Consider the following 57,671-nt stretch of genomic DNA (forward strand, 5'->3'; position numbering starts at 1 on the left):
CGTAAAGAATATATTTAGCATTGCTATCTCTAATTTCTTTAACAATTTTAGTTAATTCTTTTTGTGATGGATCTTCAGCATTCATGTTTTGAATACCTTTTTGAACAAAACCATAACGATCAGCTAAGTATCCAATTGATTCATGTGAAATGAATACTGCATTACCTTGCTTATCTTTTGTAACTTGCTTCATATCGTTATCAATTTTCTTAAGATCGTCGTTTAATTTTTTGTAGTTTTTCTCATAGTCATCTTTATGTTTTGGATCTTTTTTCACTAATTCATCTTTAATTTCTTTAGCGAAAGTTTGGTTAATTTTAGGATCTAACCATACGTGTGGATCATATCCACCATGATGATGATGTTCTTCTTTCTCATGATCATGTCCCTCATGTTCATGCTCTTCACCATGCTCGTGTTGATCAGTTAAAAGCTTTGCTTTATCTAATTTATCCTCTAAAGACAGTTTTTTATCTTTATCTTTGATAGTAGATGCAACTTTCTTAGCAACCGGATCTAAATTATCCCCTGTATACATAAACAAGTCTGACTTGCTTGCACTTAATATATCTTTTTGTGTTGGTTCATAGCTATGTAAATCTGTCCCTGCTGGATAGATTGATGATACCTTCACGTGTTTTCCACCAATTTGCTCTGCAAATGATTGCAATGGATAAACTGTCGTTTTAATTGTTACCTTGCCATCTTTATCTTTTCCATCATCATTCCCACATGCGGCTAATGATAAAGTTACGGCTGGTACAAGAAGTAACATACCTAATTTCTTTTTCATAGTCACCCTCCTAAATAGTAATCTTTACGTTTTAAAATTATATACTCATGCTACTTAAAATACAAGCACTGTTTTTATAAATAATATAAAGTCGAATCATACTTTAGGTATTTACCACTTTTCGTTTTATCTAATACATGACTATTGTACAAATATGATACAGAAAACTTTATAGTATTTACGAACGTCATAATATAAGAAAAAAAGACAATCTCTATCATATTGCTAATAGAAATTGCCTTTTCATATTGTCCTAAAATAACTTACCCTATTTTTATAGTGTGACTTTTAGATTTAATAATGGTATTTACATGATGCTATTTTTATATGATTGTCATCTACTGTATAAACCAATCTATGTTCGTGATTGATACGTCTACTATAATACCCAGTCAGATTCGATTTTAACTTTTCAGGCTTACCTATACCTTCCAATGCACCATTTCTGTCAATACTTTTAAGTAACTCATTAATCTTCTTCACCATTTTTTTATCGTTCTGCTGAAAATACTTATAATCTTCAAAGGCTTGAGGCGAAAACGTAATATTTAACCTAGCCATTATACATCTATATCTTTCGTTATAGTTTTCCCACGTTCTAGATCTGCAATTGATTGAGCTAAGTGTTCAGCATTATTTGGGTTCTGTTGGAGGTAAAGTGTTTCCATCATGGAGTTATAATCTGATTCTGACATGATTACTACGTTTTTATCATCAGTAGATGTTACAGTTACCATATCACTATCATCATTTACTTTTGTCATAAGTGCCTTTAAATTCTGTCGAGCGTATGAATAATTTTTAATAATCATATTTATCGCCTCCTTTTAACACACCTCAATTGTACAAATATCTGTACAATAAAACAAGCGACACAGAAAAAAACTACTAATCAAGATTTCGCACGGGGAAGAATCAATACCTATCCTGTACTGATTCCCTACTAAACAATGTTTACATGATAATTTCTACCTATTTAGACTTCATACATTAAAAAGACAATCTCTATCATATCGCTAATAGAAATTGCCTTTTCATATTGTCCTAATAAATTGATATCACTTACTTATCTCAACAATTAAGACTATTTTATTTTATCTTTTAATAACTTCTCATAACTTTCATAATCATATGGATCTTCAACTTTCTCGCCATTAATAAATGCAGTTGGTGTCGTTTTTATATGATTATCTTTCGCTATTTTTTTATCTTTCTCTGCAGCTTTCCAAGACTTGCTATCTTTTGTCTTGTAATCTTTTATAATTTTATTTTCCGTCTCTTTATCTAAATGCAGTTGTTTAATATGTTTATCTAATAGTTCTTTTGTTAACCATTCTTTATTTTCATCTTGCTGGGCAGCAAATAATTGCTTTTGAAAATCTAAAAATGATTTAGGTGCATACATCAATACTGCATGACTCGCACGCGAACCAACAATTGAGTCTTTACCTAAGAAAGCTAAATTGACAAATTGGTATTCCACTTTGTGATTATCTATATAATTTTTACGCAACTTTGGCATGACTTTTTCATCTAATTCTTTACAATAAGGACATTTATAGTCGCCATATATGACAACTAATGGTTTGCCGTTTTTCGAGGATGTCGTTGCTGATTCTTTTTTACCGCAAGCTGTTAAAATTAACATGCTCACTATAAATAATGTTAGTAATTTTTTAGTCATAATAACTCCTGTTCATATCTAGTTCGTCATATTTTCTTCATGATAATCCGCATCATGTTGTTGATAATATCGTCTCGAATCAAAATCTTGCTTATATGATACACGTTTATCACTAAAATCATATGCATAATAATGCACTTCATCATCATTACTCAAAGGTTTATAAGCTAAAATGATAATTTTATCCTTATCATAGACATAAATATTAGCATCTTTGCGTTCAAAATGATCAACACGATCACCGTTGCCTTTTTTGGCAAGTTGTTCTTGTTTTTGATTTTGAATTTTAACTGCTTCATCTATTTCTTTCACATATTTATCATTACCACATCCTGATATAAAGACTAGTAATAATAATACCGTCGCCACAAATCGCTTCAATGCTCCCACTCCTACTATCAACTTCCAACTAACTTTCAATATAATTAATACTATACACCGTCAAACATTAATGCGCTACAACTACTACCAATGCATTTAATATAAATATCCAAAGAAATAACAGTTATGTATAGTCAAAGAAAAATATATTTCATTTTCTATGTGTATTTGTAATCAGTTTTTGATAAAATAAAAAAATAGCATTATTAATAAATTCAAAAATTACAGTTCAATTCAGAGAGGGATGGGATAAAATGAACTTTGTAACGTTGACTTCGGATGAGTTCAATGCGTTTACAACAAAGCATTTTTCACATTACACACAATCAGCTATTCATTACAATCATAGAGTTGATTTAAAAGGCGATGTGCATCTTGTAGGGGTTAAAGATGACAATGGTCAAGTGATTGCAGGATGCTTATTGATAGAAGCACGCACACTTAAATTTTTCAAATATTTTTATACACATCGCGGGCCAGTGATGGATTATACAAATCAATCATTAGTAGCATTTTTCTTTAAAGCATTAACGTCATATTTAAAGAAACACAATTGTTTATATGTCCTTGTAGATCCATATTTAATTGAAAATTTACGCAATGCAGACGGTGAAATTGTTAAATCTTATGATAACCGAGCATTTGTTAGAACAATGGATAAATTAGGTTATAAACACCAAGGTTTCCCTGTAGGTTATGATTCAATGAGCCAAATCCGTTGGCTGTCAGTGTTAGATTTAAAAGATAAGACTGAAGACCAACTTTTAAAAGAAATGGATTATCAAACGAGACGTAATATTAAAAAAACATATGATATTGGTGTCAAAACTAAAACGTTAACGATTGATGAAACGCAAACTTTTTTCGACTTATTCCATATGGCTGAGGAAAAGCACGGTTTCAAATTCCGTGAGTTACCATACTTTGAAGAAATGCAAAAGTTATACGATGACCACGCCATGTTAAAGTTGGCGTATATTGATTTAAACGAGTATTTAAAAACGTTACAATTAAAGCAACAACAATTAACAGCTGAACTCTCAGGTGTTGAAGAAGCATTGGAAGAAAGTCCTAATTCAAAGAAAAATAAAACGAAACGCACACAGCTAGAACAACAGCTAAATAGCAATAAGCGTAAAATCGACAATACAATAGAACAAATTGAACAAGATGGTGCAGTCTTAAACTTAGCTTCTGCTTTATTTATCTACAATGAGCATGAAGTTTATTACTTATCTAGTGGTTCAAACCCTAAATATAATGCTTATATGGGTGCCTACCATTTGCAGTGGGAAATGATTAAGTTTGCTAAAGCGCATCATATTGATCGCTATAATTTTTATGGTATTACCGGTGACTTTTCAGAGTCATCAGAAGACTATGGCGTCCAACAATTCAAAAAAGGTTTTAACGCACATGTAGAAGAGTATATCGGTGACTTTATTAAGCCTATCAAACCAATGTTTTACAAAATTCAGCAGTATTTAAATCATAAACGTCGTTAAAATATCGCTCCAAGATTATGACAACATAACAAAGAACCACGCATCATGTATATGGCTTCATCGCCATACTAAAACATGATACGTGGTTCTATTTGATTATTCTTCATTTATAACATTTAAGAAACGTCTTAATTCTTCTGTTTTCGGACGATTGAACATCTCTTCTGGAGCCCCTTGTTCTCCGATCATGCCTTCATGAATAAATACAATGTTATTAGATACTTCTTTAGCAAAACGCATTTCATGTGTCACAATGACCATTGTCATGCCTTCATTAGCCAAATCTTTAATAACCTTTAAAACATCATTCACAAGTTCAGGATCAAGTGCAGATGTTGGTTCATCAAACAACATCACTTTAGGGTTCATTGCTAGTGCTCTTGCAATAGCAACACGTTGTTGTTGACCACCTGATAATGCATGTGGACGTTGATCTTTGACATGTGTTAAACCAACTTTCTCAAGTAACTCAAGTGATTTCCCACGTGCCTCATCCTTTTTCAACTTTTTAACTGTGATAAGACCTTCCATTACATTTTCTAATGCCGTCTTATGCGGAAAAAGGTTATAACTTTGAAATACCATACCAGACTGTTTACGAACTTCTATTTGTGATTTTTTATCTTTAGATGTATATGTTTTGCCGTTAACATAAACTGTACCTTCAGTTGGAATTTCTAATGCATTAATCATACGTAACAATGTTGTTTTACCTGAACCAGATCGACCGATTAAGGTTACAACCTCACCTTGTTCAACAGATAAATCAATACCTTTGATGACTTCAACATCATTAAATGATTTATGGATATTGTTCAATTGAATCATGAGCGATACCCTCTTTCAATATAAGATTCATAGATACCTTGGATAATTGAAATAATAAAGCATACCACCCAGTACATTAGCGCAACTAACACATAAATTGTTAAATATTCATATGTTGTAGACGCAACTTCTTGAGCTTTTCTAAACATTTCAGCCACTAAAATAAATCCTAATAATGATGTATCTTTGATTAAACTTAAAAATGTATTACCTAGTGCAGGAATCGACACTCGAATTGCCTGCGGTAAAATGATACGTTGTATCGTTTGACCATACGTCATACCGATGGAATATGCAGCTTCTGTTTGTCCTTTCGGTATAGAAATAATACCGCCACGAATAATTTCCGAAGCATACGCACCTACATTTAATGATAAACCAATAATAGCAGCCACTACAGGTGCCAATGTCCATTGGTTGTCAGCGTCATTTGTTAATAATCTACCTAATTCTGGAATACCATAAAATATGATAAATAGTTGTACTATCATTGGTGTTCCTCGAATAATAGATACATAGACACGTGAAATACTTCTTAAAATTTTACTCGTTGAAATTCGCATTAATGCTGTAAATAATGCAATAATCAATCCTAAAACAAATGTAACTAATGTAATAGGAATTGAATATTTGACCAAACCTTCTAGCATAGGTCCGAAAGCTTGTTTTGCAGCATCTAGCGCATGTTGTTGTTCGCTATTTAGATTTAGAAACATCTTGACCAAACCATTTCTTACCTATTTTAGCTAATTCACCGTTTTCCTCGATTTTTTTCAAGCCATCATTGAATTTTTGAACTGTTTCATCATCTGCTTTTTTAGAAAATGCAAATGCAGATCTACTTTGTTCAGCATTACCTTTGATTGCTTTGATCTTAGCATTAGGTTTTTGTTTTTTATAATCCAAGTATGACAGACTATCATTAAATGTACCATCAACACGCTTAGACAATAATAAATCCATTGATTGGTTAAAGCCATCAACTTTTGTAATATCAGCACCTTTATCCTTAGCTAATTTACCATAATTAGATGTGAATGTTTGTGCTAACTTCTTACCTTTAACATCATCAAAATCTTTAATATCTTTTTCATTTTCACGAATAACTAAAACAGCACTTGAGAATGTGTAAGGCTTAGAAAATTTATATTTCTTTTCTCTATCAGGATTTATACCCACTTGGTTCGCGATTACATCAAAACGCCCCGCGTCTAAACCTGCAAACATAGAATCCCAAGAAGTTTCATTAAATTTAAGTTTTAAACCTTCTTCTTTAGCCACTGCTTTAATAACATCAATATCGTAACCAGTTAATTTACCATCTTTATCATGGAAACTAAATGGTGCATAAGTCCCCTCAGTACCAACATTAATTGTCTTGCTATCTTTATTAGCTTCCTTGTCTTTCGACGAATTGTTTCCACATGCAGCCAATATGAAAACGAAAGCTATCATCACAAATAAAAGTCTTTTCATAGAATATACCTCCTTATTCTTATTATTCTAATCGGAATAAAAATATTTTAATCTGAAATGCCGGATAAGTCAATATGTTGAACTTTTGCTAAAAAGCTTTATATAGCTAGCAACTTATATTTATTGACGAGAATCAACTTCTTTTTTCTTCCCTTGTAACATAAATGAACAAAAGAAACTAACAACTGTAATCAATAATGCAAATAAAAATCCAGCGTGATAACCATGCAACATCGTATCAACTTTAATTTGATTCATCATATCAATTTTGTTCATGCCATTATAGTCTGACATTGTTGGAGAAAAGTTTTTGCTTGCATGAGATAAAATAGTAATTAATGCAGCTGTTCCGATAGAACCAGCAATTTGTTGTACTGTGTTTGTCATAGATGAACCGTGTGCATTCATTTCTGGCTTTAATTGATTCATCGTATGGGTCATTACTGGAATTAATCCTAACGCGATACCAACCATTCGAATCGCATAAACTGTTGCCAACATGATTGTTGATGTTTGTTCATCCATTACAACAAAATAAGCCGTAGTAATAACAACAATCGCCATACCTACTAAAGCAAGCTTTCTAGGACCAAACTTTTCATATAAAGCACCCGAAGTCATCGACATAAATGCCATAACAATTGCTCCTGGTAATAAAGTTAATCCAGAATCTAAAGCTGAACGATGCAATAAATTTTGCACAAAGATAGGTAAAATCGTTTCCGAACCAATCATCGATACCATTGTGACACCCATAATAATGATACCAACTGTAAATTGTTTATTTTTAAATACAGCAAAATTTAATAATGGTGTTGATAGCCGATATTGACGTAATACAAATAATGCGACTAAAACAACGCCTCCAATCATAGATACTAATACGATAGGATTATCAAAACCTTTTTCTGAAATTGAACTCGTTCCATACAATAACCCGCCGAAACCTAGTACAGAAAAAATGACAGAAATAAAATCAATAGGTACTTTAATTGTAGTTCCAACATTTTTTATCGTTTTAAATCCAATTAAAAATGTAACAGCTGCAATTGGAGCGACAACATGGAAAAGCGATCTCCAGTTAAAATATTCAACAAGGTAACCTGAAAGAGTAGGTCCAATAGCTGGTGCTAAACCAATTACCAAACCAAATATCCCCATATATTTACCGCGTTCATGCGGTTGGAAAACATCCAAGATCGTTGTCATCATCAATGGCATCATAATACCTGCGCCTAACGCCTGAATAATTCTAGCAACTAATAATGTTGCAAAGTGCGGACTCAAGCCGCCGAGTAATGTACCTAAGAAAAAGATAGAAATACCCACTAAAAACACTTGTCTTGTTGTATAACGTTGTATAACAAGCGCGGACAAAGGAATAACAATCCCATTAGTCAATAAAAAAGCTGTTGTCAGCCATTGAACTTGTGTATATGAAATTTCAAAGTCTTTCATAATACTTGGTAAAGCCGTCACTAATAGTGTTTCATTTAATAATCCAAAAAATCCACCCATCAGCATAGTAATAATCATCGTTAATTTTTGTTTCTTCGACATTTAAAGCTTCCCCCCTCACCATCTAAAAAACGACACTCATTTTTAGATATCCGGTAATTATACCCATTTTCAAAAAAATTAGCACGACTTTATTACAATTTCTTTAAAACGTAATCATTACTATTTACATATGAGTAGTTATCGGTCATAATATATTTACAAGGAGGGATAGAGATGAAATTAGATTTACAGACTGCTCGTCGTAATTTAAATAGCCCTAACATTAAAACAAGAAAGCGTGCTTTAAAGATTATTAAGCAACATAAAAGAGCGAAATAATTGTTTTAATTTGACTATATTGTATGTCTAACTATATTTTCGAGTATCCCTAGCTCGTTAATATAAACTCTATACTTAACTATTTCCTTACATTACTTCACATATTTAAGAGCTGCATATACACTCACTCCTTGTGTACATGCAGCTCTTTTTTTATAAGTAGTATTTATCTATAACTTCTAAATCATCCGTTAATTCATAAACAAGCGGTGCACCTGTTTTAATTTCATAATTAATGATATCTTCATCTGACACATCTTCAAGATATTTAATCAATGCGCGAATTGAATTTCCGTGTGCAGAAACTAATACCGTTTGACCATCTAGCAAATATTGTGAAATATGATCTGTCCAAAATGGTATCACTCGAACTAAAGTATCTTTCAGACTTTCAGAATAAGGCATCATACGTTTATCTAAATGATTATATCGACGATCAGCTAAGTAAGCTTCACGTTGTTCTTCGGTTTCAGCAGGCGGTTTCACATCATAAGAACGACGCCAAATATGTACTTGTTCTTCTCCAAATTCTTTTCTAGCATCATCTTTATTTAAGCCTTGCAATCCACCATAGTGGCGTTCATTTAAACGCCAGCTTTTATATACAGGAATCCATTGTTGTTTAGATTCAGTTAAAATATAATGCGTTGTATCTAAAGCACGTGTTAATAACGATGTAAAAGCTACATCGATGGCAATGTTATTTTCTCTTACTTTTTCACCTGCTCTAGTCGCTTCATTAATACCTTGTTCAGATAAATTAACATCTTCCCATCCAGTAAATAAGTTTTTAGCATTCCACTCGCTTTGTCCATGACGACATAAAATTAATTTTGGCATAACTTATAACCTCTTTCCTTTAATCTTTAGGACGTTATTTCAGGGATATTTTAAGATGATTTAATCTTAGTAATTTTCTTTTCAATATGTTTTAAAATTCAATGATTAAATCAATTATCACTAGACATTAAATACATAAATTCTATTCCCCATTTTCATTTTTTAATTCATAAATGAATCAATAACCACCTAATAACAAATCATATTATACACCTTTGTTCGCCATTTTTCTAAGGTTTAAAAAATATTTTTAGGTGCACCTAAAAATAAATGTAATAAAAACGCCTCCTCAGATATTTATATATCTATGAAGACGTTTAAATACATTATAGATGGTCTGGTTCTGGGTGAACGTATACTGAGGAAATACCTTTTTTGTGCAAATGATGTTCGACATTGTCACAAATTTGATGCGCTTCTACTAAGGAAAGGTTAGCATCTACAACAATTGTGACATCAATAAACACACTACTTCCATGGTAACGCCCTTTAATACTTTTAACTTCTTGTACTTCATCAACTTCTAAAATATCATTGCGATACGCTTCTAATTCAGTTTCATTGAAACCATCACTCAACATAAAAATTGCTTCTTTAAAAATACCAAAACCAGTATAAACGATTAGTAAGCCTAGTAATGTTGCTAAAATAATATCGACAATTGGGAAACCGATTTGCGTAAAAATTAATCCTATCGCTGTTCCAATGCTGACTAAACTATCTGATAAATTATCTTTGGCAGCCGAATTTAAAGAACTACTTTTCGTTCTTTTCGCTAGTCTTTGATTGACTGCAAATACAATCAACATTACAAGACCACTGATTAAGCTGACGATAATTGTTATTGCGTTAGGTACAACGTCATCTTCTTTGAACAAACGAGGTGCATTTTGAATAACTACTTGGATACCTACAAACATAATGACAAATGACACCAATAATGAAGAAATATTTTCAGACTTCAAATGGCCATAAGGATGATTTCGATCGGCAGGTTTAATTGAAATTTTCAATCCAATAATAACAGCTAAAGAAACGATAATATCTGTCATATTGTTTAATGCGTCGGCTCTTACAGCTGCAGAGTTAAAGACAAAACCCGTGACATACTTAACAATAGATAAGATTATATATACAATTAAACTCAAATAAGCACCGCGTTGCGCCAATTTAAGATTTTCATTATGAGACATGCGTTGAACCACCTTGAATTAGTATAGTAACAATATTATGAATGATTTATTTTAAATTTACAACGTTTTTAATTTTTATAATTTTTTATAAAATTAAACTAATTTATTCATTCGCAACCCCTAAAAATAATTTTTAGCCTTTCTGCGAATTTTATGAGCTAGAAAGGCTTATGCATTAGTAGCGAAGCTAACTAATGCGTTCCTTTATTTTCTGCGAATTTTATGAGCTAGAAAGGCACCCAACTCTCCCTGTTTGTTAACTTTCGTCTCGAAAGTTTCTATGTTGGGACCCAATGCATGAGTTGCGAAGCTATCTAATGTCGTGACCTAATTATATAGAAGAAAAAGTGCATCAGTGACAAATCAAATGAGATTTCTACTCTACCAAACTCTCTTCGAAAGACAATTTTCTCCTCTATTTATTAGCAAACTATTGCATTTCTCCATATAGTACTTCCTTACTTAAAATACGCTGAATGTTCTGAATTAAACGCTTTTTTACATAGTTAACACTAGTTAATCTATTAGTTAACATTAGTTAATAATTAGTTAATTTCCATTTGTATTCTCATGTGATAAATTCTAAAAGCATACAATAAATTTAATATGTAAAAAGAAAGGGAATACACATGAAAAATAAATATATCTCGAAGTTGCTAGTTGGGGCAGCAACAATTACTTTAGCTACAATGATTTCAAATGGGGAAGCAAAAGCGAGTGAAAACACGCAACAAACTTCAACTAAGCACCAAACAACTCAAAACAACTACGTAACAGATCAACAAAAAGCTTTTTATCAAGTATTACATCTAAAAGGTATCACAGAAGAACAACGTAACCAATACATCAAAACATTACGCGAACACCCAGAACGTGCACAAGAAGTATTCTCTGAATCACTTAAAGACAGCAAGAACCCAGACCGACGTGTTGCACAACAAAACGCTTTTTACAATGTTCTTAAAAATGATAACTTAACTGAACAAGAAAAAAATAATTACATTGCACAAATTAAAGAAAACCCTGATAGAAGCCAACAAGTTTGGGTAGAATCAGTACAATCTTCTAAAGCTAAAGAACGTCAAAATATTGAAAATGCGGATAAAGCAATTAAAGATTTCCAAGATAACAAAGCACCACACGATAAATCAGCAGCATATGAAGCTAACTCAAAATTACCTAAAGATTTACGTGATAAAAATAACCGCTTTGTAGAAAAAGTTTCAATTGAAAAAGCAATCGTTCGTCATGATGAGCGTGTGAAATCAGCAAATGATGCAATCTCAAAATTAAATGTAAAAGATTCAATTGAAAACAGACGTTTAGCACAACGTGAAGTTAACAAAGCACCTATGGATGTAAAAGAGCATTTACAGAAACAATTAGACGCATTAGTAGCTCAAAAAGATGCTGAAAAGAAAGTGGCGCCAAAAGTTGAGGCTCCTCAAATTCAATCACCACAAATTGAAAAACCTAAAGCAGAATCACCAAAAGTTGAAGTCCCTCAAATCCAATCACCAAAAGTTGAGGTTCCTCAATCTAAATTATTAGGTTACTACCAATCATTAAAAGATTCATTTAACTATGGTTACAAGTATTTAACAGATACTTATAAAAGCTATAAAGAAAAATATGATACAGCAAAGTACTACTATAATACGTACTATAAATACAAAGGTGCGATTGATCAAACAGTATTAACAGTACTAGGTAGTGGTTCTAAATCTTACATCCAACCATTGAAAGTTGATGATAAAAACGGCTACTTAGCTAAATCATATGCACAAGTAAGAAACTATGTAACTGAGTCAATCAATACTGGTAAAGTATTATATACTTTCTACCAAAACCCAACATTAGTAAAAACAGCTATTAAAGCTCAAGAAACTGCATCATCAATCAAAAATACATTAAGTAATTTATTTTCATTCTGGAAATAATCAATCAAAAACATCTTCTCTAGTTTTACATCATTTTTTAAATAATTTTCGTAATAAACCGTGATTAAAAAGAACCGTTGATTCTCAATCGAATCTGCGGTTCTTTTTCATTTTCCATCAATTAAATGTTTCTTCGCTACTTGTCAGCCCACTTTTTTACCTGCAACTTGTTAAATAATCCTTACATCGTTAACGAATAGTTCATCATTTAGTTGAATCAGCTCAACTTTATTAACTTCAAATTTTCACAAACTATTGCGCAATCCATTCCTCTTCCACTACATGCACCATAATTAAACAACAATTCAATAGAATAAGACTTGCAAAACATAGTTATGTAGCTATATAAACGCCTGCGACCAATAAATCTTTTAAACATAACATAATGCAAAAACATTATTTAACAATGCTAAAAATGTCTCTTCAATACATGTTGATAGTAATTAACTTTTAACGAACAGTTAATTCGAAAACGCTTACAAATAGATTATTATATATATGAACTTAAAATTAAATAGAAAGAAAGTGATTTCTATGATTAAAAATAAAATATTAACAGCAACTTTAGCAGTTGGTTTAATAGCCCCTTTAGCCAATCCATTTATAGAAATTTCTAAAGCAGAAAATAAGATAGAAGATATCGGTCAAGGTGCAGAAATCATCAAAAGAACACAAGACATTACTAGCAAACGATTAGCTATAACTCAAAACATTCAATTTGATTTTGTAAAAGATAAAAAATATAACAAAGATGCCCTAGTTGTTAAGATGCAAGGCTTCATCAGCTCTAGAACAACATATTCAGACTTAAAAAAATATCCATATATTAAAAGAATGATATGGCCATTTCAATATAATATCAGTTTGAAAACGAAAGACTCTAATGTTGATTTAATCAATTATCTTCCTAAAAATAAAATTGATTCAGCAGATGTTAGTCAGAAATTAGGCTATAATATCGGCGAAAACTTCCAATCAGCGCCATCAATCGGAGGCAGTGGCTCATTCAACTACTCTAAAACAATTAGTTATAATCAAAAAAACTATGTTACTGAAGTAGAAAGTCAGAACTCTAAAGGTGTTAAATGGGGAGTGAAAGCAAATTCATTCGTTACACCGAATGGTCAAGTATCTGCATATGATCAATACTTATTTGCACAAGACCCAACTGGTCCAGCAGCAAGAGACTATTTCGTCCCAGATAATCAACTACCTCCTTTAATTCAAAGTGGCTTTAATCCATCATTTATTACAACATTGTCACACGAAAGAGGTAAAGGTGATAAAAGCGAGTTTGAAATCACTTACGGCAGAAACATGGATGCTACATATGCTTACGTGACAAGACATCGTTTAGCCGTTGATAGAAAACATGATGCTTTTAAAAACCGAAACGTTACAGTTAAATATGAAGTGAACTGGAAAACACATGAAGTAAAAATTAAAAGCATCACACCTAAGTAAACAGTTCAATCATTTTAAAAAATCCTGGGACACTTCATACTTGTCTCAGGATTTTTTAACATATTGAATCAGCCTCATAACATTAAATTATTTTATCGTACATTAAATTTAATAATAACAACTGATTTTTATAAGAATAAAGTATCGAACCATAGTAGATACACAAATAATACAAATGAAACAATTTAACTTGAAAGCTTAAATAAATATTCTCAAGTTAATAAACAATTAATTTTTAGATGGATTCATCAAAAATCGTAAAAAAGCACAATTTGTATTTTACAAACATTAATTAAAAAAGAAAGCAAGACATTCGTGCAATCGGTTACCTTAAATTGTTTACAACTGTCAACAATACCAAGGTTTTATTAACTATATTTCTCACAAAATTAGCTTTTAGCATTCCAAACAAAAAAGGTTAAATCGAACGGAATTATGGCATTTTTAACTTAATTGTAAAAAAAGTTGATAATGGTCAATTGTTAATGAACAGTTAATTATAATAACGTCCAAAATATATTATTATTTAATTAAGTTAAATAAAATTATAGAAAGAAAGTGAAACTTATGCTTAAAAATAAAATATTAGCTACAACTTTATCTGTGAGCTTACTTGCCCCTCTTGCCAATCCGTTATTAGAAAATGCTAAAGCTGCTAACGATACTGAAGACATCGGTAAAGGAAGCGATATAGAAATTATCAAAAGGACAGAAGATAAAACAAGTAATAAATGGGGCGTGACTCAAAATATTCAATTTGATTTTGTGAAGGATAAAAAATATAACAAAGATGCTTTGATATTAAAGATGCAAGGATTCATTAGCTCTAGAACAACATATTACAACTATAAAAAAACTAATCATGTTAAAGCCATGCGATGGCCATTCCAATATAACATTGGTTTGAAAACAAATGATAAATATGTTTCTTTAATTAATTATTTACCTAAAAATAAAATTGAATCTACAAACGTGAGTCAGACATTAGGATACAATATCGGTGGTAATTTCCAATCAGCCCCATCACTCGGTGGTAATGGATCATTTAACTATTCTAAATCTATTAGCTATACACAACAAAATTATGTAAGTGAAGTAGAACAACAAAACTCAAAAAGTGTTTTATGGGGCGTCAAAGCGAATTCATTCGCCACTGAATCAGGTCAAAAATCAGCCTTTGATAGCGATTTATTTGTAGGCTACAAACCTCATAGTAAAGATCCTAGAGATTATTTCGTTCCAGACAGTGAGTTACCACCTCTTGTACAAAGTGGATTTAACCCTTCATTTATCGCCACAGTATCTCATGAAAAAGGTTCAAGCGATACAAGCGAATTTGAAATTACTTACGGAAGAAACATGGATGTCACTCATGCCATTAAAAGATCAACGCATTATGGCAACAGTTATTTAGACGGACATAGAGTCCATAATGCATTTGTAAATAGAAACTATACTGTGAAATACGAGGTCAATTGGAAGACTCATGAAATCAAGGTGAAAGGACAGAATTGATATGAAAATGAATAAATTAGTCAAATCATCCGTTGCTACATCTATGGCATTATTATTACTTTCTGGTACTGCTAATGCTGAAGGTAAAATAACACCAGTCAGCGTAAAAAAAGTCGATGACAAAGTTACTTTATACAAAACAACAGCCACAGCAGATTCTGATAAATTTAAAATTTCACAGATTTTAACATTTAATTTCATCAAAGATAAAAGTTATGATAAAGATACTTTAGTACTTAAAGCTACTGGGAATATTAACTCAGGCTTTGTGAAACCTAATCCTAATGACTATGACTTTTCAAAATTATATTGGGGAGCTAAATACAATGTATCTATAAGCTCACAATCTAATGATTCAGTAAACGTCGTTGATTATGCACCAAAAAATCAAAATGAAGAGTTTCAAGTTCAAAATACTTTAGGCTATACATTTGGTGGTGACATTAGTATCTCTAATGGTTTATCTGGTGGACTTAATGGAAATACAGCTTTTTCTGAAACAATTAATTATAAACAAGAAAGTTACAGAACAACATTAAGTCGCAACACAAATTATAAAAATGTTGGCTGGGGAGTTGAAGCACATAAAATTATGAATAATGGTTGGGGACCTTATGGAAGAGATAGCTTCCACCCAACATATGGTAATGAACTCTTCTTAGCTGGCAGACAAAGCAGTGCATACGCTGGCCAAAACTTCATAGCGCAACACCAAATGCCATTATTATCTAGAAGTAACTTCAATCCAGAATTTTTAAGCGTACTATCACACAGACAAGATGGCGCTAAAAAATCTAAAATTACAGTAACTTATCAACGTGAAATGGATTTATACCAAATTCGTTGGAATGGCTTCTACTGGGCAGGCGCAAATTATAAAAACTTTAAAACTAGAACATTTAAATCAACATATGAAATTGATTGGGAAAATCACAAAGTGAAATTGTTAGATACAAAAGAAACTGAAAACAATAAATAGCTAGTAAAACACGGTCGCCAACAGTAATTGTGACGACCGTGTTTTGATTTATTATCTTAGTAAGACTGCCATTCTTTTTCTCAATGTGAGATATAAAGGAATAGCTACAATTAAAGTGAATATTACGCCTGGAATCGCGTTTAACAACACTACCCACACTGGTAAATTTAAAATAATAGATAATAGTAGCCTAGATACCAAACTGCCTAATACACTTGCTAAAACTAATGATAGTACATTTATTTTCAATAAATAAACAACTGCAATAGCTATAACTCTAAATATAATAGAAATAATCACATTAATTGGATTAAATACGCCAAATATCAGCAATAATAAGCTTGATAAAAGCCCACCTAAAAAGTACTTTTTAATTCCAAAGAAAGCTAATATCAATAATGCTGCCGGTGCAGATAATTGAAAATCTAATCCTGGTATAATGGACGGTATTTTCAAAACTGCCAAAATGGTTAAAATCGCAGCAATGACACTAATTTGAGTAATATCTTTTGATGTCATACTAAAACCCCTATACCGTTTCATAAACAACTTGCTTCGGTGTGCTTTCTAAAAATGATATGTAATGATTTAAATCAATACAATCGTCCACAAATATTATTCTGCCTCCATATCTCGTATTAACTGGTTTAATATCAAATAATCGATGGTAACCAATTTTAGCAGCGGCAAAATAACCTGTCGTATACGTTAAGTCATCGGACACGCAAAGTTCTCCTTTGACATACGGATGCGCATTGATACAACTAGCAATTGCTAAGGCATCAGTCACTCTTTCATTAAGATCACCTTTATTATTTATATCTTCAAACGAAAAATGTGTTGCCCTAATCCCCCTTTGTCCAAATGAATCTAAACGTTTACCAGATATAGCAGATAGAATAATAGCTCCTGTATAAACCGTTTCATTTTTAATATATGTCATCCCTTGATTTAGCGCTTGTTCAGTGACACCACATTCTTGTGTTAAATGTTGGAGATTTGCTTTATCATCCTCAATAATTTGTAATGCTTTTATTTGTTGAATCGGTTCCATGATTTTTTGTATTTTTATATTGAGAAAATCCGGTTGCCCATTTTCATGAAAAAAACCTTTATTATAAAACCTTTGTACCGTCTGTTCTATTTTGTCAAACTCACAAATCGTTTCAGCACCACTAATATGAACATCTTGATTGCTAGAACGCATTTTTATACTATACATGACGATCACCTCAATCTTCTTGATGCAAAATTTCAAACAACCTATCTATATCTTGTTCAGTATGAAAATACGACAATGATATTCTTAACATTGGCTTAGTCACAGTTGGATACCTTAAATAACTTGTAAACACATGATGCTTTAATAATGTTTGATGAATGTTCTCAGCCGCTTCTATGTCATCAAACTCAATAAACTTAATCGGCGAGTTTGAACTATTATAATTAACATTGAGTGCTTTTAACTTTTGGTTAAAATATTTACTCAAACTATTTAATTTAGTGCGTCTATCATCAGCATTTATTAACTTTTCAATGTTTCTTTTTATAAAATACAAATTATAAATTGGCAAACTACTTGAGTAGATGAGTGGTCTACCGTGATTAATTAACATATCCTTCACATCATTTGAACTTAAAATCACACCCCCGTATGCACCACATGCTTTAGATAAACTAGAAGTGAGTATATCTACACCTTGATAATTCGAGTAATTCTCTATTCCAAAACTATGTGAAACATCGAGTATCAGTGTTGCGTTATATTTATGCTTTAATGAGACTAATTGACCAATATCCACAACGTCGCCATTCGTTGAAAATACACTATCAGATATGATTATTTTTGGTATATTTTGATTAGGGTATTTCTCTAACCTTTTTTCTAAATCAGCAATATCTAAATGCTTATATATCACTTTTTCTAAACCACTTAACTTAATACCGTCAATAATACTCGCATGATTTTCTTGATCTGAAAACACGACACAATTTGTATTTTTGAAAATATTAAATAACGCCAAATTAGCATCATAACCACTATTTAAGATAGTACATGCACTATATCCGAGCCAACCTGCTAACATTGTTTCAATTTCTTCATAAGCTGTCGAACTTCCACTAATTAATCTTGAACTTGATAAGTGATAACTATACTTCCGCATAAATCTTTCGAAATCATCCTTATCAAACGCTATTTGACCTAATCCTAAATAATCATTAGATGTATAGTTCGTACATCTCTTATTTTCTACTTCAATATACTGTCTATCTATATACCCTACCGATTTAAGCGACCGATATAACCCTTTCTGTTGTAATAAATCAATTTGCTCTTGAAACTTCATTCTTGTTTTCCTTATTTTCACAAGTGTCATAATCAATTTCAAAGCCTAAATCATTAATCATATCGTAGTCTAATTGGTTCGGTTGCCCACCAGTAATTAGATAATCACCGACAAATATTGAATTCGCCGCTTTTAATGCTAATGGCTGTAACGAACGTAAGTTGACCTCTCTTCCTCCAGCAATACGAATTTCTTTCGTAGGATTGATTAATCGGAATAATGCTACGATTCTTAAACATTTCATTGGTGTTAAATCATCCATGCTTCCAAACTTTGTGCCTTTGATTGGATGCAAAAAATTAATCGGAATACTGTCGGCATCCATTTCTTTTAAAGCAAATGCCATATCAACAATATCTTGATTAGATTCTCCCATACCACAAATCACGCCAGAACATGGTGATATATTATTCGCTTTCATTAGTTCTATCGTATCTGTTCTATCTTTATAACTATGCGTTGTCACGACGTTATCATGGTAATTTTCACTTGTATTAATATTGTGGTTATATCTGTCTACACCAGCTGACTTAAGTTTCTTAGCTTGTTCGTCATTCGTTAATCCTAAACATGCACAGATTTTTAGTTGCGGGTGTTGAGATTTAATCGTTCTTACAGTATTACTAATATGATCAACTTCTTTATCGCTCGGTCCTCTACCACTCATAACAATACAATATGTTCCAATATGATTATCATGTGCCACCTTTGCTCCATCGATAATTTGTTCCTCTGGAATTAAAGCATATCGCTGTTTTTGTTTAATATCTCGTGATTGTCCACAGTACCCACAATTTTCAGGACATATACCACTTTTAGCATTTAAAATCATGTTTAATTTTACTTTTTTACCAAAATAATGTTTTCTTAAAATGTACGCCTCATTTAATAAATCTAAGGTATCAATATTAGTATCCTCATAAATTTTCAATACAGTCTCTTTTGTTAATTGTTCCCCTTGTAATATGCGTTTAGCCAAATTCATATTAACACTTCCTATCTAAAATGTTATGTACTGCCTTTTTAAAAATACGTACCATCGTTTTCACTTCTTTATTTGACATACTTAACACTGGCACAAACGTAATGACATTTTCTAAATTTCTAATCATTAGCCCGTTTTCTTTACAATTACGTACAATACGTTCAACTTTTTCAATTTCTAACGGCGTTTTACTATCTTTATCTGTAACTAATTCAACTCCAAACATTAAGCCTCGTCCTCTTACATCACCAACATTTCGATGACGCTTCAGCGCATGTAACTGTTTCTCAAGTGTTGATGATGTCGTTTCAATATGTGACAATAACTTACGTTTTTCATAAAGTCTTATATTTTCTAATGCAACCGTACAAACGATTTGATTTCCGGTGTATGTATGACCATGGAAAAAGGTATTCACACCATGCGAATCACTTAAAAATGCATTGTATATTTTTTTAGATGTCAATGTAGCTGCAAGTGGTAAGTAGCCACCAGTAATCGCCTTACCTAAACACATAATATCCGGTTGAACATCTTCATGATTGCATGCAAACATCTTTCCAGTTCTCCCAAAACCAACTGCTACCTCATCACAAATTAATAAGACATCGTATTTTTTGCACAATTTCTCGACTTCTTTCAAAAAGCCTTTAGGATGAACAAACAAGCCTGTCGCACCTTGAATCAACGGTTCCAATATAAACCCTGCGATTTCATCATTTCTTTCAATTAGAATTTGCTCTATATTCGTTAAAATAGCTGTCATCATTTCATTTTCAGTATCGTAATTACTGCGATAGAAAGATGGGCTTTCTACTTGAATATTCTCAAATATTAAGTCTTTAAATATTTTATGAAAGGTCTTGATACCACCAACACTTACCGCACCAATCGTATCCCCATGATAACCGTGATTTAGCGTTATAAACTTGTTTTTCTTGGCATATTTTTCTCTATCAATATTTTTCCAATACTGATATGCCATCTTTATTGCGATTTCAACAGACGCACTGCCTGTATCAGAATAAAATACTTTTCTTAGATTACTTGGCGTGATTTCGATTAATTTTTCCGCAAGTTCTATTGACGGAATATTTGATGATCCTAGCAGCGTAGAATGGGCAATTTTATTGAGTTGCTTTTTAATTACCTTATTCAAGTATTTGTTATTATGACCATGCACATTGACCCACAACGATGCATAACCATCTAAATATTTATTGCCATTCGTATCGTAAAGGTAACTACCCTTTCCTTTTTCAATGATGATTGCTTCTTCTTTGCTATATACACCCATTTGTGTAAATGGATGCCAAACATATTCTGAGTCTTTTTGTTTAAGTTGTTGTGTGTAATTCATTTTTAACTCCTATTAATTGTTTTAAAAATGCTTCTGAGAAATTTTCATACGTGGCATGTTCTTCAAATGTATAGACTGTTTTATTTGTTAATTTTCCAATCGTAATTTGATTGTCTTTTTCAATATAGCTGTCTGTATAGCGATTCATTATTAAAAAATTACTCGCCGATACATTCTGATTAACATAATCTTGGTGAACAATGGCATCGCTAATAGCACCTAATTTTGATGGCAACACACTGATGACACAATCTGCACAATCATTGATTAGATCTTTAGTCATGTAGAAATCATCTGTACCTTCATATATTGGTACGGCAATTCCCCCAGCACCCTCAATTAAGATAAAATCAAATTCCTTATCTAAAACTTTTACCTTATCTAATACACGCTGCTTATTTAGAAAAATTTGATCTGTCATTTTAAATGCAAGGTGTGGTGATACAGGTTGCTTAAAAGTATAAAGTGACGTTATGTCATAGCTTAAATCACATTCATTTTTAAATACTTCTAAATCTGGAAACGTCCCGTCTTGGCGTTCCTCAGTTTGAAATGGTTTAAAAATACAAACTCGATGACCACGTGTTTTCAAAGCATGGTATAAATGCTTTGTAACATAGGTTTTGCCTACATCAGTATTCGTACTTGTAATAAAAATCCTCATAAAAAATAAGCACCTCAATCCGAATGTAAACTTTTATAATTAATAAGTTTACATTTAAGGCGCATGTTTTTCAAGAAAACATGAATTTAAACTTCTCAGTATAACTATAAATTTTGGCAAAATTTTGACCTTGCTATTGAAATGACTAAGACTTCTTAAGGAATTCGGGCAGATATAAACAGCGATTCGATAAAATATGTCAGTTAAAATTAATAATTGCATTATTTCTTAATAAAAAGACATCCTAGCTTTACCATCTTGTGAAACAATCCATTAATTGTAATATTACGTTGAGCGCCTTGTTCATCAATGCTATAATTAGTTACATAATAAATTGAACATCTAAATACACCAAATCCCCTCACTATTGCCCTAGTGAGGGGATTTATTTTGCTGTTGATTATCTATCACCCTTTTTATTTCCAAATTCTGATTCCATATTAAACTATTATTTATAATTTCCAGCCTGCTGATTTACTTTTTATTCTTATAAAGTCTTGATACATTCCTGGTTTTCGAATTAATTCATCATGACTACCTTTTTGAATTATTTCACCTTCATTGAGCACTATAATCTGATCTGCATTTTTAATAGTTTCAACTTTATGTGCAATTGTAATTACTGTTTTGCCTTTACTTAATTCATTAATTGCCGTTTGAATCAGCTGTTCATTTTCAGGGTCAATACTTGCAGTTGCTTCATCTAAAATAATTATTGGTGCATCTTTTAATATCGCCCTAGCAATAGAAATCCTTTGCTTTTCTCCACCAGATAAATTACTACCTTTTTCATTTAGCATTGTTTGATATCCCTCAGGTAATGACATGATGAAGTCGTGGCAACATGCTTGCTTCGCTGCACGAATAATTTCTTCTTTCGTTGCACCTGGATTGCCAAACAATATGTTATTTTCAATCGTATCATTAAATAAATACACCTTTTGAAATACTGCACTAATTTTCGACATTAACGTACTTAATGTCATATCTTTAATATCAACACCATCGATGCGAATATTTCCATCATCGATATCATAAAAGCGCAAGAGTAAGTGACATAATGTAGATTTCCCACTTCCTGAAGGTCCAATTATTGCTGTTGATGTTTGTGTAGGTATCTCAAAATTCACATTCTTTATCACTTGTTTATCATCATATGAAAAATTCACGTTTTGAAAAGCGATATTTTCATTTTTAATCGTCAAATTTTTTCCATTCTCATCCAGTTCTGGAGCATTTTTTATCTTTTCAATATCATCTATCGTCATATCTATCATTTCAAGTACGTGTGCAGCACTATTAATATTTTCAACACTATCAAATATCACAAATGAAAAAATTGAAATCATAATAAGGGTAGGTAAATCAATACTATGATTCATATATAATAAGCATGCAACTAATACAATCATTATTGAAACAACTTTTAAACTAAGTAAATGCAATAAATTGAATGGGATATATTGCATTTCTATTTTTGTATTTATACGTTTACTTTCATTGACTGCTTGGTTAAAACTTTTAAGACTCGTATTTTCTTTCGCGAATGATTTTATTACTTGAATACCACGAATAACCTCCAATACCTTTTCCACTAATTGGTTTTGTACATTATGATACGCTGGCGCATTTTGTCGACTCTTTCTTTCTAATAATTGAATCGCAAAAAATGATAGTAATACGCCAATGCATGCTAATAATGATACTTGCCACGAAACTACAAGTAGAGACAATATGAGTACTGTAATTAATATGTATCCATTAACAACAACGTCCACCATTTTCATAGCAAAGTTTTCTAAAAAGGTTAAATCTGTTGTTACTATTGTTGTTAACTCATTTGAATGATGCGAATTAAAATAACCTAACCTTACATTTTTCAATTTATCCCCTATATCTAAACGTTCTTTCGCACTCATTTCATAAGCGATGCTCTCATGGCTTTTGCTTTTGAAATATGCTGTAATAAATCGTCCAATCACTAATAAAACCATGATAATTACAACATTCAATATATCTTTCATATAAATAGGTTTATGAGATAGCACATTATTAAATATTTTTGCAGCTAAAAAGATAGGTAACGCAATAAAAATAGCATTTAAAAATGACATGCTAAATCCTAAAATCATTCTTGCTTTATATGGTCTTATCCAGTTTAAAATTTTAAATGTAATTTGAAACATATTTGACCTCCTTTTCTCATTAGTTTAATTATGTCCAGTATTGATTCCCCAATCTTTTGTATGCATATGCATATCCCACATATTTTTGTAATGAGCTTCTAATTTTAGCAACAATTGATGTGAGCCTTTCTCCAAAATTTGTTGTTTACCTAAAACAATAATTTGATCTGCATGTTGAATCGTAGATAACCGATGTGCAATAACAATCAATGTTTTATCCTGCGTCAACACATTTAATGCTTCTTGAATTTTTTGTTCGTTGTCTGGATCAACGTAAGCAGTCGCTTCATCTAATACAATGATAGGCGCATCTTTTAATATCATTCTTGCAATAGTGACTCGTTGTTTTTCACCACCAGACAATTTATCTCCCACTGTACCAACATTCGTATCATATCCATCTGGCAACTTTTCAATAAATTCATGACATTGTGCTAACTTGGCAGCTTTTTCAACTGCCTCATCCGTAGCTTCTGGATTGCCAAGTTTAATATTTTCTTTAAAAGTAAGATTTAATAAAAAGTTATCTTGTCCAACAAAACCAACTAAATCGTTAAGTTGTTTCGATTCAATATCTTTTATATTTATACCGCCAATCGTAATTTCACCTGAAGTCACATCCCAGTATCGTGATATAAGCTTGGCAATGGTTGACTTACCGCTACCAGATGCCCCGACGATAGCTGTGAAATTATTTTCTGGTACTGTAAATGATAAATGCTTAAAGACCAGATCGTCCTTATCTTTGTTATATGAAAATCCAACATTATTAAAAGCAATTTCATAATGTTGAGGCTTCTTAAATTTTGTTGACAATACTAACTCTTCTAGACTTAATATTTGATTCACTTCAGTTAATGCGTATTGTATAGACTTTAAATGATTTACATAATTAGTAAAATTCTTAATCGGTGCTACTACACCTAAAGATAATACGATGCATAGGAAAAATTCCGCATAGTTTAATTGGTTGATAGATATCAAATACATGCCGACCGGTAAAATCCCTAAAAATGTTGAAGGTAATACACTAGCTCCTAAATTCATATACCCCCATGTATTTTTAAACCAATTCAAAGTGTGAATCTTATAATTATCTACTGCATCTTTATATTTTTTATATGAACTTTGAGATTGATTAAATGTTTTAATTACCTCAATGCCTTCGATAAACTCTACAATCGCGCTATTCATATAATTATTCGATTTCATTTGTTCAGCATATGTCTCATTAAATCCAGACATAACTTTTTTAAAAGCGAAAATTGAAATTGGTATCGTTACTAATAAGGCACTAGCCATACGCCAATCAATGAGCATTATGTATAAAAAGATAGCAGCTGACAAAAGTAAGTTTCCTATAACTTCAGGAATCATATGTGCTAAAGGTAATTCTATTGTTTCAACCTTATCGACAAATATATTTTTTAATTCACCTATTTTCTTAGATTCCACTACGCCTAAAGGGAGACGCATTAATTTTTGAGCTAATTTTTTACGAATTTCAGATAAAATTTCATATGCCGTAATATGTGATAGCATCGTTGACGCTCCAAAACAACACACTTGTGAAATATAAGCGATTAAAGCAATAAAGATATAAACCATAATCGAATTAATCGTATATGTATTGTTAATCATCATTAAAATAATTTTAAATACTGCCCAATAAGGAACTAATCCAGAAAAGACACTGATGATAGACAACAAAATTGATAACATAATTTTCCATTTACTATCAGAAGCAAATCCGCTGAGTATCTTTATCCAATTTGTCTGATTGTTCATCGTATATGTAACTCCTTTCAATTAATAATCTAAATTAAGCCGCTTATATTATTTATTTCACTGGATGATATACATAATATAAATTTGTTATTTGTTAAAAATTAATACTTATTACAAGTACATCATATATTAGTTGATAACGATTATCAATGTCGCGTGGATTTGTGACACATTTCTTTTAAAAATTCACAAGGTTATGGGGCAGAAATGATAAAGAGCCACTAATGATTTATTATGTAATGATTCTTTATCCTTAGCCACAGCTAATATGTACTTAAAAATAGGAATACATGAGTAAAACTCTATGTTGGGACTCCGCCAACTTGCACATTATTGTAAGCTGACTTTCCGCCAGCTACTGTGTTGGGGCCCCGCCAACTTGCATTGTCTGTAGAAACTGTGGATCCAAATTCTCTATGTTGGGTCCCTGAGTATAGCCTTGTAGAGTCTAGTACATTGATTTGTATCCCAATGTCCCTATAATTGATTATTCGCTTTATCTAATGATCCTATGACTCAACTATTAAATCATTTTTCGAAATACTTAATTCTAATATAATTAAATTCATTTATTGTAATATTACAAAATACATTGCACACCTTGTTTATCAATGCTATAATTAATTACATAATAAATTGAACATCTAAATACACCAAATCCCCTCACTACTGCCATAGTGAGGGGATTTATTTAGGTGTTGGTTATTTGTCACCTTTTTTATTGTTGCGCGTTCGTAACCAATGTGCAAAAAACGCAACAAGACAGCCGCTTAAAGCTGAAGTCATGATGTTAATTAATAAATTGAACATCCATCATACACCTCCTCTCTGCGTTAAAGTAACGCCCGAGATGTTAGGCGACCATTATATTATATCATTTATTTATTATATTTCACGCAATATTAAAGTTCGAATAAAGCGTTTTTTAGTGGTTTACGCTACTTTAATTACTATCTTTTAAAATCCATTTAGATAATACAAATGTGATGGGTATCGTAATCACTAAACCTGCAAATGGCGCAATTTCCGCTGGCAAATTTAGCCAGGATACAAAAACATATAATAAAACTGTTTGTAAGCTTACGTTGACAATCTGCGTAATTGGAAAACTAATGAATTTTCTCCAAGTAGGTTTTACCCTGTAAACAAAATAACAATTCAAATAATACGAAATCATAAAAGCGACTAGAAATCCGGTAATATGACTAATCATATATTCAATGTGTAATAATTTTAACAGCAATAAATAGACAACATAATAATTTAACGTATTAATGCCGCCAACAATGATAAATTTTAAAATTTCAGCATGCGTTTGTGTTAGTTTCATATGTGTAACTCCTCAACATCAAAATATATGTATAGCTACGTTCTCCAACATACTCGAATATGCGAGCCAATCCGCTTCACTTCAAATTTACTTATTTCAACCTTTATACCCTTTCACAGCAAATTTAGTCTCTTTCCTCTCATCCTTATACGCCATTATAATGTAACTGATTTATCGCGTGACTCATTAGCACTATAGAGATTACTTTAGTTCACTAGTAATTTTATATACAATAAGAGCGACAACAGTAATGAGAGGATGTCTACTATGCAATTACAAAAAATTGTCATCGCTCCTGACTCATTTAAGGAAAGTATGACCGCACAGCAAGTTGGCAATATTATAAAACAGGCATTTACTAATGTTTATGGGAATACCCTTCATTATGATATCATTCCGATGGCTGATGGTGGTGAAGGTACCACAGATGCTTTAATGCATGCAACAGGTGCCACTAAGTATACAGTCATCGTTAATGACCCTTTAATGCGACCTATTGAAGCATGTTATGCACGCGCAGACGAACAACAAATTGCAATTATTGAAATGGCGGCAGCGTCAGGTTTGGATTTATTAGAAAAAGAGGAACGTAATCCTTTATACACATCATCATATGGTACCGGTGAACTAATTAAAGATGCATTAAATCATGGTGCTAAGACCATTATTTTAGGGATTGGTGGCAGTGCAACAAATGATGGTGGTACAGGTATGCTAAGTGCACTAGGCGTAAAGTTTACTGATGTAAACGGGGACTTATTACAAATGAATGGTGCTAATCTTGCTCACATTGCACAAATCGATATAACCAATCTAGATTCGCGATTAAAAGAGGTGACCTTTAAAGTGGCCTGTGATGTTTCAAATCCTTTATTGGGTGAAAATGGTGCTACCTATATTTATGGTCCTCAAAAAGGCGCTGATGCAAAGATGATACCAAAGTTGGATTTCGCAATGTCGCATTATCATGATAAGATAAAAATGTGCACAGGAAAGTCCGTTAATCAAATACCAGGTTCTGGTGCAGCTGGCGGTATGGGCGCAGCATTATTAGCGTTTTGTGAGACAACTTTAACAAAAGGTATTGATGTCGTCTTTGACATTACAGATTTTCATCAAAGAATTAAAGATGCAGACCTCGTTATTACTGGAGAAGGACGCATGGATTATCAGACCATCTTTGGTAAAACACCCGTAGGCGTTGCGTTAGCTGCAAAACAATATCATATTCCTGTCATCGCGATTTGTGGCAGTCTAGGCGAAAATTATCAACATGTTTACGATTTCGGTATTGATAGTGCCTATTCTATAATCTCTTCACCTAGCACTTTAGAAGATGTCCTACAAAATAGCGAACAAAATTTATTAAACACTGCAACTGACATTGCTCGTATTCTGAAATTACAATAATGTCAAAGTAAATCATCAGCTTTATTATTTGCAGTTAAAACTTGAATGAGGTGAAACCCATGAAAAGAACTGATAAATACCGTGATTCATATCAATACGACAATCAAAACCAAAATCATCGTCGTCAATCTGAAGACGCATCGTATAGACAACAATATGCTAAAGGCGATCCTGAAGAACACCCGGAACGATACTATAATGGTAGAGATTATCGAAGAGAACAAATTCTTGAAGAAGAAAACGAGAAATCCCGCCGTTCAAAAAAATGGTTATATATCATTATTGCCATTCTCTTAATTATTGTCGCTATTTTTGTCACACGCGCCTTACTTAACAATGATAGCGATAAAGTTAGTAATGACCCTAAAGTCTCTCAAAATTATAAAAAACAAGTTGAAAATCAAGACGGCCAAATTAACCAGCAAGTAGATAATGCTAAAGAAAATATTAAAAACAACCAAAAAACTGATGACATTATTAAAAATTTACAAAATCAAATCGACAACTTGAAGCAGCAAGAACAAAACAAAGCTGATTCTAAGCTAACTCAATTTTATCAAGACCAAATCAACAAATTGACAGAGGCAAATAATGCACTTAAAAACAATGCAAGCCAAGGTAAAATTGAAAGCATGTTAAATGATATTAATACAAAATTCGACAGTATTAAATCTAAATTAGAAAGCTTATTTAAAGATGACAATGGTGGCGCTAATTAATTATTACACCTGCTTTGATGATAAACATTAATTCCCTATACTTTATCTGTATCACTACGTTATTCGTGATGATGCATTAAGAGTATAGGGATTTTTTATATAAACTTGTATTCTAACTACATACAAATACACACAAAACGTATATAATTTATATAATTATATCATTTAAAGGAGTCTGATCATGCAATCAACGAAAACCAAAACGAAGCATTTTTCATTTTTATTGCTAATTACGTTAGGCGTCATGACCGCTTTTGGCCCACTAACTATAGATATGTACGTACCATCATTACCTAAAGTGCAAGGTGATTTTGGTTCTACTACATCAGAAATTCAATTAACATTATCATTCACAATGATTGGTCTTGCACTAGGCCAATTTATCTTTGGACCTTTATCCGATGCTTTTGGTCGCAAACGGATTGCTGTATCCATTTTGATCATTTTCATTTTGGTATCAGGTTTGTCTATGTTTGTTGATCAATTGCCATTATTCTTAACTTTACGATTTATTCAAGGTTTAACTGGTGGTGGCGTCATCGTGATTGCAAAAGCCTCTGCTGGTGATAAATTTAGTGGCAACGCACTCGCTAAATTTTTAGCATCTTTAATGGTAGTTAATGGCATCATCACTATTCTTGCACCATTAGCCGGTGGATTAGCTTTATCCGTAGCAACATGGCGTTCTATTTTCACAATTTTAACTATTGTGGCACTCATCATTTTAATTGGCGTCGCTTCTCAATTACCTAAAACATCTAAAGATGAATTAAAGCAGGTGAATTTTAGTAGCGTCATTAAAGATTTTGGAAGTCTTTTGAAAAAACCAGCATTTATTATTCCAATGCTATTACAAGGTTTAACTTATGTAATGCTATTTAGTTATTCATCTGCATCGCCATTTATTACTCAAAAATTGTATAATATGACACCCCAACAATTTAGTATCATGTTTGCTGTTAACGGTGTAGGTTTAATCATTGTCAGTCAAGTCGTTGCTTTATTAGTAGAAAAATTACATCGCCACATATTATTAATCATTTTAACTATTATACAAGTGGTAGGTGTTGCTTTAATTATCCTGACACTTACATTCCATTTACCACTTTGGGTCTTACTCATCGCATTCTTCTTAAATGTGTGTCCTGTGACGTCAATTGGACCGCTTGGTTTCACAATGGCTATGGAAGAACGAACAGGTGGCAGTGGTAACGCATCAAGTTTACTTGGCTTATTCCAATTTATCTTAGGTGGCGCTGTTGCACCATTAGTTGGCTTAAAAGGCGAATTTAATACATCACCATATATGATTATTATCTTCATTACAGCCATTCTATTAGTCAGTCTACAAATCATTTACTTTAAAATGATTAAAAAGCAACATGTCGCATAACACTTCAACATAATTAGAACCCTAGCAAAGATATCTATCTTTGTCAGGGTTCTTCTTTATGAATTATGAGATCGAATCTTCAACTAAAATTACGCCTTCATAGCAAGGACATTTCTATTCAATCACCCTTTAACAGGCATCCAAATTTCTGTAATATATTTTTCACTTGTAGTATCACCATCCTGATACAACTCAAAAAATGGTGCTGATTTTACCGTATCTGCTTGATATTGATGTATGTAGTGATGAACCTCTTCCATTTTTTGTTGAACTGCTTTAGGTACTGCGCCCTGTGCTTCAAATACCATATACTTTGAACTTGCTAATGTTATGACATCATATTTTTCAATATCAGCACTATTATCTCCGGTAACTGCAATCATATATGACATCTTGCCGTCTAATTCAGGTATACATAAGCCAAGTATCCCGGCTAAATCACCATTATTTTTTAACTGTAAATCCGCAATTACTCCCTCTTGATAACATCTTTGCCAAAACCCTGCTATATGTTGCTGAGCCTGTCGTCCATTTTCATACGTTTCTTTAATACCTACTAACGTTAACGACGCAAGTTGTTGTAATTGATATTCCATTTTATCACTCCATTAATTTTATTCACTCATGTAAAACATATGTTTAGGACATTTTGCATTGACGCTATATAATTATATTAAATATTTATTGAATCAATGCGAGGACTATATTATGAACCGAAAAATATTACCAGTTAAACCTATCAGTCAGCTATTTCCTATCCCTATGGTCATGGGGTGTGAAGGTGTTTCCGCAGCCATGATGTTGCAATACAATAACCAACATATCCCTGCTACAGAAATTATGAGACATTGGCCGACACATCCGAACAATCCACATAAAGGTTATGTTGGACATCACTTATTCATTAAGCTTGGCAATTATCATCAAACGATATTTCCAGAAGCATATGTACCATTTTTACAAAAATACAATCCTAATATCGTAGACGGCACTGGTAAATCCTTAGAAGATCTTAAAGGTATTATCGATCAAGGTCAACCTGTGTTAATATACCATACTAATCTTGGTTCTAAACCATTACTACGTGTTTTCCGCTTTGATAACAAGCCAGCGAAACAAGTTTCAAATATTCACGTAACGTTACTCATTGGGTACGATGATTACTATTACTATTATATCGATCCACTTTGGAGTCATATTCGTCGTGGCCTAGTTTTACCTGCCATCATTCCAAATCGCAAACAAATTATTAAAATTCGTAAAGAGAAAATGGAATACAGCTTTAATTCACCAGGAAGAAAGTGCATTTATGTGCAACCACATTCATATACAATTGAAAATCAACAACAAAATAAACACACGTAAGTAAACACATTACTCGCGTGTGTAAAACATAAAATGCGCAAACTGGGTCAGGTTTGCGCATTTTAAATTTCTATTATTTGTATCGTCTCATTTATTTCCTGGTAAATATCTTCTGAACGCCATTGTCTTGGATAGCCTAGACACGGACAGAGATAACATCTGCCATCATCCATCACACTTTTACGAAAATGAACATGGCCCATAATACTATATGGTATATCGAACATCGCATACAAAGGATTGAAATCACTTGTCCCAATAAATGCATTATAAAAATCGAATATACGATGTGGCATAGGAACAATGAAATCAGGGTGCGTCACAACATGTGTGACTAAAATCACTCGTCTATTTCCTACTTCTAATATATCTTTCTTCACTTGTTCAGCCGCTATTTTAGATAAATTTTGATCTGATATGCCCCAAGATATTCGTTCTTTATCTTGCCAAGTCGCACCATAATGTTTTCCTCTTTGTAACTCAGCTAATGAAAATCGTTGTGCTGCAAAGCTATAATCATACCAACCTGTATGTCCTATTATTGCCCATTCTTCATTTACTATAAATGGTTTTCCTACCAAGCACTGTGACATACTCTTATAATTATTCCAAATGTCTTGCGTAGTCATACTTTCAACTTCCCATAAATCATGGTTTCCAGGAACAAATTTCACAGGTATATCTAATTGTTTTGTCAATTGCGTTATAAATTGGTGCGTCAATTGATAATGATTTGAGATATCTCCCGCAATCAACAATATATCCAATTTCTTATACTTAACTATTTCAACCAATGCCTCTAAGTAATCTTCGGATGTTTTTTTATTATGACGATCAATATGCAAATCGGCGATTGTCCCTATCTTCATACCCATACCTTCTTTACTCAAATTAAAATGTTATTTATTATGCCATAGCTTATCTAATATATATAGTTAACTGCTTCATTTAGATGATTATTTTATATTTTTGCATAAAAACTTATATCTTTTCAAAAAATCGATAAGTTTTAGTTATCATACCCTTGCCTATCAAATGTTTTTTCTTATATTTAAAAAAATAATTGCTTTATTAAATGGATTTCTTTAGTATTTATAATTAAGAAAACGCTTACACACAACTTTTTTATTTGCTTTATCCTGAGGAGGAAAATTATGGCAAGAAAATTGCATAGAGAGTTGAATAACAGACACATCCAATTGATAGCAATTGGGGGCGCAATTGGAACTGGGTTATTCCTAGGATCAGGTCAAACAATATCTTTAACTGGTCCATCACTGTTATTCACATACATGATTATTGGGGTTGTACTATTCGCTTTTATGCGCGCATTAGGCGAATTGTTGTTGAGCAATACAAGATTTAATTCATTTGTTGATATTGCAAATGAATATTTAGGCCCTTTTGGTGGCTTTGTCATTGGCTGGACTTACTGGTTATGTTGGATTGTATCAAGTATGTCAGACCTAACTGCGATGGGACAATACTTTGCATTTTGGTATCCACAAGTCCCAAATTGGATTACCGTGCTATTTATTGTTTTAATCTTGATTAGCTTCAACTTATTAGGTGCCAGATTATTTGGTGAACTGGAGTTTTGGTTCTCTATTATTAAAGTTGTCACAATTATTGCGATGGTTATCGTTGGTCTTGTATTAATCTTTTTCTCATTTAAAACACATTATGGACATGCATCATTCACAAACTTAATCAGTCACGGTGGCATGTTCCCTGGTGGAACATTTGGTTTCTTAATGTCATTCCAAATTGCTGTATATTCATTCATTGGTATTGAACTTATAGGTGTAACTGCTGGTGAAACGAAAGATCCTGAAAAAACCTTACCGAAAGCAATTAATAATGTACCTATCCGTATTTTATTATTCTATATCGGTGGTCTATTAGTAATTATGTCAGTCATACCTTGGAATGATATCGATCCAAATAGTAGCCCTTTCGTTAAACTCTTTACATTAATCGGCGTACCATTTGCAGCAGGTGTCGTTAACTTTGTCGTGCTAACTGCCGCGGCCTCTGCTACAAATAGTGGTATCTATTCGAATAGTCGTATCTTATTCGGACTGTCACAACAAGGGTTAGGTCCTAAAGTTTTAAATAAAACGAATAGTCATGGCGTGCCTTATTTATCAATGTTAGTTTCATCAATTGCATTACTTATAGCAGCCTTGTTAAACTACATTTTCCCTAATGCAATTCAACTATTCATATACGTTACAACGTTATCAACTGTGTTGTTTTTAGTTGTTTGGGCAATGATTATTGTTGCTTATCTAATGTATTTGAAAAAGCATCCTGAGGCACATAAAAACAGTAAATTTAAGTTGATTGGTGGTAAGCCTATTGCTTACATTATTCTAGCGTTCTTCTTCTTTGTATTCATTTTATTATTCTTTAGTGACGAAACAAGAGCAGCTATTTATATTTCGCCATTCTGGTTTATATTTTTATTTTTCTTTTATAAAAAATACAAAACGAATGCTGAAAAGCTCGCGTATGAACAACGACAAAATGACAGCGGTCATTTCAGATATGACAATCAATAATTTAAACATCTCGCTCTAGTATCAGTTCAACCGATACTAGAGTTTTTTGAAAATAACTTCATTTTATCAATATATCTATGTCATTATGCCTTAAAAGTGATAAAATATTAACTATTAAAATTTTGAGGAGTATTGTATGGCACTATTAGAAGCATTTTTAATTTTTATTTTTGCTGTGATTATTAGTTCGGTTATCAATAATCGATTCCCGCAAATTCCTACTGCCTTTATTCAAATTGCATTAGGTGTCGTTATTTTCATTATTCCAATACAAGTTGATTTCCAATTCAATTCTGAAGTATTTATGTTTGCTGTTATCGCGCCACTACTTTTTGTGGAAGGTACCCACGTCTCTCGAACAAAATTATTAGAATATCGTAAACCTATACTATTAATGTCAATGGCACTAGTGTTTGCAACTGTAGTCGGTGTTGGCTATTTTATACATTGGATTTGGCCTGCCTTACCAATGCCAGCCGCTTTTGCAATAGCAGCAATTTTATGTCCTACTGATGCAGTAGCAGTATCTGCTATTACACGCGGAAAATTATTACCTAAAGGTTCTATGACGATTTTAGAAGGTGAATCTTTACTCAATGATGCAGCAGGTATCATTTCATTTAAAATTGCTGTTACTGCATTAGTAACTGGTACCTTTTCATTATTCCAAGCTGTTGAACAATTTATCATTTCAACAATACTAGGTGTACTTATTGGTGCAATTATTGGATTCGTTGTCGTTAGAATACGTATAGACTTAACCGCTAATAAAGGTTTAAAAGATAACAATACCTTAACTTTTATTCAATTATTAACTCCTTTTGTCGTATACTTTTTAGCAGAAGAAGTTCATGCTTCAGGTATCATTGCAGTTGTAATCGCAGGTCTAATCCATGGTTTAGAACGCGACCGTTTAATTAGAGCACAAACGGAACTACAAATGAATTACCATCAAATTTGGAACACATTTAGTTATGCCTTAAATGGTTTTGTATTTGTTGTATTAGGTTTTATGATTCCTACTGTAGTCATAGATATTTTCCAAACAGAGCCGGACAACTTTTCATTTTTAATATTGATCACTATATTAATCGCTATTGCAATTTATGCATGTCGATTTGTTTGGGTTTATTTCTGGTACAAAGATTTTTATTTCCCGAAAAATATACAATCTTATCTAGACGAGGAACATGATTCACATGAAACACCACCTTCTCGTGTGCGTTACGCATTTATTATGACCATGTGTGGTATTCACGGTACAATTTCACTTTCAATGGCACTTACATTACCATTTATCATTACAAAAGGACAAGCATTCGAATACCGTAATGATTTATTGTTTATTGCATCTTTCATGGTATTAATTAGTTTAATCTTAGCGCAAATTGTTTTACCTTTAATTACACCATCTGCCGAAGATACTACTTTTAAAGGTATGACTTATCAATCTGCCAAAATTTTCATTGTTCAAAAAGTGATCCAGCATTTTAAAAACGAAAGTAAAAAAGACAAAAACGATACAAATTATCGCCCAGTTTTAAACCAATACTATGGAGAATTATTATTTTTATTAAATTCAGAACCTGATAATCAAAATACAAAAGAACTCAAACGTTTAGAAGATATTGCAAAAGTAATCGAAACATCTACACTTGAGCGTTTAATTGATAAAGGTAAGGCAACATATCAGGATATTAATAATTACCGCAATATTGTCGAATTAACAGAGACACACCGTACTGCTTCATTTGTTGAAAAATTTGCAAACTTCTTCAAGATGTTATGGCTTAGACTTAAAGCGATGAAGCACTACAAAGCCTTAAATAAAGAATCTAAGAAGCAAGAATTTGAAAATTCATTCAAAGATGTTCAAAAAATTATGCGTATTGTGAATCACAATATTATTTTACGCTTAAAAGAAGAACAAAATAGTACAAATGTACTTGAAGTTAGCTTAGTCATTAATCATTACTATGATATGAGTCGCTCATTAAAGTGGCGTGCACAACGTCGAAAAGAACGTCAAGAAAACAGCAATCAAATCATACCGCAAGCTATGTTCCATAACCACAAATTGGAAGCATTGTACTTACAACGTCATCTTTTAGATGAATTAATTCGCAAAAATAAAATCAACAATATCGTTGCAGCTCAAATTCGAGAAAATATCAATTACAACGAAATTGTCTTGTCTTTACAGTCCAAACATTAAGCAAGACATAACAACACCCCCGTACATATGAGACAAAGTCATTACCATCTCATATGTACGGGGTTTTTATATTCAACATCAAAAAATCGGATTGATGAAAAGTAAATAACCTTTCATCAATCCGATTGATTATAGAATCTATTTTTTAAGTTTAAATGGAATTGTACATACGTTAACATTCTTTTGATAAATTAAATACAATTTCATACGCAAACTAGTTTGATTGTGTAATAAATTATGCCAACGTTTCTTAGTAATAAATTCTGGTATCACTACTGTAATCATATAGTTTTGATCGTTGGCTTTACGATTAATCTTATCGATAAAACGTGAAATTGGTCGTATAATACTGCGATATTCCGAGTGTAAAATAACTAATCTTACATCTGGGAAATGACGCTTCCATTTCTCTTGGAATGCTTTTTCATCTTCATCTCCAAATGATACATGTACCGCAATGACATCATTATTTGCAAGCATTTGTGCGTAATAAATAGACTTATCAACTGCAGTTGTAATGCTTGTTATCGGCACAATTGCTAAATTACGATCTACTACTTCTACATTATGAACATCAATGTCAGAACGTAATTGTTCTGCGATATCTCGATAATGTTTGTTAATTTTCAAGAAGAAAATCACCACGAACGGCAAGAAAATAAGTATCGGCCATACTTGGCTAAATTTAGTTATGAGTAAAATCATAAAAACAATAAATGTCACGATACCACCAAGTAAGTTCACAGACAACTTACTTAACCAATTCTTAGGACGTTCATGAATCCATTTAATAACCATACCGAATTGTGCTAGTGTAAATGGAATAAATACACCAACCGCATACAATGGAATTAAATCTTCAGTCATACCATCAAATACAATAATTAAAATAATGGCTAATACACCTAAAATAATAATTGAGTTAGAGTAGCCTAAGCGATCACCTCTAACAGTAAACATTCTAGGCATATATTTATCTTTAGACATTGAAGCCGCTAACATCGGAAAAGCTGTAAATCCAGTGTTGGCTGCTAATACCAAAATCATCACGGTCGTTGCCTGTACAAAATAGAAGGCAGCATTATCACCAAATATTTGCATAGCTAATTGTGATAAAACTGTCGTTTCCGTTTGTGGCATAATTCCATAAACATATGCTAAACCAACGATACCAACTAATAAAAACGCTAAAATTGAACCCATAGCAATTAACGTTTTTACAGCATTATTAGCACTTGGTTCTCTAAAATTGGTTACCGCATTTGAAATAGCTTCAACACCTGTTAATGATGAAGCCCCTGATGAAAATGCTTTTAATAGCAAGAATAATGTTACTCCAGGAACCGCAGTTCCTACTGATGCATGCATATGTGGTTGAATATCTCCTGTCGCCACACGGAAAGTACCTATAAATATTAATATCACTAACCCTATAATGAAAAGATATACTGGATAGGATAATACGGTGGCAGATTCAGTTAAACCACGTAAATTTAATATTAAAATAAAAAGTACAAGTAAACATGCAATCAGTACTTTATGCCCATATAAACTTGGGAATGCAGCAACAAATGCATCAGCACCAGATGATATACTAACAGCGACAGTCAGTATGTAATCGACTAATAATGAGCCTCCTGCAAGCAATCCCCATTTTTCTCCTAAATTGGTCTTGGACACCATATACGCGCCGCCACCTTTAGGATATGCATAAATAATTTGCCTATAAGACATAATTAAAGCAGCTAATAAGATCAGAACAGCACCTGCAATCGGTAAAGTATACCAAGTTGCAACTGCACCCACTACTGATAATGTAATCAGTATTTGTTCGGGACCGTAAGCCACTGAAGATAATGCATCCGACGAAAGAATCGCTAACCCTTTAAACTTCGATATCTTTTCGTCTTTTAGTTCTCTGTTTTTTTTAGGTTGCCCTATAATAAGTCTTTTAAATTGATTGAACATAATCTCCTATTCCTTTTTATAGTTTTTGATGGATATCACTATACGCCTATCTTTCCAAAAAGTATAGAGAGTTAATTAATATTTTTTATGTAATTATACACCTATTAACATATAAGGTGTCAAAAATAATGGTAAATATACCTCTTTAATTAATTTATTCAATAGAACTGGTATAATAAAATAAATCTCATTAGGCACTTAAGTAAATTTAACATATAAAAAGGAACGTTTATGACTACTAAAAAACTGTATTTTCTATCCATTTCTATTATCATTTTAGTCGCCATTTCAATTGCTATATATATAACATTAAATAGCAATACGAAGACACGGTTAACCAATGATTCGCAACAACAAATAGATAAAATTATCGAGCATGATTTACAAAAGGGACACATTCCTGGAGCATCAATTTTAATAGTAAAAAATGGCAAAGTTTTTTTAAATAAAGGTTATGGTTATCAAGATGTTGATAAAAAAGTCAAAGCTTCTCCCACAACAAAGTATGAAATTGCTTCTAATACTAAAGCTTTCACAGGTCTTGCAATTTTAAAATTAGCTCAAGAAGGTCGATTAAACTTAAATGATGACGTATCCAAACATGTGCCTCATTTTAAAATGAACTATAATGGTCAAAATGAAACTATTACGATTAAGCAACTTTTGGCTCAAACAAGTGGTATACCTAGTGATATTACAAGCGAAGACGCCGTAACAAATAAAAATAATCGTTTAAATGATGTAACCCGTGCAATTATGGGTGATGAATTACATCATAAGCCCGGAGAAGAATTTGAATACTCAAATATGAACTATGATTTATTAGGTTTAATTATCCAAAACGTTACGAAGCAATCCTATACAAAATATATTACAAATTCATGGCTCAAGCCTTTGCATATGACACATACATCATTCAAACAAACCAATTACAAATCAAAACATGATGCTATTGGCTATGAATTACAAGGTTCGACACCTGTCGTCTCTAAACCTGAATTTAACCTTTGGGATACACCATCAGCATATATGATGACATCAACTGAAGATTTGGAACATTGGATAAAATTCCAACTTAATCCACCTGATAAATACAAATCATTAGTTCAACAATCACATAAAAATTTATCTTCAACAATTGGTGAACCTAATGCCAATGCATATGCTTCCGGCTGGTTTACCAATAATGATGAACATTTAGTGTTTCATTCAGGAACGCTAGATAACTTTTCATCATTTATTTTACTAAATCCAAAACAAAATTATGGAATTGTTGTACTTGCAAATCTAAATTCGGAATATGTACCCAAATTAGTTGAGCATCTTAATACACAAATTGTAAATCACAAGCGATATTCGACGGTTGCGTCTATGCTCAATCAATATAAAGATCAATTTAATATTGTTACCGTTTTGATGACAACACTTATTTTATTAGCATTTATATTCTCAGCTTATCGTGCTTGGCAAATGCGCCATGGTCAAATTCTTTTGCGTAGATCAAAACGGATTGCTGTATTGAGTTGGTTATCATTATGTATATGTATCGCTTTAGCGCTCATATTATATGCATTACCATATCTCATTCTCGGTAGCAATAATTGGTCTTTTGTACTGACTTGGCTACCAATAGAAATTAAATTAGCACTAATCACAACATTAATTGCATTATTCAGTACATTAATTGTAATTCTGTTATTCCTTCATACAAAGATAACGAAGACATAATAAAAAAGACTTGTTCGAGCCGTGCGTTTGATAATATATCATCCACGATTCGACCAAGTCTTTATTCTTTGTATATTAAACGGATAAATTATTATTTAATTGGATTCATGCCGTCTTTCCAAGTTTTATAAATCAGAGTACCACCTTGCGCTTTAAACTTCTCATTGCTTACGCCACGTTCAAATGGTTGCGCAGGTTGAATATCAATATTTGGTTCAACACCAAGTTGTTCTTTATACCATTCTGCAAATTCAGAACCTTTAACAGGTGCATCATCTGCTACATTATAGATACCATTTTCAAAATGAATAGCTTGAATAGATGTTTCAACTGCATCATCAAGATGCACAAATGATGTTACGCCATCTGAAAGTGTCACTTGACCATCCATAAATTGATTATAAATCATGCCATCTTTTCCGTACCAAGTACCTGGGCCATATAACCAACCAAAACGTAAAACAACGTATTCATCCATACGAGCCGTTTCTTCTTCTAGACCAACCACACCATCAACCGTTACTTTTCTATCACCAGTTGAGTTAAAATCAAGTGAAGTTTCCTCATTTGCTAATCCTTCGCCAGGTTCATACATAAAGGCAATACTTTGGGCAATTACTTTCTTAACGTCATGCTTTTTCGCCGCATCAATTAAGTTTTTAGAACCTTCAATACGTACTTTCGTATTTGCTGCCATATCAACATTTTTTAAATCCGTAATTTGGTTGATAATGATTTCTGGTTTAAAATCTGCTAACGCTTGATCAATAGTATCAGCTTTTAATATATCACCAATATATGCTTTTACATTAACAGCAGCTAGCTTTTGTTGACCATTCTCAGATGTAGTAAAACCAGCAACCTCATGCCCCTCTTCTTTTAGTCTTTGAACTAATTTAATGCCAATAAGGCCCGTTGCACCAGTTACAAAAATTTTACTCATTATAAACACCTTTTCTCTATTTGTCTTTTTAATATAATTACTTGCTTGATGAGTTTACAAAATTCACGTGAGACTTCCAAATGATTTGCCTCAAAATTTTTCAAAGTGTCGTCGTAAAAACTGTCTAGTAAATACTAATAGTATGTCGTAGACCTATGACAAATCTGAATTATGACGAAGATCAATCAAGAAAAACAGCACCAAGATCATTTCAATTTGAAAGTACCTTACTGCTGTTCTTTATTTATTACATTTCAATCTTAATAATGACCGTAATATCACGTGATTGTCATTTCCTTGTAATCATACCTAAAACACCAATTAATCCTGTGCGTGTCGCTGACTTTCTTTAGTATGAATTAAATCAGTAATAAAGCGATTGACTGGCGCTTCAATATGACGTTGTTTACCTAATGTTGCAACTGCGCCATTAATATAATCAATTTCAGTTTTTCTATTATTAACAATTAAATCTTGATACATGGATGGATAATGCGCACCAACTTTTTCATTTAAATCAACTAAATATTCAAATACTTCATCAACATTTAAATGAACATTATCAATCGTCGCTACATGCACTATTTCTTGCGTTAATTTATAAATCAAACACTTCGCATAACTACTTTCATTCAGCGATGCCATATTACACTCCAACACTGTGCTTAATGCATTTGCCGTACCATTAACACAAATCTTTTTCCAAATCGATTGGTATAAATCTTTACTAATTACACCATTCAATTCCGCTTCGTTAAGTAAATCAGCAACTTTTATAACATTTTCTTTACCTTCATCCACTAGTTCACCTATTTCAACTGGTCCACTACCAAGTAAATGACTGTGTCCAGGGCTTTCAAGACCTGCCGTCCAAGTCGTAACACCTCTGACAATTTGTGATTGAGCAACATACTGCGCAATGACTTCTTCATGCTTCAGACCATTCATCGTACATACGACGATCGTTTCATTATCAATATGTGGCTTCATATCTTCCATCACTTCTTTTAATTGCATTGACTTTGGAAATAGAAAGACAACATCGTAAATGCTTTCGTCCGGTTGATCATTAAAATGATACATCGGAATGTTTAACTCGAATGCCTCTCCATTAATCGTTATATTTAATCCATGTTGCTTAACCGCTTCAACATGAGATGTATATCCGTCAATAAGTGTGACATCATATCCTGCTTGAAATAGTTTGGCACCAAAGCCACTACCTAATGCACCCGATCCAGCAATTGCAATTTTCATCCTATAAACCCCTCTTCATCGTTGTTGTTCATTTTAAAAATACTACTTTCGCATATTAGCGTCAATTTGAAAATCATTCGCTTAATATACACACAGCTTTTATCGTCTATAAAAGAACACACCTAACATTAAACGTCAATACGCAACATTAAGTGTGTATGATAAACTTACTTTCACAAAATTTCCTTTAAAATCCCTACATAATAACTTGCTTTCATTTCAGTTTTACAAATTCGTTTGATTTTTAGGAACTAATAGTAAAATGACTAAAAATGCAACAATTGCTAGCAAAGCATTAAACATCATACCTGTGAAACCACCTAAGTTCAAATTTAAATTAGCTGCTAACACAGTATAAACCGTACCAGATACTGCTACTCCAAATGCATTTCCTAATGATGACGCCATTTTATATACACCTGAAGCAACACCCGACTTATCATCTGGCGCACTAGCAACTGCTGTATCAGTTGATGGTGTAGCATATAATCCTAAACCAGTACCAAACAATAAATATCCAACTATACTAGATACGATATACCACATTTCTGGTAAAAATGTTAACGACAATAAGATTAACCCAATCACTGTAAAGCCACTTCCTAGTAATAGTGGGCGCTTCGGGCCATGTTGAGATAAAATCTTTTCACCTACACGAATCATTGACAACACTGCTATTAAATACGTTAATGAAATATAACCCGTTTGCGAAGAATTAAATCCTAATTGTTGTTGATAATACGTGTTAATGACGATAAGTGCACCACCTGCTACACCATTTAATAAGAAGTTTGAAATAGTTGCACCACTGTATCCTCTATTTTTAAAAATTGAAAAATCAACAAGTGGATGCTTTATTTTATTTTCGTAATATACAAAACCAACTAATGAACAGATAAACACAACAATTAAACCTAGAATTAACGGTGAAACTAAACCAAAATGAGACGTCTGTGTGATGATTACATTTAAACTTAACATCGTCACTACTAAAATGACTAACCCGATAACGTCAAACTTTTTAGCTTCTGCTTTCATACCTTTGATTGGTTCTGCTTTAGTCTCAGGTGCATGTTTGATTAAGTACATTGCTAATAATGTTAATAGAATTGAAACAACAAATATTGAACGCCAACCTATATATGTAGCCATTAAGCCACCAAACAACGTACAAATACCACTACCACCCCAAGAACCAATAGACCAATAGCTTAAGGCACGTTGTCTTCTTGTACCAATATAATATTCGTTAATAATAGCAAGTGTTGATGGCATAATACATGCTGCAGACAAACCTTGAATTATTCTACCTATAATTAAAAATGCTGGCAAAGGTGTAATGATGATGAGTAATGAACCTACAACATTTAATATCAATCCTACATAAGTAATTTTGACGCGACCAAATTTATCAGCAACATCACCAGCACCTACGATAAACAAACCAGCAAATAAGGCAGATAAGCTAACAGCGATATTTATCGTTCCAACGTCACTACTATATGTTGATTGTAATGGGACAACAAGATTAACAAGTGACTGCGCGAATAGCCAAAAGGTAATAACCCCTAAAACGATACCCAAAAGCAATCGGTTGTCACCTCTAAATTGTTTTGATGTGTCCATGAATTAGATAAGCCTCCTATGTTTAAGAAAAACAAATTTTTAATATGATATATTAAGAAACAATATCATAAATTTGCAGAAAATTATAAATAAAACATCTCATTTTTTAGCATTTTTACAATAATTAACGCTTTTTACCCAAAAACTTTCATGATAATAATTGCTATTTTAGTGTAAACGCATACAAACACAACCTATAAAAAGGCTACTCAAAGATTATTTGAGCTCCTTGAGTAGCCTCATTTTTTATAAATCATGAAACGAAATCGCTAAATTATAAACATCTTCTACTATTACATATTAATACTTTGCGGCCGATGATTAGATTGATTTTTACGATGTCGTGTTGTTGGGTCTAATCGTTTTTCTAAAAATCTTAATAGTACATCAATGACGATTGCAATGATAGCAATCGGAATCGCACCTGCTAAAATAAACGTTGTGCCATCCGTCGCATTTGTACCACGAATCACAATGTCACCAAGCGTAGGTGCTCCTATAAATGATCCAACGGCAACAACACCTATCGCAACAACCAAGGCAATACGAATGCCACCGATAATAACCGAAACAGATAACGGTAATTCAATCATTCGTAGCACTTGATTGCGTGTCATTCCCATACCTTTGCCAGCATCCTTAATATTCGCATCAACACTAGCTATACCAGTATAAGTGTTTTTTATAATTGGAAGTAACGCATATAAAAACACTGTTAAAACTACTGTTTCTGAACCTAAGCCCATGACTAACATTAAAATAGCTAACATTGCAATGACTGGAACTGTTTGAATTATATTTGCAATTGTAATTACAAATCCAGAAAGTTTTGTGTATCTTGCAAGCAAGATTCCCAATGGAATACCAATTAAAGCTGCAAACAGCACACCATAGACAGACATTAATAAGTGTTTGAAAAATAAATCCCATAGATAACCAAAGTTCGTAACATAATAATTGAATAATTGCTGTAATAAATTACCTTCCATTACTTATGACCACCTTTCTGTTTATCAAAATAGTGGTGTTTTTTCAAAAATTCTTCTGCGACGACAGCAGGTTCTTTACCTTTACCATCCGCTTCATAATTCAAGCGTTGCATCTCTGAAGTCGAAATCTTTCCTGTCAACTTATTAATCGTCGTTTTAAGTTCTGGGTGTTGCCGTAATAATTCATTTGTTGCAACAGCACTCGCAGCATAAGGTGGGAAAAATTGTTTATCATCTTTAAGTACTTTCAAATCATACGCGGCAATTCGACCATCTGTAGAATAACCTAATGCAACGTCTAACTTCTCTGAGTTTAATGCGTCGTAGACTAGACCTATTTGCATTGGTCTCACTGTACCAAAGTCAAAACCATACTCTTTTTTAAATCCTTCATAGCCATCGCCTTTACGATTCATCCATGAACTATCCATACCTAAACGTAAATCTTTACTATGCTTTGCTAAATCTGAAACTGTCTCTAAATGATATTTTTTAGCGGTTTCCTTCGTTACCATGAATGCATACGTATTCGCAAAACCATACGAATCAAAAAACGTTTGATCAAATTTCTTTTTAAATCCTTGTTGTGTTGCTATCATTGCTTTCTTAGGATTTTTAATTGGTGCTTCCTTCAAAGCTCCCGTTAAATCTGTGCCATTATATCTAACACCTGATATATTAGCATCCCCATTAATTAAGGCATTATGTTGAATCGTACTTGACCCTAAATTATTTACTAATGTTGGCTTTATCTTACCGTGTGTATCATGCTCTATTAACAACCGTAACATATGTGAAATAATTTGCGATTCGCTTGTTGATAATGCTGTAATTTTGACATCATTTTTCGTGCTCTTACTACCTAGTCCGGGCAAACTACATCCAGATAATACGGTAAGCGATAAGACAAACACGACAAGTATATATTTAATTTTCTTCATTATCTTAGCCTCCTAATTATCCAGATACTTTTAAGCCTTTGGGAACTACCCATTTTTCAACTAAAGCTAATAAGGCATCAACACCTAATGCTAGTGCAGTAACGAGTACCGTTGCAGTTACAATCATCAGTGGATCATATAAATTTAAACCATTGAAAATGAAATCACCTAATCCACCCGCACCTACATAACTTGCAAGTGTAGCCCAACTAATTACATACACAGATGACAAACGAATGCCACCAATGATAAGCGGCAATGCTAACGGCAATTCAACATCCTTCATCAATTGAAATTGTGTCATTCCCATACTTTTTCCAGCTTCTTTAATGTTGCTATCAATATTTTGAACACCGAGTACCGTGTTATTTAAAATAGGTAATAATACATAAATAAATAGCGCTACAATTGCAGGCGTTTTACCAACACCAAAAATTGGTATCATAATAGCAAGTACAGCTAGTGTTGGAATAGTTTGTAAGACACCTGCCACAGTTAATACAATATTGGCAGTTCGCTTTGTTTTTGATAATAAAATGCCTATAGGTACTGCAACAATGATGGCAAGTAATAATGCAACTATAGAAATATAGAAATGTTCCAGTGTTTTCGACATCAACTGTCCACCATGTTCATGTAGGAACTCAATCATGATTTATCATCTCCTATGTCACGTACTTTGACATTAGTAGTGTGTTGCTCATGCACTTTTGAGGACGCAGTGTCTTCCCCCACATGTTCTGCTTGCACTGTATTCTCACTATCGCCCCAAATCGTGTCATATACAATATCAACAACATTGGCACGCGTAATCAGTCCTACTAAACGCTGTTGATCATCTACGACAGGTACATTCCTAACGTTTCTTTTTAAAATCGTACGTACAGAATCTTGTAATTTAGAATCAATTTGAACGGTGTAAATATGTTGTTGCATGGTATCTCGTAAACTTTTGTGTCCACGTATACCCTGATTTATATCTTCAATATCTAAGAATCCAAGTAAATGGTTGTCACTATCAACGACAAAAATCGTATCTACACGCTTTTGTCTCATAATATGAACAGCATCATTAAGCGTTGCATCTGCCTGTATCGTGATTGGTTTAATCATTACACCTTCTACAGTCTTGTCATTGGGACGGTCTTGAATCAGTCTATTTTGTCCTATAAAATCACGTACAAAATCATTTGCGGGATGTCTTAAAATATTGTCTGGTGTATCAAATTGCACCACCTTACCTTCTGACATAATACAAATTTTGTCTGCTAATTTAATCGCTTCATCCATATCATGTGTTACAAAGATAAACGTCTTGCCTAATTTTCGTTGTAACGTTTTAACTAAATCTTGTAACGTATCTCTCGTAATAGGATCCAATGCACCAAAAGGTTCATCCATTAAAATAATATCTTGTTCGGCCGCAAGTGCTCTTACGACACCGATACGTTGTTGTTGCCCACCTGATAGTTCTGCTGGATAACGCTCTAAAAATGACTCCGGTAAATCCACAAGTTTAATTAATTCCTTTGCACGTTTATCCTTTTCTTCTTTAGTCCATTTCAACAATTTGGGTACCAATACAATATTCTCTTTAATCGTCATATGAGGCATTAACCCAATTTGTTGAATAACATAACCAATATTTCTACGTAATTCGACAGGATTCATACTCCGAACATCTTTACCATCAATTTCAATTTGTCCTTCTGTCGCTTCAATCATACGGTTTATCATTCTTAAAGCAGTTGTTTTACCACTTCCACTGGTTCCAATAAATGCGATAAATTCCCCAGATTGAATATCTAAAGAGATGTCATCTACTGCCTTTTTATTACTAGAATAAATTTTCGTTAAATGCTTAATACTTAACATAATCATTTCTCCTTCCTCATAAAAAATATGACGAATGATACGCATAAAATAAAAAGACCATTATCGCAATTGTTAAACAAATAGAGTCATAAGTTAAACAAGTACACATCATGGTCTTGATTATGTAGAATTTTATATTTTTCATCTGTAATGTGAATACTTAACAGTAAACGGCGCTATGTATGTTGAATTTCTACCGATTACTTTGTTTGCACATTCGTATATTCGACATTTAAAACTAACATACTCTATATGATGTTATTAAACATTATTATTTTATCTTTGGCAACTAAATAGATAACTCATATTTTTTAAAAGCGAATTTATTATCGCTCAATTGGTTGTTTTATAGCAAAAAAGTGTCGAAAATGTGAAATATTATTACAAAAGTCGAATTTTTGTAATAATGCACACGCATCCATTGTTACAGACGGACAAACGTCCATCAGCCACTCACAAAGTCATCCTTATATTTTAATATTTTCATCATTCATTGTAGACACCCTTGCCTTTTGCTAACAGTTCCTACTCCCAAGCCTGTAACGGAATTCCAACGTCAAAGTGTTGCCCATGACAGGCACACCTAAAAAAACAACCAACAGCATGAGCCATTGGTTGTTTCGTGTCATCTTGTATGTTGTTGTATAACCGGTATGCTTTTACTCATTAATTACTTGTCATGCATCCCTTTACCTTCTAGTATTTGGTTAATATACTTTTCAACACGCTTTTGTCTTGTTTCACTGCGTTTAGCTTGTCCAATATGATATATATATTGATGTTGTCTGCCTGGCGTTAATTTATAAAATGAAGACTCTAACTGTGGCATTTCTTCGAACTTAGCTTCTAACTCTTTAGGAATAACATATTCCTCTGTTTTCTTCATTTCAACTTTTTTACCAGCTTTTTCAGCTTTAATTGCTTCGGCTAGATAATATTTAATTTCTTCGGTACGTGCTTGAATCTCTGTTAAATTTTCAAATCGTAACTGACGAGCTGCTTGCACCTTTTCAGTCTGTTGAATGAGTGTATGATATTTATCCTCCAAAATGGCACCTTTATGAAATAATAGTGCAACATAATTTTTGAAGCCATGGATAAGTACTACATTTTTATTATTCAACGTGTAACAAGGATGCATCCATTTATACGCTTCCTCTAATTCTGTTTCATTAAAGATTAACGCTCTCAAATATTTATATTCTTCTTGCCATTGACTCTCTTTATTTAAAAATGCTTCAACTTGTTCATTTGATTGTTTCTCACTCATAGTCATCACTTCCATTTTGTTTTTCAATACACATTGTATTATATATCCTAATTTTATAAAAAACTAATTTTACAAATGCTTTTGCGTTCTTACAAAAAATGCATTTGACTATTATTATAATAAGCGTATAATTGTCGCATATTATTTTTTGTATTTTTGGCAATAACGAAGGAGTATTTATGAATAAAGACAAGCAATTGCACAACGACAAAATCAATCTATCCCAATTAGTCTTATTAGGGTTAGGCTCTTTAATAGGATCTGGTTGGCTATTTGGTGCGTGGGAAGCATCATCAATAGCTGGACCAGCAGCAATCATATCATGGGTTCTTGGATTCCTAGTCATTGGAACCATTGCCTATAACTACATTGAAATCGGCACAATGTTTCCTCAATCAGGTGGCATGAGTAACTATGCCCAGTATACACATGGCTCATTATTAGGCTTTATTGCTGCTTGGGCGAATTGGGTGTCTTTGGTGACAATAATACCTATCGAAGCTGTGTCAGCTGTTCAATATATGAGTTCTTGGCCGTGGCATTGGGCGAAACCAATGAGATATTTAATGGAAAATGGCTCTATTAGCACATACGGATTGCTAGCTGTATATCTCATCATTGTTATTTTTTCATTATTAAACTATTGGTCCGTAAAACTTTTAACATCATTTACGAGTTTAATTTCTGTATTTAAATTAGGCGTACCCATGTTAACCATCATCATGTTGATGTTATCAGGATTCGACACTTCAAATTACGGCCATTCGGCAAGCACATTTATGCCTTACGGAAGTGCACCGATTTTTGCTGCAACAACAGCATCAGGGATTATTTTTTCATTCAATTCATTCCAGACAATTATTAATATGGGTTCAGAAATTAAAAATCCTGAAAAAAATATCGCAAGAGGCATCGCTATTTCACTGTCAATCAGTGCAGTGTTGTACATCATTTTACAAAGTACGTTTATCACTTCTATGCCTCAATCAATGTTACAACATAGTGGATGGAATGGCATCAACTTCAATTCACCATTTGCTGATTTAGCTATCTTATTAGGAATTAATTGGCTCGCAATTTTACTATATATTGAAGCTTTTGTATCACCATTCGGTACTGGCGTGTCATTTGTCGCCGTTACAGGTCGAGTTTTACGAGCAATGGAGAAAAATGGACATATCCCTAAATTTCTTGGGAAGATGAATGAAAAATATCATATCCCCCGTGTAGCAATCATCTTTAATGCCATCATTAGTATGATTATGGTTACGTTATTTAGAGATTGGGGTACGCTAGCAGCAGTTATTTCTACTGCAACTTTAGTAGCCTATTTAACTGGCCCAACGACAGCGATTGCATTAAGAAAAATGGGACCAACAATGACTCGTCCATTTAGAGCAAAAATTTTAAAAGTAATGGCACCATTATCATTTGTATTAGCTTCATTAGCTATATATTGGGCAATGTGGCCAACAACGGCTGAAGTTATTTTAATCATTATACTTGGATTACCAATCTACTTCTTCTATGAATATCGTATGAATTGGCGTAATACAAAGAAACAAATTGGTGGTAGCTTATGGATTATTGTATATTTAATCGTGCTATCAATACTGTCATTTATAGGAAGCAAAGAATTTAAAGGCTTAAATATGATTCACTATCCATTTGACTTTATCGTTATTATTATTGTGGCGCTTATATTCTATTACATCGGTACAACGAGTTCATTTGAAAGCGTCTATTTCCGTCGCGCAACACGAATCAATACGAAGATGCGTGAGTCACTAAATAATGAATCAAAGTCATCTCATTAAATATTTTAAAATACAGTGCCATATATGATTTCAACACACACACATTAACCAACCATTGATTTCAACATCTTGGTTGGTTTTTTATTTTGAAAATCGGTTATAAATAACTAACATAACAAGATGATGATCAGGCTGGGACATAAATCAATGTTCTATGCTCTACGAAGTTATATTGGCAGTAGTTGACTGAACGAAAATGCGCTTGTAACAAGCTTTTTTCGATTCTAGTCAGGGGCCCCAACACAGAGAATTTCGAAAAGAAATTCTACAGACAATGCAAGTTGGGGTGGGACGACGATAAAGAAATACTTTTTCTATAGAAATTAGTATTTCTTATGCATGAGTTTTACTCATGTATTCCTATTTTTAAGTACACATTAGCTGTGGCTAATGTGTAAGAACCACTACATAATAAATTATTAGTGGCTCTTTATCATTTCTGTCCCACTCCCGTAGAAGAACATCATATAATGCTGAAAATGGTTTGAGTTAAAACAGATATCAAGCTCGTCTGATTCAGTCACAAAATTGTCTTGTTATACTTGTCACCTATCATCTATAGACCGTGGTATGATTAAATTGGGGATGATAAAGGAGGTTAATAAATATGAAGATTAATACTACAGGTGGTCAAATTCATGGTATTACACAAGATGGTTTAGATATCTTCTTAGGCATTCCTTATGCAGAACCACCAGTTCATGACAATCGCTTTAAACATTCTACGTTAAAAACACAATGGTCAGAGCCAATTGATGCAACTGAAATACAACCCATCCCACCGCAACCAGACAACAAATTAGAAGATTTTTTCTCCTCACAATCTACAACTTTTACTGAACATGAAGACTGTTTATATCTAAATATTTGGAAACAACATAATGATCAGACGAAGAAACCTGTCATCATTTACTTTTATGGTGGTAGTTTTGAAAATGGTCATGGTACAGCCGAACTCTATCAACCGGCACATTTAGTACAAAATAACGACATTATCGTTATTACATGCAATTATCGTTTAGGCGCATTAGGATATTTAGACTGGTCATATTTTAATAAAGATTTTCATTCCAATAATGGCCTTTCAGATCAAATCAATGTCATAAAATGGGTGCATCAATTTATTGAATCCTTCGGTGGCGACGCTAATAACATTACTTTAATGGGTCAGTCTGCAGGCAGTATGAGCATTTTGACTTTACTTAAAATACCTGACATTGAGCCATACTTCCATAAAGTCGTTCTACTAAGTGGCGCACTACGATTAGACACCCTTGAGAGTGCACGCAATAAAGCACAACATTTCCAAAAAATGATGCTCGATTATTTAGATACAGATGATGTTACATCATTATCGACAGATGATATTCTTATGCTGATGGCGAAGCTAAAACAATCTCGAGGACCTTCTAAAGGGCTTGATTTAATATATGCGCCTATTAAAACAGATTATATACAAAATGATTATCCAACAACGAAACCAATTTTTGCATGTTATACAAAAGATGAAGGCGATATTTATATTACTAGTGAACAGAAAAAATTATCGCCGCAACGCTTTATCGACATTATGGAATTAAATGATATTCCTTTAAAATACGAAGATGTTCAGACTGCGAAGCAACAATCTTTAGCGATTACACATTGTTATTTCAAACAGCCGATGAAGCAATTTTTACAACAACTTAATATACAAGATTCAAACGCACAACTATGGCTTGCTGAATTTGCATGGCATGATACTTCTAGCGCACACTATCGCAGTGCTTACCATATTCTAGATATGGTATTTTGGTTCGGAAACTTACAAATATTAGCAGCACATCAATATCCAACAACTGCTCACCTTAAATTTTTAAGTCGACAAATGCAAAATGATTTAGCTAATTTTGCTAAAAGCGGTAAAATGCCTTGGCCGATGTATCATAATGAACGTCGCTATTATCGCACATATCAATAACGTTATCGCATCTAAAAAAGCACACCTGAATTTGATAGCAGGCGTGCTTTTCATATGAGAATTATGATGATTTAAATGTTTTAGCATAATGATTATTTTTCAATGTGAAAACAACGATTAATCCTAATGCGCCAATGATGGCACTCGTATACGTGATAGCTTGAACAGAAACATGTGTCATGACCAAGCCTCCAATAATGCCGCCAACACCAATACCAGCGTTTAAACTAGACATGTTCCAACTCATTACTTGGCTTGTGTCGCCTTCAACATGTTGAATCACACCGCTTTGCACTGCTGGATTAGTACTCCATTGCATGATATTCCAAATAAATAGTCCTGCTAACAATAGACCTGAACCAGGTAAGATTAAATTCATAAGTAACATCATGACGATAAAAATAGAAACAGAAATCATTAACCAACGCTTACTTGTAATTTTATCGGAGAATATACCACCCAATGATGTTCCAATAACGCCAGCGATTCCATTTACTAGAAGTGCTAATGAAACGAATGACATATCATGACCATTAGATAAAATAAGTGGATTTATAAAGACGAATGTCACTGAGTTTGCAATCAATACTAAAAACGTAATAATTAAATATTTTGCTACTTCAGCAGGTCTTAATATTTTCGAAGTAACATGATTTTCATGAGATGGTGCCTCATGATTCACAGGGCCTCGTTGTATTTCCTGATCCTTCGGTAAATAGATCATCATCAAGAAGCCAACAATAATACTCACAATAATTAAGAATAGAAATGTATAGCGCCAACCTACTAAATCGCCGATAACCGTTCCAATTGGTACACCAAAAACATTGGCCCCACTAAACCCTGTATAGACAAGTCCAATCATTTTACCACGATTTTTAGGTGCTGATAACATCGCTGTAATAGCTAATACTTTTACGATAATTAGTGCTGCTGCTGCAGATGAGATAATTCTACCAACTACTAATATTGAAAAATTTGGTGCTACAGCAATAATGCCATTACCAATGATAAATATAAGTAATGTCCATAATAATACAGGCCTTGATGAAAAACGGTTCGTTAATTTAACCAGAATAGGTCCACATATCGCAAATGTTAAAGCGTACATTGTCACTAATTGACCAACGACAGCTTCTGATACATGTAAGTCCTGACTCATCAAGTTCATAATTCCTGCAACCATCATTTCAACCATTCCTACGATAAAAATACTTAAAATGAATGTAAATAGTCGCATGATTGACATTTTAAAACTCCTTTCAAACAAAATTTCCGATATTCATTTCCCTTAGAATAACGATTTATTAAAAAATGTGTGCAACACAATTTTATATATAACCGTTCTATTATATAATATTTTGCTTTAATTTTCTGTGCTTAATTGGAAAATTATTGAAATTGTTTTTCAGTATTTGAAAAATTAACACAAGTATGTCATTTAATAATTATGTATAATTACTTCAGTTTCAACAATGTCTCCAAAAAAGCACGCACGCTTTATATGTCAGAACAGATAACTGACTACAAAGTATGCGTGCCTTTATGAATATTTTCGCTGTGTTAATGAATAGCGATACTATATGTGCGCGTCACTTCATTTCCAATTAAAACTAATGCCTAAATCTGATGCAGTAAAATCTATCATGATTCACTCTTAACATCAGTATTTCGTGCTACTAATTGATGTCTTGCATTGAAAAATTGACCATAGCTTAAATATGTCGCAATCAAAGCAGACATAATGGTCGCAGTTGTATGAATAAACACGACTAACAATTGAAATTTAATCGCTTGTAAAGGTGGTACGCCACCAATAATTAAGCCTGTCATCATACCAGGAATCGACACAAGCCCATATGTTTTAACCGAATCAATTGTTGGCACTATAGCTAAACGAATACTTTCACGTATTGCACCTTTAGAAGCCAATTTAGGTGTAGCTGCAAGTGATAATTTAGATTCAATATTAGTACCATCTTGTACGAATGCACGATCTAAATTCTGGTAAGCTAAATTAATTGCAATCAAGCCATTATTAGCAAGCATGCCGCCAATAGGTATAACTTCATTGGCTGTAAATTGAATGGCCCCTGTCGCAATAGTACCTGCAAGCGGTAATGCCGTTCCAATGAAGATAGCTAGAAATGATATCCAAAACACATGATGCATCACTGGTGATGCTCGACTAATTGTATTCCATGATGCATTAATAATAATGACCAATACACATAAAATAAGCAGCCATTTATCGTTTATTTTAAAAATATAATGCAGCAAAAATCCCAAAATGATTAATTGCACAACTGCGCGTAATGTCGCAACAATTAAATCTTTAATAATATGTAAACCTTCTTTATATGAAATGATAATCGGAATGACTAAAAGCAATGCCGTCAATCCAAGTGCCGTGTTACTCATGTTGATTCAACTCCTCAACCTTAGAAATTTTGCCATCAACAATCGTTATGCGCTTTTGAAAATGTCTCATACTTTGATCATCACTATGGGTAATCCACATGATAGCAACATCCTGTTCCACTAACTTAAAAATGATATTTTCTATCTTTTCTTTATTATGAACGTCTAATGCACTGGTCGATTCATCTAATAAAAGAATATCCGGTGTATACATCAGTTGGCGCGCTATAGCAATTCTTTGCCGCTCACCACCCGACATATTTTCCACTTCCGAACTTAATTGATAATGTCCCAAACCGACATCTTTAATTAATTGCTTTGCACGTTTTCTATCAAATTTATCATTACGTGCAAGTGATGGGAATATCATGTTATCTTCAATCGTTTCACCAAACAAGTCACTTTGCTGCATCAAATAACTGATTCGTTGACGCAATTCTTCCGGGTCATAATCATTATAGGGTTTACCTTTAAAATAAAGTTCTCCACTAGTTGGACTAATCAAATTACATATTTGCTTTTGAAATGTACTTTTACCACTACCTGATGGACCTATAATGGCAATACTCTCGCCTTTATCTACTTTTAGACTGATATGATCTAGTATGATTCTATCGCTCGCTTTATACACTAAATCTTTAATTTCTAACAACATTTGCACCGCTCCTCATGTAATATATCAGGTATATTATTCCCGTTTTTTTGGTTTTTAGTGCAATTACATTTAAGAAAAAATCATTTTCTTGTAATATCAAAATTTAGGCATAATTGATTTTCAGCATTTAAATTAAAAACAAAAAATCCTATTAACATGGATACTGTCTAATGACTAAGAATTAAAGTTAGACAATTGTTTAACAACCTACCATATTAAAAGGATTCTTTATTATTTATGGATTTGATTACCACATGATATTTTTATAACTTTCATCATTCAATGAACGGACAATTTCAGTAACAAGACGGATAGAATTTTCATAATCATCTACATTGAGCACTGAAACATTAGAATGCATGTATCGCAGCGTAACACCGATTGTCATCGTTGGAATACCTTCATTTGCGACATGAATACTTCCCGCATCTGTACCTCCACCTGGTGTCGTATCCCATTGTACTTCGATGTTATGTTCCTTAGCTACATCTTTAATATGCTTACGCAAACCTTGGTGAGCAATACTTGTAGCATCCATCATAATGACAACTGGACCACCGCCTAGTTTACTATCGCTCGTTTGACCTGACATACCTGGGGTATCATAAGCAATACCTACATCGACAGCTATCGCCAAATCTGGTTTAATTGTATTCGCTGCCACTTTCGCACCACGCAAACCAACTTCTTCTTGCACTGTGGCACCACTGTATAAGTTAATGCCAATATTTTCATCTTTTAAACGTTTTAATACCTCAACAGCTAATGCACAGCCATAGCGATTATCAAATGCTTTCGCAGTTAAATATTTATCATTTGCAAGCACTTCAAATTCACTATATGGCGTAACCATATTGCCTACTTCAACGCCAGCTTCTTCAGCTTCTTCCTTGCTACTAACACCAATATCTATAAACATATTTTTGATTTCCATTGGCTTTTTACGTTCTTCAGGCGTTAAGACATGTGGCGGTTTAGAACCGATGATACCTCTAATTTCTTTGCCCGAATCTGTTGTAATCGTTACTTTTTGAGATAACATGACTTGATTCCACCATCCACCAACTGGCGTAAATGAAATAAAACCATGTTTATCAATCTTTGTTACCATAAAACCAACTTCATCCATATGACCAGAAATCATAATTGAGTATTGACCATTCTCAGCATTTTTCTTTCCAAAAATGCCACCCAAGTTATCTTCAATAATTTGATCACTGACAGGCTCTATATAGTTACGCATTGCTTCTTTAACTTGCATTTCATAACCAGCAATGCCGTTTACATCTGTTAAATGTTTAAGTAATTTGACTGACTGATTCATGTTATTCATCCTCCTGTATTTCAACTTAAAACTATTGTATCACTAACTTTCAGAAAAACGTTCCCTACCGCTTTATCATTTTCAGGCTTAAATATTTTTAAAATTTTGTGAGGAATCCGCTTAAAAAAACTCA

General features: G+C 32.8%; 56 protein-coding genes and 1 pseudogene. 15 read left to right on the forward strand and 42 right to left on the reverse strand.

The features are described 5' to 3' along the window. From IDG64_RS07710 to IDG64_RS07740, 7 genes and pseudogenes are all read right to left on the reverse strand, one after another. A partial coding sequence (locus IDG64_RS07710; protein WP_206171299.1) for a metal ABC transporter solute-binding protein, Zn/Mn family occupies positions 1-793 on the reverse strand: 793 nt, incomplete at its 3' end. A gap of 194 nt (positions 794-987) precedes the next feature. Next, a pseudogene (locus tag IDG64_RS07715) lies at positions 988-1,053 on the reverse strand (hypothetical protein); the annotation flags it as partial. A gap of 34 nt (positions 1,054-1,087) precedes the next feature. After that, positions 1,088-1,354: a Txe/YoeB family addiction module toxin gene (locus IDG64_RS07720; protein WP_000113262.1), complete on the reverse strand. Its 267-nt coding sequence runs from the start codon at positions 1,352-1,354 to the stop codon at positions 1,088-1,090. Further along, complete coding sequence (locus IDG64_RS07725; RefSeq protein ID WP_000584499.1) at positions 1,354-1,605, reverse strand: type II toxin-antitoxin system Phd/YefM family antitoxin; 252 nt, start codon at positions 1,603-1,605, stop codon at positions 1,354-1,356. The genes IDG64_RS07720 and IDG64_RS07725 overlap by 1 nt, the downstream gene beginning before the upstream one ends. Before the next feature lie 164 nt (positions 1,606-1,769). Beyond that, positions 1,770-1,850: a hypothetical protein gene (locus tag IDG64_RS07730; RefSeq protein ID WP_223197974.1), complete on the reverse strand. Its 81-nt coding sequence runs from the start codon at positions 1,848-1,850 to the stop codon at positions 1,770-1,772. 27 nt (positions 1,851-1,877) lie between these two features. Beyond that, positions 1,878-2,477 (reverse strand): DsbA family protein, encoded by a 600-nt coding sequence (locus IDG64_RS07735; RefSeq protein WP_000162810.1) that lies wholly within the window; start codon positions 2,475-2,477, stop codon positions 1,878-1,880. Positions 2,478-2,495: 18 nt separating this feature from the next. Beyond that, positions 2,496-2,858 (reverse strand): DUF4467 domain-containing protein, encoded by a 363-nt coding sequence (locus tag IDG64_RS07740; protein WP_000819843.1) that lies wholly within the window; start codon positions 2,856-2,858, stop codon positions 2,496-2,498. Positions 2,859-3,112: 254 nt separating this feature from the next. Here IDG64_RS07740 and fmhA point away from each other — a divergent pair, with 254 nt between their 5' ends. Continuing rightward, positions 3,113-4,363, forward strand: coding sequence for a FemA/FemB family glycyltransferase FmhA (gene fmhA, locus IDG64_RS07745; protein ID WP_001012218.1), 1,251 nt, complete (start codon positions 3,113-3,115; stop codon positions 4,361-4,363). Positions 4,364-4,459: 96 nt separating this feature from the next. On the opposite strand, the gene IDG64_RS07750 is transcribed toward fmhA, so the two are convergent. The 4 genes from IDG64_RS07750 to mdeA all read right to left on the reverse strand — a co-directional run bounded on the left by IDG64_RS07750 (position 4,460) and on the right by mdeA (position 8,227). Then, entirely contained in the window at positions 4,460-5,191 is a 732-nt protein-coding gene (locus tag IDG64_RS07750; RefSeq protein WP_000615461.1) for an amino acid ABC transporter ATP-binding protein, read from the reverse strand. Continuing rightward, positions 5,188-5,907, reverse strand: coding sequence for an amino acid ABC transporter permease (locus tag IDG64_RS07755; protein ID WP_000479576.1), 720 nt, complete (start codon positions 5,905-5,907; stop codon positions 5,188-5,190). The genes IDG64_RS07750 and IDG64_RS07755 overlap by 4 nt, the downstream gene beginning before the upstream one ends. Beyond that, a complete protein-coding gene (locus IDG64_RS07760) occupies positions 5,888-6,667 on the reverse strand; it encodes a transporter substrate-binding domain-containing protein (RefSeq protein ID WP_000825921.1) in 780 nt (259 codons plus the stop codon). The genes IDG64_RS07755 and IDG64_RS07760 overlap by 20 nt, the downstream gene beginning before the upstream one ends. Before the next feature lie 120 nt (positions 6,668-6,787). Continuing rightward, positions 6,788-8,227: a multidrug efflux MFS transporter MdeA gene (gene mdeA, locus IDG64_RS07765; RefSeq protein WP_000038960.1), complete on the reverse strand. Its 1,440-nt coding sequence runs from the start codon at positions 8,225-8,227 to the stop codon at positions 6,788-6,790. A 174-nt stretch (positions 8,228-8,401) separates the two neighbouring features. Between mdeA and IDG64_RS07770 the strand changes: the two genes are divergently transcribed. Beyond that, a complete protein-coding gene (locus IDG64_RS07770; RefSeq protein ID WP_000762708.1) occupies positions 8,402-8,506 on the forward strand; it encodes a putative metal homeostasis protein in 105 nt (34 codons plus the stop codon). A gap of 153 nt (positions 8,507-8,659) precedes the next feature. Here the strand turns inward: IDG64_RS07770 and IDG64_RS07775 are convergent, their stop codons facing one another. The 3 genes from IDG64_RS07775 to IDG64_RS07785 all read right to left on the reverse strand — a co-directional run bounded on the left by IDG64_RS07775 (position 8,660) and on the right by IDG64_RS07785 (position 11,074). Beyond that, positions 8,660-9,346 (reverse strand): 2,3-diphosphoglycerate-dependent phosphoglycerate mutase, encoded by a 687-nt coding sequence (locus IDG64_RS07775; protein WP_001125208.1) that lies wholly within the window; start codon positions 9,344-9,346, stop codon positions 8,660-8,662. Between the two features lie 326 nt (positions 9,347-9,672). After that, a complete protein-coding gene (locus tag IDG64_RS07780) occupies positions 9,673-10,539 on the reverse strand; it encodes a cation diffusion facilitator family transporter (RefSeq protein ID WP_000019127.1) in 867 nt (288 codons plus the stop codon). A gap of 430 nt (positions 10,540-10,969) precedes the next feature. After that, positions 10,970-11,074, reverse strand: a complete 105-nt coding sequence (locus IDG64_RS07785; protein WP_001789935.1) for a hypothetical protein — start codon at positions 11,072-11,074, stop codon at positions 10,970-10,972. A 94-nt stretch (positions 11,075-11,168) separates the two neighbouring features. On the opposite strand from IDG64_RS07785, the gene sbi reads away from it, so the two are divergent. From sbi to hlgB, 4 genes are all read left to right on the forward strand, one after another. Next, positions 11,169-12,479: an immunoglobulin-binding protein Sbi gene (sbi, locus tag IDG64_RS07790; RefSeq protein ID WP_000792572.1), complete on the forward strand. Its 1,311-nt coding sequence runs from the start codon at positions 11,169-11,171 to the stop codon at positions 12,477-12,479. Positions 12,480-13,013: 534 nt separating this feature from the next. Further along, positions 13,014-13,943, forward strand: coding sequence for a bi-component gamma-hemolysin HlgAB subunit A (gene hlgA, locus IDG64_RS07795; protein WP_000594514.1), 930 nt, complete (start codon positions 13,014-13,016; stop codon positions 13,941-13,943). 567 nt (positions 13,944-14,510) lie between these two features. Further along, a complete protein-coding gene (gene hlgC / locus IDG64_RS07800; RefSeq protein WP_000916704.1) occupies positions 14,511-15,458 on the forward strand; it encodes a bi-component gamma-hemolysin HlgCB subunit C in 948 nt (315 codons plus the stop codon). Between the two features lies 1 nt (position 15,459). Then, positions 15,460-16,437, forward strand: coding sequence for a bi-component gamma-hemolysin HlgAB/HlgCB subunit B (hlgB, locus tag IDG64_RS07805; protein ID WP_000783428.1), 978 nt, complete (start codon positions 15,460-15,462; stop codon positions 16,435-16,437). 51 nt (positions 16,438-16,488) lie between these two features. Here the strand turns inward: hlgB and IDG64_RS07810 are convergent, their stop codons facing one another. The 11 genes from IDG64_RS07810 to gtxA form a co-directional block, all read right to left on the reverse strand. Then, positions 16,489-16,956 carry a QueT transporter family protein gene (locus IDG64_RS07810; protein WP_000200945.1) on the reverse strand — a complete coding sequence of 156 codons (468 nt, stop codon included), beginning with the start codon at positions 16,954-16,956 and terminating at the stop codon, positions 16,489-16,491. Between the two features lie 10 nt (positions 16,957-16,966). Beyond that, positions 16,967-17,659, reverse strand: a complete 693-nt coding sequence (locus tag IDG64_RS07815; protein ID WP_000286875.1) for a 6-carboxyhexanoate--CoA ligase — start codon at positions 17,657-17,659, stop codon at positions 16,967-16,969. 10 nt (positions 17,660-17,669) lie between these two features. Continuing rightward, the gene (locus tag IDG64_RS07820) at positions 17,670-18,785 is read right to left on the reverse strand and encodes an aminotransferase class I/II-fold pyridoxal phosphate-dependent enzyme (protein WP_000671751.1); all 1,116 of its coding nucleotides are present in this window, start codon (positions 18,783-18,785) and stop codon (positions 17,670-17,672) included. Beyond that, a complete protein-coding gene (gene bioB / locus IDG64_RS07825) occupies positions 18,763-19,770 on the reverse strand; it encodes a biotin synthase BioB (RefSeq protein WP_001046646.1) in 1,008 nt (335 codons plus the stop codon). Before bioB ends, IDG64_RS07820 begins: the two co-directional genes overlap by 23 nt. Before the next feature lies 1 nt (position 19,771). Next, positions 19,772-21,130 carry an adenosylmethionine--8-amino-7-oxononanoate transaminase gene (gene bioA / locus IDG64_RS07830; protein WP_001110064.1) on the reverse strand — a complete coding sequence of 453 codons (1,359 nt, stop codon included), beginning with the start codon at positions 21,128-21,130 and terminating at the stop codon, positions 19,772-19,774. Continuing rightward, entirely contained in the window at positions 21,108-21,794 is a 687-nt protein-coding gene (gene bioD, locus IDG64_RS07835; protein WP_001217916.1) for a dethiobiotin synthase, read from the reverse strand. Before bioD ends, bioA begins: the two co-directional genes overlap by 23 nt. A 54-nt stretch (positions 21,795-21,848) precedes the next feature. After that, a complete protein-coding gene (locus IDG64_RS07840) occupies positions 21,849-22,016 on the reverse strand; it encodes a hypothetical protein (protein WP_001790576.1) in 168 nt (55 codons plus the stop codon). A 230-nt stretch (positions 22,017-22,246) separates the two neighbouring features. Beyond that, positions 22,247-23,980: an ABC transporter ATP-binding protein gene (locus IDG64_RS07845; RefSeq protein WP_000486495.1), complete on the reverse strand. Its 1,734-nt coding sequence runs from the start codon at positions 23,978-23,980 to the stop codon at positions 22,247-22,249. Between the two features lie 24 nt (positions 23,981-24,004). Then, positions 24,005-25,768: an ABC transporter ATP-binding protein gene (locus tag IDG64_RS07850; protein WP_001064837.1), complete on the reverse strand. Its 1,764-nt coding sequence runs from the start codon at positions 25,766-25,768 to the stop codon at positions 24,005-24,007. 702 nt (positions 25,769-26,470) lie between these two features. After that, positions 26,471-26,578, reverse strand: coding sequence for a type I toxin-antitoxin system Fst family toxin (locus tag IDG64_RS07855; RefSeq protein WP_000482652.1), 108 nt, complete (start codon positions 26,576-26,578; stop codon positions 26,471-26,473). Between the two features lie 133 nt (positions 26,579-26,711). Continuing rightward, a complete protein-coding gene (gene gtxA, locus IDG64_RS07860; RefSeq protein ID WP_000779357.1) occupies positions 26,712-27,098 on the reverse strand; it encodes a flippase GtxA in 387 nt (128 codons plus the stop codon). Positions 27,099-27,365: 267 nt separating this feature from the next. Between gtxA and IDG64_RS07865 the strand changes: the two genes are divergently transcribed. From IDG64_RS07865 to IDG64_RS07875, 3 genes are all read left to right on the forward strand, one after another. Next, positions 27,366-28,508 (forward strand): glycerate kinase, encoded by a 1,143-nt coding sequence (locus tag IDG64_RS07865; protein ID WP_001176863.1) that lies wholly within the window; start codon positions 27,366-27,368, stop codon positions 28,506-28,508. 59 nt (positions 28,509-28,567) lie between these two features. Beyond that, a complete protein-coding gene (locus IDG64_RS07870) occupies positions 28,568-29,227 on the forward strand; it encodes a membrane protein (RefSeq protein ID WP_000831298.1) in 660 nt (219 codons plus the stop codon). 181 nt (positions 29,228-29,408) lie between these two features. Further along, positions 29,409-30,620 (forward strand): putative multidrug effflux MFS transporter TcaB, encoded by a 1,212-nt coding sequence (locus IDG64_RS07875; protein WP_001192075.1) that lies wholly within the window; start codon positions 29,409-29,411, stop codon positions 30,618-30,620. A gap of 122 nt (positions 30,621-30,742) precedes the next feature. On the opposite strand, the gene IDG64_RS07880 is transcribed toward IDG64_RS07875, so the two are convergent. Next, positions 30,743-31,216, reverse strand: coding sequence for a GyrI-like domain-containing protein (locus IDG64_RS07880; protein ID WP_000456489.1), 474 nt, complete (start codon positions 31,214-31,216; stop codon positions 30,743-30,745). A gap of 112 nt (positions 31,217-31,328) precedes the next feature. Here IDG64_RS07880 and IDG64_RS07885 point away from each other — a divergent pair, with 112 nt between their 5' ends. Beyond that, a complete protein-coding gene (locus tag IDG64_RS07885; RefSeq protein ID WP_001080281.1) occupies positions 31,329-31,985 on the forward strand; it encodes a C39 family peptidase in 657 nt (218 codons plus the stop codon). A gap of 62 nt (positions 31,986-32,047) precedes the next feature. Here the strand turns inward: IDG64_RS07885 and IDG64_RS07890 are convergent, their stop codons facing one another. Further along, positions 32,048-32,854 (reverse strand): metallophosphoesterase, encoded by an 807-nt coding sequence (locus IDG64_RS07890; protein ID WP_000690196.1) that lies wholly within the window; start codon positions 32,852-32,854, stop codon positions 32,048-32,050. A gap of 285 nt (positions 32,855-33,139) precedes the next feature. Between IDG64_RS07890 and IDG64_RS07895 the strand changes: the two genes are divergently transcribed. Both IDG64_RS07895 and IDG64_RS07900 read left to right on the forward strand, forming a co-directional pair. Beyond that, positions 33,140-34,549: an amino acid permease gene (locus IDG64_RS07895; RefSeq protein WP_000101538.1), complete on the forward strand. Its 1,410-nt coding sequence runs from the start codon at positions 33,140-33,142 to the stop codon at positions 34,547-34,549. 136 nt (positions 34,550-34,685) lie between these two features. Next, the gene (locus IDG64_RS07900; protein WP_001185687.1) at positions 34,686-36,764 is read left to right on the forward strand and encodes a cation:proton antiporter; all 2,079 of its coding nucleotides are present in this window, start codon (positions 34,686-34,688) and stop codon (positions 36,762-36,764) included. Positions 36,765-36,902: 138 nt separating this feature from the next. On the opposite strand, the gene IDG64_RS07905 is transcribed toward IDG64_RS07900, so the two are convergent. Next, on the reverse strand, positions 36,903-38,732 hold the full coding sequence (locus IDG64_RS07905) for an APC family permease (protein ID WP_000483051.1): 1,830 nt from the start codon (positions 38,730-38,732) through the stop codon (positions 36,903-36,905). 231 nt (positions 38,733-38,963) lie between these two features. Between IDG64_RS07905 and IDG64_RS07910 the strand changes: the two genes are divergently transcribed. Then, on the forward strand, positions 38,964-40,460 hold the full coding sequence (locus IDG64_RS07910) for a serine hydrolase FLP (protein WP_000208565.1): 1,497 nt from the start codon (positions 38,964-38,966) through the stop codon (positions 40,458-40,460). Positions 40,461-40,551: 91 nt separating this feature from the next. On the opposite strand, the gene IDG64_RS07915 is transcribed toward IDG64_RS07910, so the two are convergent. The 10 genes from IDG64_RS07915 to IDG64_RS07960 form a co-directional block, all read right to left on the reverse strand. Continuing rightward, on the reverse strand, positions 40,552-41,403 hold the full coding sequence (locus IDG64_RS07915; protein ID WP_000034506.1) for an NAD-dependent epimerase/dehydratase family protein: 852 nt from the start codon (positions 41,401-41,403) through the stop codon (positions 40,552-40,554). Positions 41,404-41,724: 321 nt separating this feature from the next. Then, the gene (locus IDG64_RS07920) at positions 41,725-42,660 is read right to left on the reverse strand and encodes a 2-dehydropantoate 2-reductase (RefSeq protein ID WP_000684056.1); all 936 of its coding nucleotides are present in this window, start codon (positions 42,658-42,660) and stop codon (positions 41,725-41,727) included. Between the two features lie 225 nt (positions 42,661-42,885). Next, positions 42,886-44,286, reverse strand: coding sequence for an MFS transporter (locus IDG64_RS07925; RefSeq protein WP_000381267.1), 1,401 nt, complete (start codon positions 44,284-44,286; stop codon positions 42,886-42,888). A 293-nt stretch (positions 44,287-44,579) separates the two neighbouring features. Then, positions 44,580-45,275 carry an ABC transporter permease gene (locus IDG64_RS07930; RefSeq protein WP_000398941.1) on the reverse strand — a complete coding sequence of 232 codons (696 nt, stop codon included), beginning with the start codon at positions 45,273-45,275 and terminating at the stop codon, positions 44,580-44,582. Then, a complete protein-coding gene (locus IDG64_RS07935) occupies positions 45,275-46,216 on the reverse strand; it encodes an osmoprotectant ABC transporter substrate-binding protein (protein WP_000721553.1) in 942 nt (313 codons plus the stop codon). The genes IDG64_RS07930 and IDG64_RS07935 overlap by 1 nt, the downstream gene beginning before the upstream one ends. A gap of 16 nt (positions 46,217-46,232) precedes the next feature. Further along, entirely contained in the window at positions 46,233-46,868 is a 636-nt protein-coding gene (locus IDG64_RS07940) for an ABC transporter permease (RefSeq protein ID WP_000569120.1), read from the reverse strand. Further along, positions 46,865-48,091: a betaine/proline/choline family ABC transporter ATP-binding protein gene (locus IDG64_RS07945; protein ID WP_000948996.1), complete on the reverse strand. Its 1,227-nt coding sequence runs from the start codon at positions 48,089-48,091 to the stop codon at positions 46,865-46,867. The genes IDG64_RS07940 and IDG64_RS07945 overlap by 4 nt, the downstream gene beginning before the upstream one ends. 326 nt (positions 48,092-48,417) lie before the next feature. Further along, positions 48,418-48,537 carry a hypothetical protein gene (locus IDG64_RS07950; protein ID WP_031864505.1) on the reverse strand — a complete coding sequence of 40 codons (120 nt, stop codon included), beginning with the start codon at positions 48,535-48,537 and terminating at the stop codon, positions 48,418-48,420. Positions 48,538-48,616: 79 nt separating this feature from the next. Further along, the gene (locus tag IDG64_RS07955) at positions 48,617-48,727 is read right to left on the reverse strand and encodes a hypothetical protein (protein ID WP_031864504.1); all 111 of its coding nucleotides are present in this window, start codon (positions 48,725-48,727) and stop codon (positions 48,617-48,619) included. Between the two features lie 34 nt (positions 48,728-48,761). Next, positions 48,762-49,361 (reverse strand): YdeI/OmpD-associated family protein, encoded by a 600-nt coding sequence (locus tag IDG64_RS07960; RefSeq protein WP_001291519.1) that lies wholly within the window; start codon positions 49,359-49,361, stop codon positions 48,762-48,764. Between the two features lie 179 nt (positions 49,362-49,540). Between IDG64_RS07960 and IDG64_RS07965 the strand changes: the two genes are divergently transcribed. Together IDG64_RS07965 and IDG64_RS07970 are read left to right on the forward strand one after the other, a co-directional pair. Further along, the gene (locus tag IDG64_RS07965; protein ID WP_001030709.1) at positions 49,541-51,178 is read left to right on the forward strand and encodes an APC family permease; all 1,638 of its coding nucleotides are present in this window, start codon (positions 49,541-49,543) and stop codon (positions 51,176-51,178) included. Positions 51,179-51,785: 607 nt separating this feature from the next. Continuing rightward, the gene (locus IDG64_RS07970; RefSeq protein ID WP_000700917.1) at positions 51,786-53,138 is read left to right on the forward strand and encodes a carboxylesterase family protein; all 1,353 of its coding nucleotides are present in this window, start codon (positions 51,786-51,788) and stop codon (positions 53,136-53,138) included. A 61-nt stretch (positions 53,139-53,199) separates the two neighbouring features. On the opposite strand, the gene IDG64_RS07975 is transcribed toward IDG64_RS07970, so the two are convergent. The 4 genes from IDG64_RS07975 to IDG64_RS07990 all read right to left on the reverse strand — a co-directional run bounded on the left by IDG64_RS07975 (position 53,200) and on the right by IDG64_RS07990 (position 57,538). Next, the gene (locus tag IDG64_RS07975) at positions 53,200-54,387 is read right to left on the reverse strand and encodes an MFS transporter (protein WP_000026189.1); all 1,188 of its coding nucleotides are present in this window, start codon (positions 54,385-54,387) and stop codon (positions 53,200-53,202) included. Between the two features lie 395 nt (positions 54,388-54,782). Next, positions 54,783-55,559 (reverse strand): ABC transporter permease, encoded by a 777-nt coding sequence (locus tag IDG64_RS07980; protein ID WP_000072147.1) that lies wholly within the window; start codon positions 55,557-55,559, stop codon positions 54,783-54,785. Further along, the gene (locus IDG64_RS07985) at positions 55,552-56,214 is read right to left on the reverse strand and encodes an ABC transporter ATP-binding protein (protein WP_000923523.1); all 663 of its coding nucleotides are present in this window, start codon (positions 56,212-56,214) and stop codon (positions 55,552-55,554) included. Before IDG64_RS07985 ends, IDG64_RS07980 begins: the two co-directional genes overlap by 8 nt. Positions 56,215-56,461: 247 nt before the next feature. Beyond that, entirely contained in the window at positions 56,462-57,538 is a 1,077-nt protein-coding gene (locus IDG64_RS07990) for a M42 family metallopeptidase (protein ID WP_001076673.1), read from the reverse strand. Positions 57,539-57,671: the final 133 nt, after the last annotated feature.

The sequence above is a fragment of the Staphylococcus sp. EG-SA-15 genome, assembly GCF_017151895.1.
Lineage (GTDB): Bacteria > Bacillota > Bacilli > Staphylococcales > Staphylococcaceae > Staphylococcus > Staphylococcus aureus.

What these genes read in the sequence shown, in the direction of transcription:
- IDG64_RS07735 (WP_000162810.1), bottom strand. Translation starts at nt 2,477, where the DNA reads ATGACTAAAAAATTACTAACATTATTTATAGTGAGCATGTTAATTTTA.
- hlgA (WP_000594514.1), top strand. Translation starts at nt 13,014, where the DNA reads ATGATTAAAAATAAAATATTAACAGCAACTTTAGCAGTTGGTTTAATA.
- IDG64_RS07815 (WP_000286875.1), bottom strand. Translation starts at nt 17,659, where the DNA reads ATGTATAGTATAAAAATGCGTTCTAGCAATCAAGATGTTCATATTAGT.
- IDG64_RS07845 (WP_000486495.1), bottom strand. Translation starts at nt 23,980, where the DNA reads ATGTTTCAAATTACATTTAAAATTTTAAACTGGATAAGACCATATAAA.
- IDG64_RS07915 (WP_000034506.1), bottom strand. Translation starts at nt 41,403, where the DNA reads ATGAGTAAAATTTTTGTAACTGGTGCAACGGGCCTTATTGGCATTAAA.
- IDG64_RS07905 (WP_000483051.1), bottom strand. Translation starts at nt 38,732, where the DNA reads ATGTTCAATCAATTTAAAAGACTTATTATAGGGCAACCTAAAAAAAAC.
- mdeA (WP_000038960.1), bottom strand. Translation starts at nt 8,227, where the DNA reads ATGTCGAAGAAACAAAAATTAACGATGATTATTACTATGCTGATGGGT.
- IDG64_RS07975 (WP_000026189.1), bottom strand. Translation starts at nt 54,387, where the DNA reads ATGTCAATCATGCGACTATTTACATTCATTTTAAGTATTTTTATCGTA.
- IDG64_RS07935 (WP_000721553.1), bottom strand. Translation starts at nt 46,216, where the DNA reads ATGAAGAAAATTAAATATATACTTGTCGTGTTTGTCTTATCGCTTACC.
- IDG64_RS07890 (WP_000690196.1), bottom strand. Translation starts at nt 32,854, where the DNA reads ATGAAGATAGGGACAATCGCCGATTTGCATATTGATCGTCATAATAAA.
- IDG64_RS07755 (WP_000479576.1), bottom strand. Translation starts at nt 5,907, where the DNA reads ATGTTTCTAAATCTAAATAGCGAACAACAACATGCGCTAGATGCTGCA.
- IDG64_RS07840 (WP_001790576.1), bottom strand. Translation starts at nt 22,016, where the DNA reads ATGCAATTATTAATTTTAACTGACATATTTTATCGAATCGCTGTTTAT.
- IDG64_RS07910 (WP_000208565.1), top strand. Translation starts at nt 38,964, where the DNA reads ATGACTACTAAAAAACTGTATTTTCTATCCATTTCTATTATCATTTTA.
- gtxA (WP_000779357.1), bottom strand. Translation starts at nt 27,098, where the DNA reads ATGAAACTAACACAAACGCATGCTGAAATTTTAAAATTTATCATTGTT.
- bioD (WP_001217916.1), bottom strand. Translation starts at nt 21,794, where the DNA reads ATGAGGATTTTTATTACAAGTACGAATACTGATGTAGGCAAAACCTAT.
- IDG64_RS07945 (WP_000948996.1), bottom strand. Translation starts at nt 48,091, where the DNA reads ATGTTAAGTATTAAGCATTTAACGAAAATTTATTCTAGTAATAAAAAG.
- IDG64_RS07880 (WP_000456489.1), bottom strand. Translation starts at nt 31,216, where the DNA reads ATGGAATATCAATTACAACAACTTGCGTCGTTAACGTTAGTAGGTATT.
- IDG64_RS07750 (WP_000615461.1), bottom strand. Translation starts at nt 5,191, where the DNA reads ATGATTCAATTGAACAATATCCATAAATCATTTAATGATGTTGAAGTC.
- IDG64_RS07875 (WP_001192075.1), top strand. Translation starts at nt 29,409, where the DNA reads ATGCAATCAACGAAAACCAAAACGAAGCATTTTTCATTTTTATTGCTA.
- IDG64_RS07760 (WP_000825921.1), bottom strand. Translation starts at nt 6,667, where the DNA reads ATGAAAAGACTTTTATTTGTGATGATAGCTTTCGTTTTCATATTGGCT.
- IDG64_RS07775 (WP_001125208.1), bottom strand. Translation starts at nt 9,346, where the DNA reads ATGCCAAAATTAATTTTATGTCGTCATGGACAAAGCGAGTGGAATGCT.
- IDG64_RS07865 (WP_001176863.1), top strand. Translation starts at nt 27,366, where the DNA reads ATGCAATTACAAAAAATTGTCATCGCTCCTGACTCATTTAAGGAAAGT.
- IDG64_RS07960 (WP_001291519.1), bottom strand. Translation starts at nt 49,361, where the DNA reads ATGAGTGAGAAACAATCAAATGAACAAGTTGAAGCATTTTTAAATAAA.
- IDG64_RS07895 (WP_000101538.1), top strand. Translation starts at nt 33,140, where the DNA reads ATGGCAAGAAAATTGCATAGAGAGTTGAATAACAGACACATCCAATTG.
- IDG64_RS07820 (WP_000671751.1), bottom strand. Translation starts at nt 18,785, where the DNA reads ATGAAGTTTCAAGAGCAAATTGATTTATTACAACAGAAAGGGTTATAT.
- IDG64_RS07855 (WP_000482652.1), bottom strand. Translation starts at nt 26,578, where the DNA reads ATGTTCAATTTATTAATTAACATCATGACTTCAGCTTTAAGCGGCTGT.
- IDG64_RS07885 (WP_001080281.1), top strand. Translation starts at nt 31,329, where the DNA reads ATGAACCGAAAAATATTACCAGTTAAACCTATCAGTCAGCTATTTCCT.
- IDG64_RS07930 (WP_000398941.1), bottom strand. Translation starts at nt 45,275, where the DNA reads ATGGAAGGTAATTTATTACAGCAATTATTCAATTATTATGTTACGAAC.
- IDG64_RS07985 (WP_000923523.1), bottom strand. Translation starts at nt 56,214, where the DNA reads ATGTTGTTAGAAATTAAAGATTTAGTGTATAAAGCGAGCGATAGAATC.
- IDG64_RS07925 (WP_000381267.1), bottom strand. Translation starts at nt 44,286, where the DNA reads ATGGACACATCAAAACAATTTAGAGGTGACAACCGATTGCTTTTGGGT.
- IDG64_RS07850 (WP_001064837.1), bottom strand. Translation starts at nt 25,768, where the DNA reads ATGAACAATCAGACAAATTGGATAAAGATACTCAGCGGATTTGCTTCT.
- IDG64_RS07950 (WP_031864505.1), bottom strand. Translation starts at nt 48,537, where the DNA reads ATGGACGTTTGTCCGTCTGTAACAATGGATGCGTGTGCATTATTACAA.
- IDG64_RS07785 (WP_001789935.1), bottom strand. Translation starts at nt 11,074, where the DNA reads ATGTTAACTAATAGATTAACTAGTGTTAACTATGTAAAAAAGCGTTTA.
- hlgC (WP_000916704.1), top strand. Translation starts at nt 14,511, where the DNA reads ATGCTTAAAAATAAAATATTAGCTACAACTTTATCTGTGAGCTTACTT.
- bioA (WP_001110064.1), bottom strand. Translation starts at nt 21,130, where the DNA reads ATGAATTACACACAACAACTTAAACAAAAAGACTCAGAATATGTTTGG.
- hlgB (WP_000783428.1), top strand. Translation starts at nt 15,460, where the DNA reads ATGAAAATGAATAAATTAGTCAAATCATCCGTTGCTACATCTATGGCA.
- IDG64_RS07900 (WP_001185687.1), top strand. Translation starts at nt 34,686, where the DNA reads ATGGCACTATTAGAAGCATTTTTAATTTTTATTTTTGCTGTGATTATT.
- sbi (WP_000792572.1), top strand. Translation starts at nt 11,169, where the DNA reads ATGAAAAATAAATATATCTCGAAGTTGCTAGTTGGGGCAGCAACAATT.
- fmhA (WP_001012218.1), top strand. Translation starts at nt 3,113, where the DNA reads ATGAACTTTGTAACGTTGACTTCGGATGAGTTCAATGCGTTTACAACA.
- bioB (WP_001046646.1), bottom strand. Translation starts at nt 19,770, where the DNA reads ATGAATTTGGCTAAACGCATATTACAAGGGGAACAATTAACAAAAGAG.
- IDG64_RS07920 (WP_000684056.1), bottom strand. Translation starts at nt 42,660, where the DNA reads ATGAAAATTGCAATTGCTGGATCGGGTGCATTAGGTAGTGGCTTTGGT.
- IDG64_RS07980 (WP_000072147.1), bottom strand. Translation starts at nt 55,559, where the DNA reads ATGAGTAACACGGCACTTGGATTGACGGCATTGCTTTTAGTCATTCCG.
- IDG64_RS07870 (WP_000831298.1), top strand. Translation starts at nt 28,568, where the DNA reads ATGAAAAGAACTGATAAATACCGTGATTCATATCAATACGACAATCAA.
- IDG64_RS07770 (WP_000762708.1), top strand. Translation starts at nt 8,402, where the DNA reads ATGAAATTAGATTTACAGACTGCTCGTCGTAATTTAAATAGCCCTAAC.
- IDG64_RS07965 (WP_001030709.1), top strand. Translation starts at nt 49,541, where the DNA reads ATGAATAAAGACAAGCAATTGCACAACGACAAAATCAATCTATCCCAA.
- IDG64_RS07725 (WP_000584499.1), bottom strand. Translation starts at nt 1,605, where the DNA reads ATGATTATTAAAAATTATTCATACGCTCGACAGAATTTAAAGGCACTT.
- IDG64_RS07780 (WP_000019127.1), bottom strand. Translation starts at nt 10,539, where the DNA reads ATGTCTCATAATGAAAATCTTAAATTGGCGCAACGCGGTGCTTATTTG.
- IDG64_RS07990 (WP_001076673.1), bottom strand. Translation starts at nt 57,538, where the DNA reads ATGAATCAGTCAGTCAAATTACTTAAACATTTAACAGATGTAAACGGC.
- IDG64_RS07810 (WP_000200945.1), bottom strand. Translation starts at nt 16,956, where the DNA reads ATGACATCAAAAGATATTACTCAAATTAGTGTCATTGCTGCGATTTTA.
- IDG64_RS07970 (WP_000700917.1), top strand. Translation starts at nt 51,786, where the DNA reads ATGAAGATTAATACTACAGGTGGTCAAATTCATGGTATTACACAAGAT.
- IDG64_RS07720 (WP_000113262.1), bottom strand. Translation starts at nt 1,354, where the DNA reads ATGGCTAGGTTAAATATTACGTTTTCGCCTCAAGCCTTTGAAGATTAT.
- IDG64_RS07940 (WP_000569120.1), bottom strand. Translation starts at nt 46,868, where the DNA reads ATGATTGAGTTCCTACATGAACATGGTGGACAGTTGATGTCGAAAACA.